At 66.8% G+C, this 57671-nt stretch carries 47 protein-coding genes (2 of these 47 running past the window's edge); 16 read left to right on the top strand and 31 right to left on the bottom strand.

Translation table 11 applies throughout. The features are described 5' to 3' along the window. The 5 genes from FBZ89_RS13950 to FBZ89_RS13930 form a co-directional block, all read right to left on the bottom strand. Positions 1-36 carry the beginning of a response regulator transcription factor gene (locus FBZ89_RS13950; protein ID WP_145750570.1) on the bottom strand. The gene continues 666 nt to the left of window position 1, outside the view, so only the first 36 of its 702 coding nucleotides appear in the window; its start codon is at positions 34-36; its stop codon lies beyond the left edge, outside the window. Positions 37-96: 60 nt separating this feature from the next. Continuing rightward, positions 97-2979 (bottom strand): glycoside hydrolase family 127 protein, encoded by a 2883-nt coding sequence (locus FBZ89_RS13945; protein ID WP_145750569.1) that lies wholly within the window; start codon positions 2977-2979, stop codon positions 97-99. Positions 2980-3252: 273 nt separating this feature from the next. Continuing rightward, a complete protein-coding gene (locus tag FBZ89_RS13940) occupies positions 3253-3681 on the bottom strand; it encodes a pseudoazurin (RefSeq protein WP_145750568.1) in 429 nt (142 codons plus the stop codon). A 117-nt stretch (positions 3682-3798) separates the two neighbouring features. After that, complete coding sequence (locus tag FBZ89_RS13935; RefSeq protein WP_145750567.1) at positions 3799-4668, bottom strand: ParB/RepB/Spo0J family partition protein; 870 nt, start codon at positions 4666-4668, stop codon at positions 3799-3801. 5 nt (positions 4669-4673) lie between these two features. After that, positions 4674-5702: an AAA family ATPase gene (locus FBZ89_RS13930; protein ID WP_186457353.1), complete on the bottom strand. Its 1029-nt coding sequence runs from the start codon at positions 5700-5702 to the stop codon at positions 4674-4676. 865 nt (positions 5703-6567) lie between these two features. Between FBZ89_RS13930 and FBZ89_RS13925 the strand changes: the two genes are divergently transcribed. The 9 genes from FBZ89_RS13925 (at position 6568) to FBZ89_RS13885 (ending at position 26572) form a co-directional block, all read left to right on the top strand. Next, positions 6568-7818 (top strand): replication initiation protein, encoded by a 1251-nt coding sequence (locus FBZ89_RS13925; protein WP_186457352.1) that lies wholly within the window; start codon positions 6568-6570, stop codon positions 7816-7818. 1961 nt (positions 7819-9779) lie between these two features. Next, entirely contained in the window at positions 9780-19088 is a 9309-nt protein-coding gene (locus tag FBZ89_RS13920) for a hypothetical protein (protein WP_145750565.1), read from the top strand. 182 nt (positions 19089-19270) lie between these two features. After that, complete coding sequence (locus tag FBZ89_RS13915) at positions 19271-19828, top strand: hypothetical protein (RefSeq protein ID WP_145750564.1); 558 nt, start codon at positions 19271-19273, stop codon at positions 19826-19828. A gap of 60 nt (positions 19829-19888) precedes the next feature. After that, the gene (locus FBZ89_RS13910; RefSeq protein ID WP_246172191.1) at positions 19889-21766 is read left to right on the top strand and encodes an O-linked N-acetylglucosamine transferase, SPINDLY family protein; all 1878 of its coding nucleotides are present in this window, start codon (positions 19889-19891) and stop codon (positions 21764-21766) included. 47 nt (positions 21767-21813) lie between these two features. Next, a complete protein-coding gene (locus FBZ89_RS13905; protein WP_145750563.1) occupies positions 21814-22410 on the top strand; it encodes a hypothetical protein in 597 nt (198 codons plus the stop codon). A 78-nt stretch (positions 22411-22488) separates the two neighbouring features. Beyond that, positions 22489-24612, top strand: coding sequence for a tetratricopeptide repeat protein (locus tag FBZ89_RS13900; protein WP_145750562.1), 2124 nt, complete (start codon positions 22489-22491; stop codon positions 24610-24612). Positions 24613-24626: 14 nt separating this feature from the next. Continuing rightward, positions 24627-25421, top strand: coding sequence for a glycosyltransferase family 2 protein (locus tag FBZ89_RS13895; protein ID WP_145750561.1), 795 nt, complete (start codon positions 24627-24629; stop codon positions 25419-25421). A gap of 13 nt (positions 25422-25434) precedes the next feature. Continuing rightward, entirely contained in the window at positions 25435-26157 is a 723-nt protein-coding gene (locus FBZ89_RS13890; RefSeq protein ID WP_145750560.1) for a glycosyltransferase family 32 protein, read from the top strand. Then, positions 26096-26572, top strand: a complete 477-nt coding sequence (locus FBZ89_RS13885; protein WP_145750559.1) for a hypothetical protein — start codon at positions 26096-26098, stop codon at positions 26570-26572. Before FBZ89_RS13890 ends, FBZ89_RS13885 begins: the two co-directional genes overlap by 62 nt. A 304-nt stretch (positions 26573-26876) precedes the next feature. Here the strand turns inward: FBZ89_RS13885 and FBZ89_RS13880 are convergent, their stop codons facing one another. From FBZ89_RS13880 to FBZ89_RS13870, 3 genes are all read right to left on the bottom strand, one after another. Beyond that, the gene (locus FBZ89_RS13880; protein ID WP_211115225.1) at positions 26877-27707 is read right to left on the bottom strand and encodes a crotonase/enoyl-CoA hydratase family protein; all 831 of its coding nucleotides are present in this window, start codon (positions 27705-27707) and stop codon (positions 26877-26879) included. A 76-nt stretch (positions 27708-27783) separates the two neighbouring features. Then, positions 27784-28218, bottom strand: coding sequence for a nuclear transport factor 2 family protein (locus FBZ89_RS13875; protein ID WP_145750558.1), 435 nt, complete (start codon positions 28216-28218; stop codon positions 27784-27786). Between the two features lie 11 nt (positions 28219-28229). Next, entirely contained in the window at positions 28230-30275 is a 2046-nt protein-coding gene (locus tag FBZ89_RS13870) for an NADPH-dependent 2,4-dienoyl-CoA reductase (RefSeq protein ID WP_145750557.1), read from the bottom strand. A 127-nt stretch (positions 30276-30402) separates the two neighbouring features. Between FBZ89_RS13870 and FBZ89_RS13865 the strand changes: the two genes are divergently transcribed. Beyond that, positions 30403-30948, top strand: coding sequence for a PadR family transcriptional regulator (locus FBZ89_RS13865; protein ID WP_145750556.1), 546 nt, complete (start codon positions 30403-30405; stop codon positions 30946-30948). Here the strand turns inward: FBZ89_RS13865 and FBZ89_RS13860 are convergent. Beyond that, positions 30945-32537: a Na+/H+ antiporter gene (locus FBZ89_RS13860; protein ID WP_145750555.1), complete on the bottom strand. Its 1593-nt coding sequence runs from the start codon at positions 32535-32537 to the stop codon at positions 30945-30947. The two genes, FBZ89_RS13865 and FBZ89_RS13860, sit on opposite strands and share 4 nt — an antisense overlap. 257 nt (positions 32538-32794) lie before the next feature. On the opposite strand from FBZ89_RS13860, the gene FBZ89_RS13855 reads away from it, so the two are divergent. Further along, positions 32795-33661: an AraC family transcriptional regulator gene (locus tag FBZ89_RS13855; RefSeq protein ID WP_145750554.1), complete on the top strand. Its 867-nt coding sequence runs from the start codon at positions 32795-32797 to the stop codon at positions 33659-33661. Positions 33662-33731: 70 nt separating this feature from the next. On the opposite strand, the gene FBZ89_RS13850 is transcribed toward FBZ89_RS13855, so the two are convergent. From FBZ89_RS13850 to FBZ89_RS13840, 3 genes are all read right to left on the bottom strand, one after another. Next, the gene (locus FBZ89_RS13850) at positions 33732-33977 is read right to left on the bottom strand and encodes a type II toxin-antitoxin system ParD family antitoxin (protein WP_145750553.1); all 246 of its coding nucleotides are present in this window, start codon (positions 33975-33977) and stop codon (positions 33732-33734) included. Positions 33978-34051: 74 nt separating this feature from the next. After that, positions 34052-35155, bottom strand: a complete 1104-nt coding sequence (locus tag FBZ89_RS13845; protein ID WP_145750552.1) for an aldose epimerase family protein — start codon at positions 35153-35155, stop codon at positions 34052-34054. A gap of 65 nt (positions 35156-35220) precedes the next feature. Next, entirely contained in the window at positions 35221-36639 is a 1419-nt protein-coding gene (locus FBZ89_RS13840; protein ID WP_145750551.1) for a serine hydrolase domain-containing protein, read from the bottom strand. An 87-nt stretch (positions 36640-36726) separates the two neighbouring features. Between FBZ89_RS13840 and FBZ89_RS13835 the strand changes: the two genes are divergently transcribed. Next, entirely contained in the window at positions 36727-37272 is a 546-nt protein-coding gene (locus FBZ89_RS13835) for a winged helix-turn-helix domain-containing protein (RefSeq protein ID WP_145750550.1), read from the top strand. Here the strand turns inward: FBZ89_RS13835 and FBZ89_RS13830 are convergent. From FBZ89_RS13830 to pqqA, 15 genes are all read right to left on the bottom strand, one after another. Continuing rightward, positions 37244-37939, bottom strand: a complete 696-nt coding sequence (locus tag FBZ89_RS13830) for a DUF1275 family protein (RefSeq protein ID WP_145750549.1) — start codon at positions 37937-37939, stop codon at positions 37244-37246. The genes FBZ89_RS13835 and FBZ89_RS13830 overlap by 29 nt on opposite strands. Before the next feature lie 4 nt (positions 37940-37943). Next, positions 37944-39359: an alginate export family protein gene (locus FBZ89_RS13825; RefSeq protein WP_246172189.1), complete on the bottom strand. Its 1416-nt coding sequence runs from the start codon at positions 39357-39359 to the stop codon at positions 37944-37946. 56 nt (positions 39360-39415) lie between these two features. After that, the gene (locus tag FBZ89_RS13820) at positions 39416-40309 is read right to left on the bottom strand and encodes a VOC family protein (RefSeq protein ID WP_145750547.1); all 894 of its coding nucleotides are present in this window, start codon (positions 40307-40309) and stop codon (positions 39416-39418) included. A 14-nt stretch (positions 40310-40323) separates the two neighbouring features. Then, on the bottom strand, positions 40324-40746 hold the full coding sequence (locus FBZ89_RS13815; protein ID WP_246172188.1) for a DoxX family protein: 423 nt from the start codon (positions 40744-40746) through the stop codon (positions 40324-40326). Between the two features lie 17 nt (positions 40747-40763). Beyond that, positions 40764-42659 (bottom strand): amidohydrolase, encoded by a 1896-nt coding sequence (locus tag FBZ89_RS13810; RefSeq protein ID WP_145750545.1) that lies wholly within the window; start codon positions 42657-42659, stop codon positions 40764-40766. A gap of 3 nt (positions 42660-42662) precedes the next feature. Beyond that, positions 42663-42953, bottom strand: coding sequence for a XapX domain-containing protein (locus tag FBZ89_RS13805; RefSeq protein WP_145750544.1), 291 nt, complete (start codon positions 42951-42953; stop codon positions 42663-42665). 67 nt (positions 42954-43020) lie between these two features. Continuing rightward, positions 43021-43674 carry a hydrolase gene (locus tag FBZ89_RS13800; RefSeq protein WP_145750543.1) on the bottom strand — a complete coding sequence of 218 codons (654 nt, stop codon included), beginning with the start codon at positions 43672-43674 and terminating at the stop codon, positions 43021-43023. Positions 43675-43915: 241 nt separating this feature from the next. Further along, a complete protein-coding gene (locus FBZ89_RS13795) occupies positions 43916-44464 on the bottom strand; it encodes a phosphatase PAP2 family protein (RefSeq protein WP_186457351.1) in 549 nt (182 codons plus the stop codon). A 79-nt stretch (positions 44465-44543) separates the two neighbouring features. Then, a complete protein-coding gene (locus FBZ89_RS13790) occupies positions 44544-45542 on the bottom strand; it encodes a nucleoside-diphosphate sugar epimerase/dehydratase (protein ID WP_145750541.1) in 999 nt (332 codons plus the stop codon). A gap of 157 nt (positions 45543-45699) precedes the next feature. Further along, the gene (locus FBZ89_RS13785; RefSeq protein ID WP_246172187.1) at positions 45700-46080 is read right to left on the bottom strand and encodes a c-type cytochrome; all 381 of its coding nucleotides are present in this window, start codon (positions 46078-46080) and stop codon (positions 45700-45702) included. A 47-nt stretch (positions 46081-46127) separates the two neighbouring features. Continuing rightward, positions 46128-46715 carry a PQQ-dependent catabolism-associated CXXCW motif protein gene (locus tag FBZ89_RS13780; protein WP_145750539.1) on the bottom strand — a complete coding sequence of 196 codons (588 nt, stop codon included), beginning with the start codon at positions 46713-46715 and terminating at the stop codon, positions 46128-46130. Beyond that, positions 46712-47566, bottom strand: coding sequence for a substrate-binding domain-containing protein (locus tag FBZ89_RS13775; RefSeq protein ID WP_145750538.1), 855 nt, complete (start codon positions 47564-47566; stop codon positions 46712-46714). The genes FBZ89_RS13780 and FBZ89_RS13775 overlap by 4 nt, the downstream gene beginning before the upstream one ends. Before the next feature lie 19 nt (positions 47567-47585). Further along, entirely contained in the window at positions 47586-48038 is a 453-nt protein-coding gene (locus FBZ89_RS13770; protein ID WP_145750537.1) for a c-type cytochrome, read from the bottom strand. Positions 48039-48152: 114 nt separating this feature from the next. Continuing rightward, positions 48153-49952 carry a lanthanide-dependent methanol dehydrogenase XoxF5 gene (gene xoxF5 / locus FBZ89_RS13765; protein ID WP_145750536.1) on the bottom strand — a complete coding sequence of 600 codons (1800 nt, stop codon included), beginning with the start codon at positions 49950-49952 and terminating at the stop codon, positions 48153-48155. Positions 49953-50167: 215 nt separating this feature from the next. Next, positions 50168-50245, bottom strand: a complete 78-nt coding sequence (gene pqqA / locus FBZ89_RS32045) for a pyrroloquinoline quinone precursor peptide PqqA (RefSeq protein ID WP_145750621.1) — start codon at positions 50243-50245, stop codon at positions 50168-50170. A gap of 705 nt (positions 50246-50950) precedes the next feature. Between pqqA and FBZ89_RS13755 the strand changes: the two genes are divergently transcribed. From FBZ89_RS13755 to FBZ89_RS13740, 4 genes are all read left to right on the top strand, one after another. Further along, on the top strand, positions 50951-51622 hold the full coding sequence (locus FBZ89_RS13755) for a response regulator transcription factor (protein WP_145750535.1): 672 nt from the start codon (positions 50951-50953) through the stop codon (positions 51620-51622). A gap of 80 nt (positions 51623-51702) precedes the next feature. Next, positions 51703-52278 (top strand): cupin domain-containing protein, encoded by a 576-nt coding sequence (locus FBZ89_RS13750; protein WP_145750534.1) that lies wholly within the window; start codon positions 51703-51705, stop codon positions 52276-52278. 135 nt (positions 52279-52413) lie between these two features. Then, on the top strand, positions 52414-52653 hold the full coding sequence (locus FBZ89_RS13745; protein ID WP_145750533.1) for a type II toxin-antitoxin system VapB family antitoxin: 240 nt from the start codon (positions 52414-52416) through the stop codon (positions 52651-52653). Beyond that, entirely contained in the window at positions 52654-53046 is a 393-nt protein-coding gene (locus FBZ89_RS13740; RefSeq protein ID WP_186457350.1) for a type II toxin-antitoxin system VapC family toxin, read from the top strand. A gap of 46 nt (positions 53047-53092) precedes the next feature. On the opposite strand, the gene FBZ89_RS13735 is transcribed toward FBZ89_RS13740, so the two are convergent. From FBZ89_RS13735 to nosP, 4 genes are all read right to left on the bottom strand, one after another. Then, positions 53093-53749, bottom strand: a complete 657-nt coding sequence (locus FBZ89_RS13735) for a hypothetical protein (protein ID WP_145750532.1) — start codon at positions 53747-53749, stop codon at positions 53093-53095. 1 nt (position 53750) lies between these two features. Continuing rightward, positions 53751-54536, bottom strand: coding sequence for a 2OG-Fe(II) oxygenase (locus tag FBZ89_RS13730; RefSeq protein WP_186457349.1), 786 nt, complete (start codon positions 54534-54536; stop codon positions 53751-53753). A 98-nt stretch (positions 54537-54634) separates the two neighbouring features. Then, on the bottom strand, positions 54635-57403 hold the full coding sequence (locus FBZ89_RS13725) for a hybrid sensor histidine kinase/response regulator (RefSeq protein WP_145750530.1): 2769 nt from the start codon (positions 57401-57403) through the stop codon (positions 54635-54637). Then, on the bottom strand, positions 57400-57671 hold the end of the coding sequence (nosP, locus tag FBZ89_RS13720) for a nitric oxide-sensing protein NosP (RefSeq protein WP_246172186.1). 1096 nt of this gene lie beyond the right edge of the window; 272 of the gene's 1368 nt are visible here — the last part of the coding sequence; its start codon lies off the right edge, out of view — the gene reads right to left on this strand; the stop codon is at positions 57400-57402. The genes FBZ89_RS13725 and nosP overlap by 4 nt, the downstream gene beginning before the upstream one ends.

Raw genomic sequence — 57671 nt, 5'->3', positions numbered from 1 at the left:
CAGGTGGAGGTGGGCGATGGTGTCGGAGGCAGGCATCAGGGGCAGTTCCAATACGGTCCTGCCCCTTAATCTAGTGCGTCCCTGCGGTCTTGGGAATTAGGCCACGGCGATCCATACCTGCGAATGCCGGGCGCGGCCGCGGTCATGCCCCTCTGGTTCCCCCGTGGTATCGGCCGCCACTACCTGGCCTTGGGCGCCGATGGCGTAGTTGACACCGGAGTCGGTGCCGCCGATGCCGCCGGCCGCCGATGGCAGGCGGTTCATGCGGGCGTAGTTGGGGATGGCCAGCATGGGCGTGCCATCCTGCCAGTGGCCCTTCAGGGCGACCACGCCGCCCAGCAGGTCGGGCCGCCATTCGGCGGTCACCGGCGTGGCCGCCAGCGGCTGGTCGATGGACGGCTGGTCGGCCTTCTCCACGTTGTAGACCAGCGGGCCATAGCGCAAGGCGACCTTGCCCCGGGTCGCCTCCACCTTGTCGTCGCCCATTACGCGCTGCACGGCCAGGGGCAGGACGACGTCGATGCGGTCACCGGCCGCCCATTCCCGCTCCACCACCGCATAGCCCTTTTCCATGCGGTACGGCACGGCCTGGCCGTTCACCGTCAGGCTCTCCAGCCCGCGCACCGGCGGCGCGGCGGTGTAAAGGGCGCTGGTGGCGCGGTCGGGCACGCGGATGCGCACGGCGAAGGATGCCGCCTTGGCCGGGTTGACGGTCAGGGCGACCGCCCCTTCCCAGGGGTAGTTGGTCTTCTGCACCATCTCCACCGCCGTGCCGGCGACATCGCCCACGTTCACCCGGCTGCCGATGAAAAGGTTCACGTTCACCCCCGCCCTGTCCTTGGCATAGGCCCAGGTGGGCACCATCAACAGGGTGCGCGGGATGTTGCCGACGCAGCAGGGGCAGACGTGCCAGGCGGTGCGTTCGGTATCCACCAGCGGGTTGGTGTAGCAGAATGTCTGGCCGTCCAGCGCCGTGGAGCCCAACAGCGCGTTGTACATCGTTTCCTCATAGAGGTCGGCGTACTTGGCGTCGTGATAGGCGATGTTGAGCTTGTACTGGAAAAAGATCAGGCCGCAGCTGGAGCAGGATTCACAGTAGGCGTCGTTGCGCAGGGCGTAATTTTCGCCGAAACCCTCCGCTGTATCGCCGCTGCCCACGCCACCGGTGACGTAATACTTTTTGTTCACCATGTTGTCCCATAGGGACAGCACAGCGCTCTGGTAATCGATGTCGCGGGTTTCCGCCGCGATGTCCGCCATGCCGGAGTAGAAGTACATGGCGCGCACGGCATGGCCCACCGCCTCGTACTGCCGGCCGGGCGGCAGGTGGCTCTGGTCGTATTCCGATCCGCCGCGCCGGCTGTCCAGCAGGAAGCGCGCCAGCCGGATATAGGCGTCGCCGTGGCCCTGACCCTCCATGTCATTGACGAAGCGGCCGAAACGCACCAGCGCCTGCTCCATCTCCTGGTGCCCGTCGAACCAGTCCTTCTTGCCCGGGCCGATGTTGGCCACCCAGCAATCCGCCAGCTTCTTGGCCGCGTTGTACAGGCGCAGATCCTTGCCGCCCGTCAGGGTGTAGTGGTTGATGGCGGATTCGATGAAATACCCGGCGACATAGCCCTCATGGTTGCCCCGCTGCTCCGGTGACCAGCGCGCCGGCCATTTGGCGCGGTCAGCCAGGGTGTAGGCGGTTTGCAGATAGCCGTCCGGTTCCTGCGCCGCCAGGATGACGGGTATCCATTCCCCCAGCTTGCGGCGCATCAGGTCCTGCGCCGCGATGATCTCCCTGTCGCCCTGCGGGTCGACCATCAGGGCGATGCACATGGATTCCACCGTCTGGTGCACCCAGGCGTTGGAAAAGACATAGCCCTTGTGGGTCCCGTGCGGCTCCCCGCGCAAGACCTTGCCCGCCTCGATGAAATTATCCAGGCCCCCCTGCCCGATCTTCAGGTCCGTGCGCTCGCAATAGTCGATGCAGTGGGGGATCCAGCGGGTGATCAGGGCCTTGGCCCGGGATGACCACAGGGGGCTGTCGATGGCGTAGGGGGTGGTGTAGACGACATCCAGCCGCTCGTCCGGCGGCGGCGTTTCCGCCCGCACCTTCAGGGTGGACTGCGTGGTCTTGCCGTCAGCCTTGGCGCTGAGCTGCAGCACGTATTCGCCCGGGGCGGAGAAACGCGCGGTGGTGTCGACGCGCGTGGCGTCGGCGAAGCTGACGCCGCCCGGGCCGCTGACCTTGTGCCACAGGGCCGCGGCGGCGGGGGCGGCGTCCAGGGTGCGCACCCTGCCGTCAAGATAGGTCTGTCCACCCAGCACGACGGCGCGGTCCTGGCCGGCGGTGACCAAGGGCGGGAACACCGGCACGGCGCCATGGCTCCACACCCGCCACTGCAGCACGCCGACGGAGGCCTTGGCCACCGGATCGATGTCCAGGCGCAGCCGCGTGGTGGTGACGGGATCGAAGGTGGTGCGGTTATAGGCGTCGGGCGCCAGGCCCAGCCCCCGCGCGTTGCGCACCGGCACGAAGCGCTTGCCATCCCAGGCCGACACCCGCCAGCCGGCGGGCAAGGCCCCTTTCCAGCCGCCCAGCCACCAATAGATGTCAACCGCATTGGTGCGCACCGGCACGTCCCAGCTGTATTCGATCCAGGCGGGACCGGAGTGCGGCTCGGTCGCGAACGCGCCCTCCGCGTCATCCTTGGAATTGACGGGCGCCGTGTTGGCGTTGATGGCCGCCAGGCGCGTGCCGCTGGACCGGTTGGACCAGCTGGTGCGGGCCATGACCGCCAGGTTGACGGGCGCCGGGGCCGCCGCCAGGGCCGCACGGCCGCCGGCCAGCCCCACAGCCAAAGCGCCGCCGCCGGTAACGGTCAGGAAGCGGCGCCGGCCGACCACGTCTGGCGGCGTCACGTGTTCATCGATCGGGCCGGCCTGTGCCTCGGTCACGGAAACCGAGGTCTGTTCAAGTGTGCTGGTCATGTTGTTCTTCCCTCTGGCCGTCCGGACCTGTCCGCTGATCGTCAGCGGCGACCCCGTGCCTCCCTGCCATAGTATTATCATATGACTATTAGGGGGATGGGTCAACCCGGGCACCAGAGGGGACGGTCGCGCTTATCGGTGACGCAGGACCGCCAAGGCCACTTTCACCACGTGTCGTGGTGGTTCGCCTGACGCCCACAGCCTGTGCCGTGCACCGACGGAGAGAGGCAGGGGAGTCCCCCTCCCCCACCATTCTCCTGCATTACCAATACCTTACTTGGCAGCAGCCAACAGTTTCTCAAACGCGGCCTTGGCCTTGCCGGTTTGCGGCACCGCCTTGGCGGCGTCCAGGTTTGTGGGCGTGCCGACCACGACGACGCCAACCATGCCCATGCCATAGTGCGGCTTGCAGCGATAGCCGTAGACGCCCGGCTTGTCGAAGGTGACGGTGAGCGTCTCACTGGGCTTGCCGGTGAAGGCCTGGGCGCCATCCGGCAGCATGCCGGGGATGCTTTCCACGTTGTGACCGGCATCGACGGACTGGAAAGTTACCTTGTCACCAGGTGCGATCTTCACCAGGGCGGGTTCGAACACGAACATGCCGTCGGCACCCTTGTTCAACATCTTGACGACATGCTCAGCGCCGAAGGCCGGGCCCGCCAAGGTCATCAAGGCCACCAGCGCCAGGGGAAGGGAACGCATCTCTACTCTCCGTCATGAGATAAGGTGGAACCGGATCCATCACCCGGTCCGCCTCTTCCCTACGACGGCAGAGCATTCCCGTCTTTGCGCTGGCGCAATGATTCAGGATCGTGGTCTTTATCCCAGCAGCGCGTCGATGGCGGCGCGCAAGGCCCGCAACCGGTCGCGCTCCTTGTCCTTCAGCGCCGCTGGCCGCAGGGACCGCAGAGTGCTGACCAGGCGCTCCACCGACGCCAAGTTCACGCCTGGCGCAGTGATACCGGTGGACGGCTTGCCCTCCGTCACTTCCGGCGCCTGGTCCTGCGCCTTGGCGGCCCGGATGGTTCGAATGCTCAGCGTGCCGCTGCGCGCAGATTGAATCAGCCGCTCCCGCACCGCCGGCTCATCAACCCGGGACAATTCCACCAGTACGTTGCGCGACAAGCCCAGTTCTGACGTCAGAACATCTTCGAGAACGTCGTCGGGCAGGCTGAGGATGCGCAGGGTGGCGCTGATCTCACCCTTGGTCTTGCCCAGTGCCTCCGCCGCCTGGTTCTGGGTCCAGCCCTTGCCATCGATCAGGCGCTTCAGGCCGCGCGCCTCTTCCACCGGCGTCAGGTCCACACGCTGCAGGTTCTCAATCAGCGCCAGCACTTCCGGGTCGCCGGTATGTTCGATGGCCAGAATGACGCCCCAGCCCAGCCGCTGCGCCGCCCGCCAGCGACGCTCACCCGCCACCACGATCCAACGGCCGCGGTCACCGGGGTCGCGGCGCACCAGGATGGGTTGTAACTGACCCTGCTCCGCCATGCTGGCGGCCAGGCCATCCAGCTCCTCTTCCGAAAACAGCTTGCGCGGCTGCTCCGGATCCGGCGCGATGTGGTCGACTTGCAGCTCGATGCTGTGATGGAAGCGGCTGTCCCGCGACATCACCAACTCGCCCGAAGCCTCACCGATCATGGCGGACGCGGCACCCAGGATGGGGGAGGGTCGTTTCTTCACCGTCATGGCGCTCACGCCTCGCTCTCAACAGGAAACAGGTCGATGTCGGCACGGGCCAAGGGCCGGCCGGTGATGATGCAGTCCGCCAACTTACGATAAACCGCCGTGGCGGACGAGGTGGGCGATGCCTCCAGCGCGATGCGGCCGTTGCGCGCGGCGTGCCCAAACACGGCGCTGTCGGGCACAGCCTCCAGCACTGGCACCTTTTCGCCCAGTGCCGTCACCAGATGGGCCAGCACCTCGCGATCCACCGATTTGCGGCGGCCGAACTGTGTGGGCAGGATGCCGGACAGGCGCAGGCCCGGATTCAGGCGGCGCTGCACCTTATGGATGGTGTTCAGGATCAGGCCCACGCCCATGGTGTCATAGGGCTCGGTCCGCACGGGAATCAGCACCTCCTGTGCTGCGGCCAGGGCCATCCATGTCAACATGCCCAGGTTGGGTGGGGCGTCGATGACGATGAAGTCATAGCCGGCGCGCACCGTGTCCACCGCCTCGCGCAAGGCGGCGTCAAAGCCTGGTTCCCGCCGACCGTCGGTTTCCGACAGCTCAATATGGCTGGCCGCCAAATCGAAGGGCAGGGGGACCGCGGTTTCCACCATGCCCGGCTTCAGGATGGCGTCGGCCATGGCCCGGTTCTGCAGGATGACGTGGGCCATGGTGCGGCCCTGGCGATAAACCTCCACCGCCGCGTCCGCCAGCAGGGCCACGGTCGCGGTCGCCTGCGGATCCATGTCGATCAACAGCACCCGGCTGCCCGATTGGCCCAAGGCGTAGGCCAGGTTCAGGGCGCTGGTGGTCTTGCCCACGCCGCCCTTCTGGTTGGCCAGCACGAAAACACGGGCGTTGCGCGGCTTGTGCGAAGCGATCTGTTCCAACTCGGCCGCAACGTCGTCCGGAATGGGTTCCTTGCCGTTTTCCCAGCGGCTGATCTTGGGCTTGTCGTACGAGCGGGACAGGCGCTGGTTCAGCATGTCCTTCAAATCGCCTTGGCTTTGCCGCAGCATCTGGCGCAGCTCACGCATCCGATCGCCGTTCATCGCCCATCCTTCATTTCTCAGGCCCGGTTCTGACGTCAGAACCTGCCAGGGGGACCATCAAGTGTCAACGACAACGTTGATGGTTGATGGTTGATCCTCCTTCCAAATCCCACACTTGGGATGGACCTCGTCAGACTCTTTCCTAGATTCCAGTTGTTCCTGTTCAGAGGGAAAAACGCGTTTCTTTGTAATGGTTTAAATGTCCTTTCCATGTGCTTTGTCCCGAGTCTGGATGCGCTTTGTCGCCGCTTCCAATGCGTTTTTTCCGCCGTCTATGTGTGAGCTGTCGCCAGTGGCCTGTTTTCTGTGCGTTTTCTCGCCAGGGGTGCCGTCCGAGGTACGCGAGACAGGGCAGGGCGCGCGCCGACCCTTTCCTGTGCGTTTTCTCGCCAGGGTGCCCGAGTCGTTTCCATGCGTTTTCTCGCCATATCGGCAGGGAGTCGCATGTCTCTGAAATAACCCAATAAAAACAAAGTGTTGACGCGCATCACCCGGCGACGCGGCGCCTTTCCTCATGCGTTTTCTCGCCAGCCCTTTTCCACCCTTTCTATGTGTTTTCTCACCATGGGTCGAAAGGAGCGGAGTCGCCGGTCCGCTGAACCGGATTCACCGGGCCCGGGCGCCATTCTTATGCGTTTTCTCGCCAGTCGGGCGGCAGCCGCCGGGGTCATTGTGTGCTTTGTCGTCAGTTTGCCGGCGCCCGTCGCCGCCTTTCTATGTGTTCTATCGCCATCCGCCCGGGGGGTTGTTGACTCTGTGTGGTGCCCCTGCTCGACTGCACAACATGAGCAGGACCGTAGCAAAACCGCCGGCAAGGCGCCCGGAGGCGACAGGGGATCCCTTTCGCCTGGACACGGATCCCACCGTGCCCAAGCCGCGTGGCACCATCGAGATCATAGAGACCGGTGGCGGTCTGACCCTGTCCGACAAGAAGCTGTTCAATGTCATCCTGGCGCACAGCTGGGACAAACTGGCTGACGCCACCGCGGCTCTGCCGCCCTTCCGTGCCGCCACGGCTGACCTCAAGCGCGCCATCGGTGAGGAAACGGAGCATAGCAACGCCCGCCTGAAAAGCTGCTTCGACCGGCTGATGTCGGTACGGGTGGAGTTCCCCTACCTCAGCTCCGACGGTGAGGTGAAGGAAGGCGGCGCGCCGCTGCTGAGCTTCCGCGCCTTGCCCAAGGGCAAGGGTTACGCTGAATGGTCCTTCCCGGCGGAACTGCGCCCCGCCCTGGCCGAGCCATCGGCCTGGGCGCGCATCCACCTGGCGGTGTGCACCAGCTTCAGCTCCAAATACGCGCTGGCGCTGTATGAGCTGCTGAGCGTGCGGGTCAACTTGCGCGAACCGGATTGGGAGGTGGATATCGACACCTTCCGCCAACTGCTGAGCGTCAAGAACACCTCGGCCAACAAGAACTTCGGCATCCTTCAGCGCGAGGTGCTGGAACGTGCCGTGCGCGAGGTGAATGAGTTGTCGGCCATCGAGTGCAGCTACACCCCCATCCGGTCGCCGTCGCGCGGCCGGCCGGTGGTGGCCTTGCGCTTTACCATCCGCAAGAAGGAGCGGGCGGCTCTGACCTCTGCCGCCCGCGCCACGGAATTCGCCATCGATCCCGTGGGCCCGGTGGGCAAGGGCGGCTTTGCCGCCGGCGCCCGTGATGCCGACACCGTGGATTTGGAGGATGGCAAGACCGATCGCGACCGTCCCGTATCCGTACTGGGGTTGAAGCGGCGGGTCAGCGACACGGCGCTGGAACAGTTGCGCGCCGAATATCCCGGCACCGATATCGACACGGCGCTGGACCGCTGGGCGGATTGGGCGTCGGGCCAGACCGGCAAAATCCGCAACGCCGACTTGGCCTTCGCCGGCTTCGTGCGCAAGCTGGCGGGCGAGGCTCCGCCGGTCGCCGCCCCGGCACCGGCCTTGCCGGCGCCGCGCGGTACCCACCAGGGGCTGATTGATCGCCTGGCGGCGGAACCGCTGGACGTGCGCACCCGTTTGTACAAGCGGGCCCGCGAATTGGGCGCGCCGGAGGTGCGGGCGGCATCGGCCGCCAGCAATATCCACAAATGGGTGGATTGGGTGACCGAGGAAGTGGCGGGCGTCCTGCGCTGATCCAAATGGGGCCGGTTCTGATTCTGACGTCGGAACTGGCTGGCTTTGGTTTCGCCGATAATAAAGTGCTGGAAGAACTGGCCTGCCCCTCGATGGAACGCAAGCTAAGTTGGCTATCGCTTGCGCCAGCCGGGAGTAGGGGGCTATTCCACAAGCGCCAGCACATCCCGGGTGGTCTCAACGTGAAGATCACCATGGTCTTCCCCGAATCGTTCCAGGGAGGAGCGCAGCGGCGCGCGGCCCTTGTTCTGAGGGCCCTCGATACCGGCCCTCCCGGCTGGTGGCCTGGATATGCCGGTTGGGGGCGCCGCTGGTGTTGGCGGCGGGCAGCTTCGCGATCGTCTCCACCAGAAGATGCTCACAGGTCCAGATGGTCATAGGTATCGAGGATGAGAATGCGCTTGTCCTCTATGAACTGCACTTATGAACTGCACTGGGCTGGGCGTCGGATCGTCCGATTGGTCCGCCTGGTCCAGCAGCGGGGTGGCCGCGGTTGCCGCCGACCGGCGGACAGTGATCATGCCGGAATCAGCACACGGCGCCGAACCGGAGAATGCTGCGGCCAGGGGATGGGCGACGGCCACGGCGACGGTGGTCTTACCCGTTCCGCCGAGACCGATGATGGTAACGAGTCGCTCATCCGCCAATTGGGCCGGCAGCGCCATCACCTCCTTATCCCGCCCGGTTATCGGATTCAGGAGCCCGGCCGTGGGGAGTTCTGATGTCAGAACTCCCCACGGTTTCCGCGGCTTAATGGGCGGGCGGCAGATAGATGCCCCGCATGGCGATCATCCACATGCAGCCCGTGGGCGCCCTTTTCCGCAGGTCTGGCAGGGCGAGGGTTGTGTGGCTGTCGCCGCCGAACTATGGGCCCGGCAAGGGGAAGAGCGCCTGATAGTTACGGACGGGCCGCTGCGTGCCGTGGCATGGGTGGGAACCCTCCGGTACGTAGTGTCCGGCCACAACATGATACTGGCGAGAGGGGCCGCCCATGAAGGTTCTCCGCATTATCCGCCGAGTCGGCCGCGGACAGCTGTGTCAGGGGCCGGAAATGCCGCCACATGCCGTGCCCCAGCGGGGCAGCTGTGATCAATCCATCGCACGCTGCCCATCGCACACTGCGGAGCCCCGGCTTGGTCTCCGCGTCGCTATAGCCAAGGGAATTGATGGTATCGTCTCGCCGCCGCTGAATGGAATAGGCCGGGCACAACGACGCGTGCGCCTTCCCCTATGATAAGCGTGCGGCGGAATCGGCTCTGGCGCTGGAATAGTCTCGCCTAGAACGGGACAATTTTACGGACAATTTCTTGAATCTGGGAGGCCCAGGGCGCCCAGCTACAGCAGTAGCGCGAGGTGGCGACCCGGCGCACTGCGATTCCACGGATCCAACGGGCGGGTATGGACGCATCATTACCAGGATGGGGACAGCGTTATCATGTCTCCGCCGCCTCTAAACAGAGTCGTTGGTTGCCGGGACCAACCTATTCGAAGGAATATGAAGGAACAAAGGCAGCCCATATATTGGGCAGAGACCGGTTCTGTTTGCCTCATACTGGTGGGCCCATCCGTTTGGTAATGTCTCGTTAACGCTTTGGGGTATGAAGATTCATGGGCTTCATTAGCCTTATGGGCAAAATACGCCTTGAAGTTGCCCTCGCATCTTATTATCGTGGCCGCCAGGCTATCCGTGTGCCAGAGGTCCCTTTCGACTTTAGGGGTAACGGGGTTGCCAGGCGGCATATGTCCAGAAGGGACGCCGTCGGGATGCGTGGGGTCCCGTTGCCGTTTCCATAAGGGAAGCGTTAACCGGAGTGTGATTTTCATATCAACCGCATGGCTGTGGTTGCGCCCAAAAAATGGGTGTTTTTAGCGCCGTCCATGAGGCATCTCAAACGAGGTGCGATCGGAGGTTGTAAATGGTCTCGCCTATTACTTTCCTGGGCCCGTCTCAGATTGCCGCCTTGTCCACGGCGAACATTCAGGCCCTCAGCACGGCTGATGTTGCCGCGCTGTCGACAGCCCAGATCCAGGCGCTAACGACGACCCAGGTGGCGGCCTTCCAGGCCAGCCAGATGGTCTTCAGCGTTTCGCAGCTTCAGGCATTCAGCGACGCGGACATCAGTGTCCTGTCCACGGATGATTTTGAGGCGCTGAAGTCCAATCAGGTCCAGGCGCTGACCTCCGACCAGATACAGGCGTTGACCACCGACCAGCTCAGTGCGCTCACCACCTCGTCCATCCAGGAATTCAGCAAGACCCAAGTCGGGTTCTTGACGACGGCGCAGCTCAGCGCCTTCAACACCGCCGATGCGCGCGCCTTGACGACGACGCAGCTCTCCGGGTTGACCTCTGCCCAGATTTCCGGCCTCAGCAGCGATAACCTGTCGGCGCTCAACAGCGCCCAGGTGCAGTCGCTGTCCACCGTGCAGTTGCAGGGCCTGACCACCAGCCAGCTGAACGCCCTCAGCACCTCCGACATCAACGAGTTCAGCGCCACCCAGATAGGCGGACTCAGCGCAGGCCAGATCGGTGGCCTCAGCAGCGACAACCTGAACGCGCTCAGCAGCGCGCAGGTGGCAAAGCTGTCCAGCACCCAGGTTCAGGCGCTGACCACCGATCAGCTCAACAGCCTGACCACCGCCGACGTGCGTGAGCTGAATTCCGCCCAGATCGGCCAGCTGACCACCGCGCAGCTGTCCGCCATCGGCACTGCCAATGTGTCCGCGCTGACCACCTCCCAGGTGGCCGGCCTGACGACGACTCAGATTCAATCGCTGACCACCGATCAGCTGAACGCGCTGACCACCGCGGACGTGCAGGCGCTCAGCCTGAACCAGGTGGGCGCGCTGACGACCAGCCAGATTTCCGGCCTCAGCAGCGACAACCTGAATGCGCTCAACAGCGCGCAGGTGGCCAAGCTGTCCAGCAGCCAGATTCAATCGCTGACCACCGATCAGCTCAACAGCCTGACCACGGCCGACGTGCGTGAGTTCAGCAGCGCCCAGGTGGGCCAGCTGACGACGGCGCAGACGTCGGCCCTGGGCACCACCAACCTGCAGGCCTTGAGCTCCACCCAGGTTGCGGGCCTCAGCACCGCCCAGGTCAGCACCCTGACCACCGACCAGGCCGCAGCGCTGACCACCAGCCAGGTGACCAGCCTGACCGCGTCCCAGGTGAAGGCGCTGACCACCGACCAGTTGGGTGCGCTTGCCACGGCGACGGTGCAGAAGCTGACGACGGCTCAGGTTCAGGCCCTGACCACCTCCCAGATCTCCGGTCTGACCACGGACAATCTGTCGGCCCTGAGTTCCGGCCAGGTGGCCTCGCTGTCGAGCGCCCAGGTCCAGTCGCTGACCAGCAGCCAGCTGAACGGTCTGTCCTCGTCCGACATTCGTGAATTCACGACCGCCCAGGTCAGCCAGCTGACCACGGCGCAGGTCTCCGCCCTCAGCACCACTGTCGTTTCGGCCCTCAGCACCGGCCAGGCGGCCGGTCTGACCACGACCCAGGTTCAGTCGCTGAATAGCGACCAGCTGAATTCTCTGAACACGGCCGACGTGCAGGCGCTGACCGCCAACCAGGTGGGCGCGCTGACGACGGCGCAGGTGTCGACCCTCAGCAGCACCAACCTGAACGCGCTGAGCAGCGGCCAGGTGGCCAAGCTGTCCAGCAGCCAGATCCAGGCCCTGACCACGGATCAGCTGAATGCTCTGACGACTTCGGATGTCCGGGAACTGTCCAGCGCCCAGATTGGCCAGCTGACCACAACCCAGCTGTCCGAATTGGGCACCGACCAACTGAACGCCCTTACCTCCAGCCAGGTGGCGGGCCTGACGACGGCCCAGGTCCAGTCGCTGACGACCACCCAGGTGTCGGCGTTGGGCACGGCCCAGGTCAGCAGCCTGACGACGGCTCAGGTGAAGGCGCTGTCCACCGATCAGCTGGGCGCCTTGTCCACGGCGACGGTGCAGAAGCTGACGACGGCCCAGGTCCAGGCCCTGACGACCACGCAGGTCTCCGGCCTCACCAGCGACAATCTGAACGCGCTGACCAGCAGCCAGGTGTCCAGCCTGAACAGCGCCCAGGTCCAGTCGCTGACCAGCAACCAGCTGAACAGCCTGACGACCTCGGACGTGCAGGAACTGACCACGGCGCAGATCGGCCAGCTGACGACGGCGCAGGTGTCGAACCTCAGCAGCGATAATCTGAACGCGCTGTCCAGCGCCCAGGTGTCGAAGCTGACCAGCGCCCAGGTCCAGTCGCTGACCAGCAGCCAGTTGAACAGCCTGACCTCGGCTGACGTCCAGCAACTGACCACGGCGCAGATCGGCCAGCTGACGACGGCCCAGGTGTCGAACCTGAGCACGGACGTGGTGTCCTCGCTGACGACGGCGCAGGTGGCCAGCCTGACGACCACGGATGTGCAGCAGCTGTCGACCGATCAACTGGCGGCTCTCAGCACGGCGGACGCCCGGGCCCTGACGACGGCGCAGATCGGCGCGCTGACCACCAGCCAGGTATCCGGCCTCAGCAGCACCAACCTGAACGCGCTGAGCAGCGCCCAGGTGGCCAAGCTGTCCAGCAGCCAGATCCAGTCCCTGACCACGGATCAGCTGAACAACCTGACCACGGCCGACATAGGTGAACTCAGCAGCGCCCAGATCGGGCAGCTGACGACGGCGCAGCTGTCGGCGCTGGGCACCACGAACCTGCAGGCCCTTAGCTCCAGCCAAGTGGCTGGCCTGACGACCGCGCAGGTCCAGTCGCTGACGACCGACCAGGCCGCGGCCCTGACGACCGCGCAGGTGGCCAGCCTGACCACCAGCCAGGTGAAGGCCCTGTCCACCGATCAACTGGGGGCGCTCGCCACGGCGACGGTGCAGAAGCTGACGACCGCGCAGGTCCAGGCGCTGACGACGGCCCAGATTTCCGGCCTCAGCACTGACAACTTGAGCGCCCTGAATTCCACTCAGGTGGCCGCGCTGTCCAGTGCCCAGGTTCAGTCGCTGACCACCGCGCAACTGAACAGCCTGTCGACCTCCGACATCCGGGAGTTCACGACGGCGCAGGTCAGCCAGCTGACGACGGCGCAGGTGTCGAACCTCAGCAGCGATAACCTGAACGCGCTGACCAGCGCCCAGGTGTCGAAGCTGACCAGCACCCAGGTCCAGTCGTTGACCAGCACGCAGCTGAACAGCCTGACCTCGGCCGACGTTCAGGAACTGACGACGGCCCAGATCGGCCAGCTGACGACGGCGCAGGTGTCGAACCTGAGCACGGACGTGGTGTCCTCGCTGACGACGGCGCAGGTGTCCAGCCTGACGACCACGGACGTGCAGCAGCTGTCCACCGACCAGCTGGCGGCCCTCAGCACGGCGGACGCCCGGGCCCTGACGACGGCGCAGATTGGCGCGCTGACCACCAGCCAGGTGTCCGGCCTCAGCAGCACCAACCTGAACGCGCTGAGCAGCGCCCAGGTGGCCAAGCTGTCCAGCAGCCAGATCCAGTCCCTGACCACGGATCAGCTGAACAACCTGACCACGGCCGACGTGGGTGAACTCAGCAGCGCCCAGATCGGGCAGCTGACGACGGCGCAGCTGTCGGCGCTGGGCACCACGAACCTGCAGGCCCTCAGCTCCAGCCAAGTGGCTGGCCTGACGACCGCGCAGGTCCAGTCGCTGACGACCGACCAGGCCGCGGCCCTGACGACCGCGCAGGTGGCCAGCCTGACCACCAGCCAGGTGAAGGCCCTGTCCACCGATCAGCTGGGGGCGCTCGCCACGGCGACGGTGCAAAAGCTGACGACCGCGCAGGTCCAGGCGCTGACGACGGCCCAGATTTCCGGCCTCAGCACTGACAACTTGAGCGCCCTGAATTCCACTCAGGTGGCCGCGCTGTCCAGTGCCCAGGTTCAGTCGCTGACCACCGCGCAACTGAACAGCCTGTCGACCTCCGACATCCGGGAGTTCACGACGGCGCAGGTCAGCCAGCTGACGACGGCGCAGGTGTCGAACCTCAGCAGCGATAACCTGAACGCGCTGACCAGCGCCCAGGTGTCGAAGCTGACCAGCACCCAGGTCCAGTCGCTGACCAGCACGCAGCTGAACAGCCTGACCTCGGCTGATGTGCAGGAACTGACGACGGCCCAGATCGGCCAGCTGACGACGGCCCAGGTGTCGAACCTGAGCACGGACGTGGTTTCCTCGCTGACGACGGCGCAGGTGTCCAGCCTGACGACCACGGACGTGCAGCAGCTGTCCACCGACCAGCTGGCGGCCCTCAGCACGGCGGACGCCCGGGCCCTGACGACGGCGCAGATCGGCGCGCTGACCACCAGCCAGGTGTCCGGCCTGACGACCAGCAACCTGAACGCACTCAGCAGCGCCCAGGTGGCCAAGCTGTCCAGCAGCCAGATCCAGGCCCTGACCACGGATCAGCTGAACGGCCTGACGACCTCGGATGTCCGCGAGCTGTCCAGCAGCCAGATCGGCCAGTTGACGACGGCGCAGCTCTCGACGCTGGGCACCGATCAGTTGAACGCCCTCAGCTCCAGCCAGGTTGCGGGTCTGACGACGGCGCAGGTTCAGTCGCTGACCACCACTCAGGTGTCGGCGCTAGGCACGGCGCAGGTTCAGTCGCTGACCACCAGCCAGGTGAAGGCGCTGTCCACCGACCAGTTGGGCGCCTTGTCCACGGCCACGGTGCAGAAGCTGACGACGGCCCAGGTCCAGGCTCTTACGACCACGCAGGTCTCCGGCCTGACCAGCGACAACCTGAACGCGCTGACCAGCACCCAGGTGTCCAGCCTGAGCAGCGCCCAGGTTCAGTCGCTGACCAGCACCCAGCTGAACAGCCTGACGACCTCGGACGTGCAGGAACTGACGACGGCGCAGATCAGCCAGCTGACGACGGCGCAGATCTCCAACCTCAGCAGCGATAACCTGAACGCGCTGTCCAGCGCCCAGGTGTCCAAGCTGACCAGCGCCCAGGTTCAGTCGCTGACCAGCAGCCAGTTGAACAGCTTGACCTCGGCTGATGTGCAGGAACTGACGACGGCCCAGATCGGCCAGCTGACCACGGCGCAGGTGTCGAACCTGAGCACGGACGTGGTTTCCTCGCTGACGACGGCGCAGGTGGCCAGCCTGTCGACCACGGATGTGCAGCAGCTGTCGACCGACCAGCTGGCCTCGCTCAGCACGGCGGATGCCCGGGCCCTGACGACGGCGCAGATTGGCGCGCTGACCACCAGTCAGGTGTCCGGCCTGACGACCAACAACCTGAACGCACTCAGCAGCGCTCAGGTGGCCAAGCTGTCCAGCAGCCAGATCCAGGCCCTGACCACGGATCAGCTGAACGGCCTGACGACCTCGGACGTCCGGGAACTGTCGAGCACCCAGGTTGGGCAGCTGACGACGGCCCAGCTGTCGACGCTGGGTACCACGAACCTGCAGGCCCTCAGCTCCAGCCAAGTGGCTGGCCTGACGACCGCGCAGGTCCAGTCGCTGACGACCGACCAGGCCGCGGCCCTGACGACCGCGCAGGTGACCAGCCTGTCGTCCAGCCAGGTGAAGGCCCTGACGACGGATCAGCTGAACGCCCTGTCCACCGACACGGTGCAGAAGCTGACGACCCAGCAGGTTAGCCAGCTGACGACGGCCCAGATTTCCGGCCTCAACAGCACCAATCTGAGCGCCCTGAGCAGCGCCCAGGTGTCCAGCCTGACCAGTGCGCTGGTCCAGGCCCTGACCAGTACCCAGCTGAACAGCCTGACGACCGCCGACATCCGGGAGTTCACGACGGCCCAGATTGGCCAGCTGACGACGGCGCAGGTCTCCAACCTCAGCAGCGATAACCTGAACGCGCTGTCCAGCGCCCAGGTGTCTAAGCTGACCAGCGCCCAGGTCCAGTCGCTGACCAGCACGCAGCTGAACAGCCTGACCTCGGCCGATGTGCAGGAACTGACGACGGCCCAGATCGGCCAGCTGACGACGGCCCAGGTGTCGAACCTGAGCACGGACGTGGTTTCCTCGCTGACGACGGCGCAGGTGGCCAGCCTGTCGACCACGGACGTGCAGCAGCTGTCGACCGATCAACTGGCGGCCCTCAGCACGGCGGACGCTCAGGCGTTGACGACGGCACAGATCGGCGCGCTGACCACCAGCCAGGTGTCCGGCCTGACGACCAGCAACCTGAACGCGCTGTCGAGTGCCCAGGTGGCCAAGTTGTCCAGCAGCCAGATCCAGGCCCTGACCACGGATCAGCTGAATGGCCTGACGACATCGGATGTCCGCGAGCTGTCCAGCGCCCAGATCGGCCAGTTGACGACGGCACAGCTCTCGACGCTGGGCACCGATCAGCTGAACGCCCTCAGCTCCAGCCAGGTGGCAGGCCTGACGACGACCCAGGTCCAGTCGCTGACCACCGACCAAGTGGCGGCGCTGGGGACGGCCCAGGTCAGCAGCCTGACGACCGCCCAGGTGAAGGCGCTGTCCACTGACCAGTTGGGCGCCCTGTCCACGGCCACGGTGCAGAAGCTGACGACGGCCCAGGTCCAGGCCTTGACGACCACGCAGGTCTCCGGCTTGACCAGCGACAACCTGAACGCGCTGACCAGCACCCAGGTGTCCAGCCTGAACAGTGCCCAGGTCCAGTCACTGACCAGCACCCAGCTGAACAGCCTGACGACCTCGGATGTCCGGGAACTGACGACGGCGCAGATCGGCCAGCTGACGACGGCCCAGGTGTCGAACCTCAGCAGCGATAACCTGAACGCGCTATCCAGCGCCCAGGTGTCGAAGCTGACCAGCGCCCAGGTCCAGTCGCTGACCAGCACCCAGCTGAACAGCCTGACCTCGGCCGATGTGCAGGAACTGACGACAGCCCAGATCGGCCAGCTGACCAGCGCCCAGGCGTCGAACCTGAGCACGGACGTGGTGTCCGCGCTGACGACGGCGCAGGTGGCCAGCCTGACGACGACGGACGTGCAGCAGCTATCCACCGATCAGCTGGCGGCTCTCAGCACGGCGGACGCCCAGGCGTTGACGACGGCGCAGATCGGCGCGCTGACCACCAACCAGGTGTCCGGCCTGACGACCAGCAATCTGAGCGCCCTGAGCAGCGCCCAGGTGGCCAAGCTGTCCAGCAGCCAGATCCAGGCCCTGACCACGGATCAGCTGAACGGCCTGACGACCTCGGATATCCGGGAACTGTCCAGCACCCAGATTGGCCAACTGACGACGGCCCAGCTGTCGGCCCTCAGCACCACTAACGTGGCGGCGCTGACGACCGCGCAGGAAGCCGGTCTGACGACAGCCCAGGTGCAGTCGCTGACCACCGACCAGGTGGCGGCGCTGGGCACGGCTCAGATCAGCGGGTTGTCGGCCAACCAGGTGAAGGCCCTGACGACGGACCAGCTGAACGCCCTGACCACCGACACGGTGCAGAAGCTGACGACCCAGCAGGTTAGCCAGCTGACGACGGCCCAGATTTCCGGCCTCAACAGCACCAACCTGAGCGCCCTGAACAGCGCCCAGGTGTCCAGCCTGACCAGCGCACTGGTCCAGGCCCTGACCAGCACCCAGCTGAACAGCCTGACGACCGCCGACATCCGGGAGTTCACGACGGCCCAGATTGGCCAGCTGACCACGGCGCAGGTGTCGAACCTCAGCAGCGATAACCTGAACGCGCTGAGCAGCGCCCAGGTGTCCAAGCTGAGCAGCGCCCAGGTCCAGTCGCTGACCACCGATCAGCTGAACGCCCTGACCACGGCGGACGTCCAGGAACTGACGACGGCCCAGATCGGCCAGCTAACCACGGCGCAGGTGTCGAACCTGAGCACCACCAACGTGGGGGCCCTGACGACGGCCCAGGTCGCCAGTCTGACGACGGCGGATGTGCAGCAGCTGTCGACCGACCAACTGGCCTCGCTCAGCACGGCGGATGCCCAGGCGTTGACGACGGCGCAGATCGGCGCGCTGACCACCAGCCAATTGTCCGGCTTGACGAGCAGCAACCTGAACGCACTCAGCAGCGCCCAGGTGACCAAGCTGTCCAGCAGCCAGATCCAGGCCCTGACCACCGATCAGCTGAACAACCTGACCACGGCGGACTTGCGTGAGCTCAGCAGCACTCAGATCGGCCAACTGACGACGGCCCAGCTGTCGGCCCTCAGCACGGCCAACGTGGCGGCGCTGTCGACGACCCAGGAAGCCGGTCTGACGACGGCCCAGGTGGGCGCACTGACCACCGACCAGGTGGCGGCGCTGGGAACGGCGCAGATCACCGGCCTGTCGACGGCCCAGGTGAAGGCGCTGAACTCCGACCAGCTGAACGCCCTGTCCACCGCGACGGTGACGAAGCTGAGCAGCACCCAGGTCCAGGCGCTGTCGTCGGCCCAGCTCTCCGGCCTCAGCAGTGACAACCTGTCGGCCCTGACCAGCAACCAAGTCCAGTCGCTGACCAGCGCCCAGGTCCAGTCTCTGACCAGCACCCAGCTGAACGCGCTGTCCACCACCGATGTCCGGGAGTTCACGACCGCCCAGATCAGCCAGTTGACGACGGCGCAGGTGTCGACGCTCAGCACCAGCACGGTGACGGCGCTCAGCACCTCCCAGGTGGCCAGCCTGACCAGCGCCCTGGTTCAGGCCCTGACCTCCGACCAGCTGAACAGCCTTAGCACGGCGGATGTGCGGGCGCTGACCACGGCCCAGGTTTCGGCCCTGACCACATCGCAGGTGTCGACGCTCAGCACGGATAACCTGAACGCCCTCAGCAGCGCCCAGGTGACCAGGCTGACGACGACCCAGGTCCAGGCCCTGACCACGGATCAGCTGTCGGCCCTGGGCACCAGCCAGGTGGTTGGCCTGAACAGCGCGCAGGTGAAGGCGCTATCGACCGATCAGCTGGGGGCCTTGAGCACCACGGATGTCCAGGCGCTGAACACCGCGCAGGTCCAGTCGCTGACGACGACCCAGGTGGCCGGCCTGACGACCAGCAACCTGTCGGCCTTGAGCAGCGCCCAAGTCGCGGCCCTCAGCAGCGCCCAAGTCCGGTCGCTGACGACGGACCAGATCAGTGCGTTGACCACGGCGGATATCCGGGAGTTCACGACCACCCAGGTGGTGAGCCTGACGACGGATCAAATCCCCGGTTTGACCACCGACCAGCTGTCGAACCTGACGACGGCCCAGGCCAGCGTGTTCACCTCGGCCCAGGTCCATGCGTTCAACACCGATCAGGTCAACGCCTGGCTGACGGGTCTGTCCGGGTAAGGATAAGAGTGGCGTGATGGTTCGGGCCGGGGCTGCGGGGCAGCATCTCCGGCCCGTTCAGGGGCGGGTGCCAGAGGATTGAGGGGGTGCTATCCTCTCAATCCTCGGCGCTTTTCAGGGCCCCGGATTCGTGGTTAAGGCATGGGGCCCGACGGTTGGGCTCCCATGCGGGGTTGGGGTTCATGGGTAACGATCCGGTGTCATCGCGGCCGATAGGCGGGGTGGTCGGCAGGACCGCCCTCACCAAGGCCGCGCCTGCCAGCCGGGGCGATACCGACTTCCAGAAAGCCCTGGCCAAGGCGGGCGCCACGGCGGAGCCGTCCAGGACCGCCCAGAGCAGCACCCCGGCGGATGCCGTCCGGATCTCTCAGCAGAGTATGCTGTCGGGCGTGGCCGCATATAATATGGCGGCACAGGCATCGCCGGCGATGCCGGGATATCAGCGGCCGGTGGTTCGGGTTGGTGACAACGTGACGACGAAGAACGAAAAGTCCGAGAAAGGTCCCTTCCGGCTGTCGCCCTCGCGCCAGCTGCAGGGCAGTACGGCCTATGCCAAGGTCGTGCAGACCCAGACGGCCGTCGCCCAGGCATCGGGGTCGCAGAATGGCGGTGCCCAGGCCGCCGCGACCCCCGTTAACAGTGCGGCTTCCGCCCCGGCATCGCCGCCGGCTGAAACAACGGCGCCGGGCGGCGAGCAGGCCAAAGTTGCGGATCGCTCCACCGTCAATATCGTGTTATGATTCCATTCGATATTTCAGGGACTAAGAAGCCCTGAGGCGCTTATTCATGGAACGTCGATCGTGGCCTCTGCTGCTTTCATTACACATCAGGCACCGCTGCAATCCGCCGACGTTATCGAATACCTGACCGCCAGGGCTTGGAAGATTCCGCCGGGGATCGAGGAAACGGCATTTCGTTACCTGGTGGGCCGCCTGGATTTCACGGGTTTGCTGAGCCTGGTCGAGGCGGCGCGGGATGCCGCCCCCTGGATGCGGTCTGCCTCGCTGTATCAGCTTTGGCTGGATGAGGTGCCGGCCGACGCCGCCTTGCGACACGCCGCCTATTTCAACCTGGGTGTGGAACTGGCCAATGTGGGCGACACGGTTGCGGCCGGTGCGGCTTACAACGCCGCCCTGTCGTTGAAGTCCGATTTCCTGATCGCCGCCATCAATCTGGGCCTGATGTCCGAAGGCCAGGGCAAGCCTGATGAGGCGCTGGAGATTTGGCGTCGATCCATCCAGCCCGACGACATGCGCACCACCTTGCTGAACCAGCGGGGCCGCCTGCTGGAACGGCTGAGTCGGTTCGAGGAAGCGGAGCGGGAGCTGTACCGCAGCCTCTTGACCGTGCCCAAGCAGTCCGACGCCATCAGCCATTGGGTGCATCTGCGCCTGAAGATGTGCGCCTGGCCCGTCTACCTACCCGTTCCCGGCCTGACCAAGGATGACATGGTCGCCAACTCGGGCGGCCTGACGCTGATGTCGCTGTTCGATGAGAACGCGGTGGTCAACCGTTGGGTCGAACAATGGATTTCCCGCTTCGGCGCACCGGAGCGGCTGGCCCCGCCGCAGGGCTACGCCCATGAGAAGGTGCGCATCGGCTACCTGTCGTCCGACTACAACCTGCACCCCGTCAGCATGCTGATGGTGGAGCTGATCGAGAAGCACGACCGGGCCAAGTTCGAGGTCTACGGCTATGACATGGGCCTGGACGACAACAGCTATCTGCGGCATCGCATCCTGGGCGCCTTCGACCAATGGTTCCGTGTCGTGGAGATGAGCGACGACCAGGTGGCGGCGCTGATGCGCCAGCATGAGCTGGATATCCTGGTCGACCTCAACGGCCTGACCGATGGGTCGCGCCCCGGCATCGTCCGGCGCAAGCCGGCACCCGTCCAGATCACCTATCTGGGCTTCGTCGGTTCGCAGCCCATTCCTGAGCTGGACTACGCCATCGTCGATGATTTCGTGGTGCCGAAGGACTTGGCCGGCGATTTCCACCCCAAGCCGCTGTACATGCCCATCTGCTATCAGGTGAACGACAGCAAGGCGCTGGTGGATCCGTCACCCACGCGGGAAAGCGTGGGCTTGCCGGCGGACAAGTTCGTCTACACCTGCTTCTCCAACACCTACAAGATCACGGAAGAGGTCTTCGACGCCTGGATGCGCATCCTGGCCGGGGTGGATAATTCCGTGCTGTGGCTGCTGGCCCGCACGCCGTGGGCGCGGCAGAACATGCAGGAACGGGCGCGTGCCCGAGGCATCGATCCCGGCCGCCTGCTGTTCGCCGGCCCGGCCAGCCCGGCGCAGTACCTGGCCCGCCTGCCGCTGGCCGACGTGTTTCTGGACACCTATCCCTATAACTCCGGCACCACGGCCAGCGACGCCTTGCGCATGGGCCTGCCCATCGTCACCTTGTCGGGCAAGACCTTCGCCTCGCGCATGGCGGGCAGCCTGCTCCGCACCGTGGGCCTGTCCCAGGGCGTGACCACCAGTGTGGATGACTATGTGAAACTGGCGGTGAAGCTGGGCAACAAGCCCAAGGAGTACAAGGCGTTCCGCGACGCGCTGGCGGGTGGCGAGGCTTGGCGGCGCACTCTGGGCGACACCGACCGTTTCGTCCAGGAACTGGAAGAACGGCTGCTGGCCATCCGGGTCATGCCTGGCAAGGCCGGTTGAGGCTGGGACGCGGACGGTCAAGGGCTGCATATCCAACGGTGGGTCGCATGGGAACACTGCGTCATTTCGATCTCAAGGGCCTGCTGGACGCCTATCAGTGCCAGGTCTATATCGAGACCCTGACAGGGACGGGCGACAACGTGCTGCATGCCGCGTCCTTTGGATTTGAGCGGCTGTTCTCCGCCGAAACCGCGACGGAGGCCCTGAACCAGGCGCGCGCGCGCCTGGCTGGTGTGCCTCGGGCTCAATTGCTGTACGCCACCTGCGAGGATGTGCTGAAGGCCGTGCTGCCCTTGGTCCCGGCACAGCTTCCCATACTGTTCTGGCTTGATGGCCATGAACCCGGCGCTGCCTATCATCAGGCCAAGTATGGCCCCGGTGGGAACGACGCCCTGCGCCCGCCGCTGGAAAGCCTGATGGCCCAGTTGCGGCAGTTGCGGCCACGCAGCCGCGACGTGATCCTGGTGAATGGTCTGCGCGCCTATGAGGACGGCCCCTACGCTGACGGCGCCGTGCCGGTGACAGAGCACAAGCTGGCTTTTTACGACCGAAACATCGATTTCGTCTTCCGCCAGTTCCGCCACACCCACACTATCGTCCGCGACTATGCCGATGACGGCTATCTGGCGCTGACTCCGCGGTGACAGGATGCCTGCGGCCCGGTTTGGTCATTTTCTCGACGCGTCCCGGGACCGGACGCTGCCGATGTGCGGAGTGGCGTGATGGCGGATGAGACGACCAAGCAGATGCTGCGCCGTACCGCGGACGGGCGCTTCGCCCGCCGCTGGATCGTGGGCGAGGGGATAGACATCGGCTGCGGCCCCAACCCCTTGGGCAACCTTGGGGACTATTTTCCGCTGATGAAGTCCGCCCGGCCGTGGGATCCGCCCGATGGTGACGCCATGTTGATGGAAGGGGTGGCGGACAACAGCTATGACTTCGTCCATTCCAGCCATTGCCTGGAAAAGCTGGTGGACCCCGTGCGGTCGCTCGGCAACTGGATCCGCATCTGCAAGCCCGGCGGCCACCTGATCATCACCATTCCGGACGAGGATATGTATGAGCAGGGCGTTTGGCCCTCCATCTTCAACCAAGACCACAAATGGACCTTCACCATCCTGAAACCGCAGAGCTGGTCGCCGAAGTCGATCAGCGTCGTGCAGTTGCTGGATCTGTTTAAGGAAGAGGTGGAGGTGCTGAAGCTGGAGAAGCTGGACAGCGGCTTCCAGTATGACGCGCCGCTGCGCGATCAAACCTTGAAGGGCACGTCGGAATCGGCCATCGAGGTCGTGTTGCGCAAGCGGAACAAGGGCTGGGGCTTGGGTGCCGCGGCCGACGACAGTGCGGCGCGGTTCGCCCAGGTGGCGCGCCGGCAGGAAATCAGCACCAGGTTCGCCGAGGCCATCGGCCTGCACCAGCAAGGCCGAGTGGGGGAGGCGCACGCCGCCTACGCCGCCATCCTGGCCGCCGACCCGGACAATCTGGTGGTCATGAACAACCTGGCCCTGATCGCCCCCTTCACGGAGGCCGAGCGCCTGTTGCGTCGCGCGCTTGAGATCGATCCCGTCTACGTGGACGCCCTCCTGAACCTGGGCAAGCAGTTGGTGGCCAACCAGCGGGCGGACGAGGGGCGGGACGTGCTGCGCCGGGCGCTGGCAGCCGCCCCCGACGATCCCCGGGTCATCAACGCGCTGTCCCAGGCCTATGATGCGCTGGAGGCTTATGAGGACGCGGTGGCCCTGCTGCAGGAAAAGGGTGGTTTGCTGGGCAGCCTCGACGACGTCTACTGCCGTCTCGGCAAGTACGCCGAGCATCTGGGGCGGACGGATGAGGCGCTGGCCTATCTGGCCAATGCGCTACGGATCAACCCATCCCATGTCGAGGCCAACATCTATACCGGCCGTCAGCACCTGCGGAAAGGTGACTTCGTCAAGGGGGCGGAGGGCATCGCCTGGATCTGGCATGGCCGCATCGCGGAAAGCCAGATCGGCCTGTTCCAGGATCCGGCCGGCCAGCCCATCCGCCAAGATGGACGCACCATCGTGCTGTCGGCGGATAGCGGCCTGGGCGATACGCTGCAGTTCGTGCGCTATGCCCGGCCGCTCAAGGCCCTGGGCGCCCGCGTCGTCGTGGAATGCCAGCCGGAGCTGCTGCGCCTGGTGGCCGCCATGCCGGAGGTGGATGAGGCGGTGGCCATCGGCGAACTCTCCGCCGGGTTCGACCTGCGCCTGCCCCTGCACAACCTGATGGGCGCCTTCCGCACCACGCTGGCGACGGTGCCGGCGGAGGTGCCCTATCTGGCCGCCCCCGCGGATGAGGCGGCGGCGTTTGCCCAGCGCTTGGCCGCGCACCAGGGTCTGCGCGTCGGCCTGTGCTGGGCGGGCAATCCCAACCACCCGCGCAACAGCGGCCGCTCCGTGGCGCCGGACCTGTTGGGTCCCCTTCTGAACCAACCGGGGGCCAGATTCTTCTCCCTGCAGAAGGGGGGGGATGGCGCCGCCCTGGGTTTGATCGACTGGACGGCGGATTTTGCCGACATGGCCAATACCGCGGCCCTGGTACAAGGCCTGGACCTGGTGATCAGCGTGGATTCCGCCGTGGCCCACCTGGCGGGCGCGCTGGGCCGGCCGGTGTGGCTGCTGAACCGCTTTGACAGCTGCTGGCGCTGGCTGGAGGCGGGGGTGGAGACCAGCCCCTGGTATCCCAACCTGACGCAGTTCCGCCAGCCGGCGGCGGGTGAATGGGGCCCGGTCATGGCGGCGGTGACGGCACGATTGGCGAAAGAGATACAAACCCATGGCGCGGCCGACAGGCCCGCCGCCGGCCGCAAGGCGGGAAAGCGCTGACAGTCGAGACCGCCATGGCCGCCCAACCCGATGTCACCGTCATCATTCCCACGCACAAGCGGGCGCACCTGCTGCGCCGCGCCCTGGAATCCGTCAAGCAGCAGCCGGCGGTGGTGGAGGTCATTGTCATTTCCGACGCCACGGATGGCGAGACGGACCGCGCCTGCGCCGCACTGCTGTCGGCGGACGACATCTACATCCGCCGCAACGGCGCCCCGGGCCCCTCGGCCAGCCGCAACCTGGGCCTGTCACTGGCGCGCGGGCGTTATATCCTGTTCCTGGATGACGACGACGCCTGGCACACCAACTTCATCCCCGCCCTGCTGGCCCAGCCCGCGGTGCAGCAGGGCCTGGCCGTTTACGCCAACGGCAGCGTCGTCACCGAACGGCGGGGGCCGGACGGGCCGGAATTCCTGGATGAAAGCTTCATGGACGTGGCGGGGCGCCTGACGCTGGAGGTTTACATCAAAAACCAGGTCCACATGTCGTGCTTCGCCTTTCCGCGCACGCTGCTGACGGGGCTGGAGTTCGACATGTTCATGCGGGCCTATGAGGATTGGGATTTCATGCTGGCCGTCATCAACCGGCAGATGCCGGTGCACGTGGCGGTGCTGGCCTCCCGCATCTTCGAGGTGAAGGACGCGACGACGGACCGCCGGGGCAACAGCCGCGCGGCCAACGACTACAACGCCGTCATCGACTATCTCTACGTCTACCGCCGCCACCCCGCGCCCAATGCGGACATCGCACAGAGGCGGGTGTCGCTGATGAACGGCCTGGGCATCCCGGCCACCCCTTCCATGCTCTAACGGCCGCCTCATCATGACCGCCCCCGGAACCGCCAAACCGCACGACCTGGACGCTTTCGCCGGCCGCATCGTCTTCTGCCTGTGGACAGGGCCGGAGATCATGTCGGATGCCCGCTTGCGGGCGCTGTGGACCATCTTCCGCAACACCGGCTGCGGCGTCGCCTTCATCACGCGCGAAACGGTCGGGGATTGGGTGAAGCCTGACTTCCCTCTGCACCCCGCCTGGCCCTACCTCAGTTCCACCCACAAGGCGGACTATCTGCGCTGCTACCTGATGCACCACTACGGGGGTGGCTACACGGATATCAAAAGCACCTCCAAGAGGTGGGGGCCGTTCTTCGACCAGCTGGGCGCGTCGGACAAGCTGGCCCTTGGCTACCAGGAGCTGGCCCACGGCATCCCGCACATCACCGGGGAGTTCGGGGACCTGCTGCGCCGCTCGCATCAGGAGCTGATCGGCCTTTGCGCCTTCATCTTCAGGAAGGGCACGCCCCTCACCGCCGCCTGGCTGGCGCGGACGGAGGCGCTGTTGGACCAAAAGCTGGAAGCGCTGCGGCGCCATCCCGCCATCCATCCCCTGGACCAGACGGGCGTGCTTCTGCCCAACGGCCAGCCTTCGCCCTATCCCTTGCGCTGGGCGGAACTGCTGGGGGAAATCTTCCATCCCCTGACCTATGAACAGCGCCACCAGCTGCTGTTGTCCCCCATTGACCCCAGTTTCACGTCGTATCGCTAAGCCAACTGCTGTGTCGGGCGGATCCGGCAGGGAAACACGGCGCCTCAGAAACCTCATGGACCGCCCTGGAACCGGCGCGCGGTTGGCGGGTTCCAGGTGTCCGCGCGTCCTTCCCCATCCGGGCGGACCGGGACGCGCGGGGCTTCATCTTCCTTCCTACCCACCTTCAGGCCCGGTTCGTTCACCTGATCGAACCGGGCTTTTCTTCTGGGGACGCGACGCCAACCAGGAACACGGCGTGCTGCACTGGGCCGGCGCGGCTGGCGCCGACCTGGAGGCCCCGTTCCCCATCGGCACGCAGCTGCGCGTCTTCCCCAACCACGCCTGCGCCACCGCCGCGCAGTTCGACGCCTATACCGTCCTGCCCCGGGAGGGCGGCGACCTGCAGCGCTGGGACCGGTTCAACGGCTGGTGAAGTCTTATGATTCTACTGTTTTGCTCTGAATTTCCGGAGCCAGTGGAAGAAGGCCCGGTTGCCGAAAACGATGGAAAATACGCCTGTGCCTGCGCCTATATATGCCAAGGCGGGAATATCAACGTTATATTTTGAAAGAAAGAATCCGGCGAATAAGCATAGGGCCATAATGATGAGCAGAGCACTCGATATTATTGTATCCCGTGAAAGACTCATTAAATGACCTCATCAGTGAAGCCTTCAGGCCTTATAGGGTGGCATGATAGCTTCCATGCTCCAATCCATTTTTCCTCAATGATATGGGCTATCGCCTGAAGCTCCGTTCACGGAACTGTGGCGGTCTCTTATCCAGACCGGCGCGCAGGGCGATGCGCCAGTTGGGGCCGCGCATGATCTGGAACTGGATGCGGCGCTCGGCCGCGAAGGCGCCCCGGATGCTGGCGCTCCAGGCGCGCTGGAACAGGGCCTTGGCGCCGGCCACCGCGTCGGGGGAGCGGGCGCACAGCTCGGCCGCCAACGCTTCCGCTGCCGCCATGGGGTCGTCCGCCACCTCGGTCACCAGGTTCAGGGCCTTGGCCTCGGTGGCACTGATCACCTGGGCCGTCATGGTCAGGCGCTTGGCCACGTCGATGGGCACCAGTTCGCGTAAAGATACGCTGCCGCTCATGTCCGGGATCAGGCCCCACTTGCCCTCCATCACCGATAGCTCGCAATCCGGCGTGGCGATGCGGAAGTCGGCGGCCAGCGCCAACTGCATGGCGCCGCCATAGCAGCGGCCGTGCAGCACGGCGATGACCGGCACCGGCAGCTCGCGCCAGCACCAGCAGGTGCGCTGGAACAGGTTGGTGCTGCGGCCCAGGGTGACGAAGGCCTTCACCACCTCCCACGGCTTCCGGGTCACGGCGGCGAAATCCAGGCCGGCGCTGAAGGCCGCACCCTCACCGCTCAGGATGACGGCGCGCACGTGGCGGTGGCGGCGTATCTCCCCGGCGGCGCGGACCAAGGCGCGCAGCATAGGGAAGTCCATGCCGTTCAGCTTCTCCGGCCGCGCCAGGCGGACGTGGGCGACGGCGCCCTGAATGTCCAGGCTGATCCTCTGGGGGGCCGCATTGGTCATGGCTTTCTGCTCCCTCATTTTGCAGTCCCCTCCGGTCCGCGCGAATCCGCCCACGGCGGCATGAGCCCTTGCTCATGCCGCCGGCATTTGCTGGTCAGGCCCGCTGCTTATGCGTGGGCAGGGCATGGGCCAGGCGGCGGCCCATTTCCTCGCCCAGGGCCTGCAGGCCGCTCATGGGGCGGACCATCACCTCGAATTCCACGATGCGACCCTGCGCGTCGAAGCGGATCATGTCGATGCCCTTCAACGCGCGCTCGCCCACCTTGGCGCTGAACTCCAGCACCACGTTCAGGCCGTCGGCGTCGATGAACTGGCGGTGATAGGCGAAATCCTGAAACACCTGGATGACGGTGCCCAGGATGAGAACCAGGGCCTGCGCCGGGCCATAGGGCGTGAACGCCATGGGGGAACGGAACACGGCCTCCGGATGCACGATGGCGGGCAGGAAGGACAGGTCGCGGCGGGCGACGCCGTCGTGCCACTTCTCCAGGCTGGCGGCGACGGCGGGATGTAGCGGCAGGTCGGTCATGATGGTCTCCGTCAGAGGGTGGCGGCCAGGCGGCTGCCCTGGTTGATCGCCCGCTTGGCGTCCAGTTCCGCCGCCACGTCGGCGCCGCCGATCAGGTGGACCGCGACGCCCGCCGCCGTCAGCGGTTCGTGCAGCTCGCGCAGCGGTTCCTGCCCGGTGCACAGCACGATGGTGTCGGCCTCGATCACCGTCGGGTTCTCCCGCTTCTCGCCAAAGGTGATGAACAGGCCGCCTTCGTCGATGCGCTCGTAATTCACGCCGGCCAGCATCTGCACGTTCTTCATCTTCAGCAGGCGGCGGTGGATCCAGCCCGTGGTCTTGCCCAGACTCTTACCCAGGCCGCCAGGCTTGCGCTGCAGCAGGGTGACCTCGCGCGCCGGCGCCGTGATCTCCGGCCGGGTGACGCCACCGCGCGTCGTGGCCGGGTCGGTCACGCCCCACTCCGCCTGCCAGGCCGCCAGATCCAGGGTGGGGGAGGGGCCGTCCTGCACCAAGTACTCGCTGATGTCGAAGCCGATGCCGCCGGCGCCGATGACCGCCACGCGCCGGCCCACCGGCTTATTATGGCGCAGCACGTCCAGGTAGGTGACCACCCGGCCGCTGGCCATGCCGGCGTCCTGCCCCGGGATGCGCGGGTCGCGCGGGGTGACGCCCGTGGCCAGGATGACCGCGTCATAGCCACCGCCGATCAGGTCTTCGGCGGTGACTTTGCGGTTCAGGTGCAGGGTGACGCCGGTCAGTTCGATCTGCCGGCGGAAATAGCGTAGCGTCTCATGGAACTCCTCCTTGCCGGGAATGCGCTTGGCCATGTTGAACTGGCCGCCGATCTCGCCCGCCGCCTCGAACAACTGCACGGCGTGGCCGCGCTGGGCGGCGACGGTGGCGGCGGCCAGGCCGGCGGGCCCGGCGCCCACCACCGCGATCCGCTTGCGCACGGCGGCAGGGGCGTAGGTCAGCTCCGTCTCATGGCAGGCGCGGGGATTCACCAGGCAGGTGGAGATCTGCGCCTTGAAGGTATGATCCAGGCAGGCCTGGTTGCAGCCGATGCAGGTGTTGATCTCATCCGCCTTGCCGGCGGCGGCCTTGTTCACGAACGCCGCGTCGGCCAACAGGGGGCGGGCCATGGACACCATGTCGGCGCACCCGTCGGCCAGGATTTGCTCCGCCACCTCCGGCGTGTTGATGCGGTTGGTGGTGACCAGGGGGATGCCGACATTGCCCTTCATCTTCTTGGTCACCCAGGCGAAGGCGCCGCGGGGGACGGAGGTGGCGATGGTGGGGATGCGCGCCTCATGCCAGCCGATGCCGGTGTTGATGAGGGTGGCGCCCGCCGCCTCCACCGCCTTGGCCAGTTGCACCACCTCCTCCCACGTGCTGCCGTCGGGGATCAGGTCCAGCATGGACAGGCGGTAGATGATGATGAAATCGCGTCCCACCGCCTCCCGCGTGCGGCGCACGATCTCGACGGGCAGGCGCATGCGGTTCTCGTATGACCCGCCCCAGGCGTCGGTGCGCTTGTTGGTGTGGGTGACCAGGAACTGATTAATGAAATAGCCTTCGGACCCCATGATCTCCACGCCGTCGTACCCCGCCTCCCGCGCCAGCAGGGCGCAGCGGACGAAGGCGCGGATCTGCCGCTCTATTCCCCGGGCGCTCAGCGCATGCGGGGTAAAGGGGCTGATGGGCGACTTGACGCGCGACGGCGCGACGGCGAAGGGGTGATAGCCATAGCGACCGGTGTGCAGGATCTGCAGCGCGATCCTGCCCCCCTCCGCATGCACGGCGTCGGGGATGGGGCGGTGGCGGCGCGCGGTGGACGTCAGGGCCAGGGTGCCGCCCAGGGGCTTGGTCCAGCCGGCGATGTTGGGCGCGAAGCCGCCGGTGACGATCAGGCCCACCCCGCCCGCCGCCCGCTCCCCCAGATAGGCGGCCAGACGATGCAGGGTCTGGCGGCTGTCCTCCAGACCCGTATGCATGGACCCCATCAGCACGCGGTTGCGCAGCTGCGTGAAGCCTAAGTCCAGCGGCTGCAGCAGGTGGGGGTAGGGGGTGGTCATGGTGGCGCGCCCGTCTTTCATTATGCAACTTGTTGCATAATGGGGCAGGCGGCTCCTTTGTGCAACTGGTTGCATAGAGACGGCCCGGGCGGGTACCGTCAGGGGCGTTTTATCGGATCGAGCCTCCATGTCCCTGCCCCACGCCCTGCTGACCGCCCTGCTGGAACGCCCCTGCTCTGGTTCCGAGTTGGCGGGCCGTTTCGACCGCTCCATCGGCTTTTTCTGGCAGGCGACGCACCAGCAGATTTACCGCGAGCTGAAACGGCTGGAGGAACAGGGTTGGATCGCGGCCCTGGCGCCGGAGGCCGGCCGGGGCCGCAAGCGGGCCTATCAGGTGCTGCCGGCGGGGCGGGAGGAACTGCGCCGCTGGACCGGGGAGGCGCGGGAGCCCAAGCCGCTGCGCGATGAACTGATGGTGCGGCTGCGGGCGGAGGCGGTGATCGGCCCCACCGACCTGGTGCGCGACATCGAAAGCCGCCTGGCCCAGCATCTGGAGAAACTGGCGCTGTACCGGGAGATCGAACGGCGCGATTTCACCGGTGACACCCCCAGCCGCCAGCGTGAGCTGCAGCACCTGGTGCTGCAGGCCGGCGTGATGGCGGAAACCCTATGGGTGGACTTCTGCCGAGAGGCCATCGCCGTGCTGGTGGCGGACGACCCGAACAAACCTTAACCCAGCCGCAGCCGCGACGTGCTGGCCGCCATTTCCTGCAGGTCCAGCTCATATTCCAGGACGTGCAGCACATCGTCGTGGATGCGGCCGGTGCGGTGCAGGCGCAGCACCTCCGCCCGGCCGGCGGCGATGGTGGCCAGGATCACGTCGTAATGCTCGCTGCGGTCGGCGCTCAGGATGTCCCGCTCCTTGGAATAGCGTTCGGCCACGCGGGCGCGGTGGGTGTACTGCTCCAACAGGCGGGGGTGGCGCACGCTGCCGTCGGCGTTGTGGGCGCGGGCGCGCACGGCTTCCAGCTGGGCGGCGGCGACGGCGGCCATGGCCTGGGGTGCCGTCAGCACCGCGCCCTGATGACCCGCCGACTTGTCCAGGCCCAGCCAGCGGATCAGGGGGCCGAGGCTGCTGCCCTGGATCAGCACGGTGCCCAGGATGACGGCGAAGGCGGCGGCCAGGATCAGATCACGCCCCGGCACCTCGATGGGGATGGACAGGGCCACGGCCAGGGTGACCACGCCGCGCATGCCGGCCCAGCTCAGCAACAGGGCGCTGGCGGGGGACCACCGGGGCCGCCGCTTGGTCAGCTGGCCCAAGAGCTGCCCGGCCCCTTCCGCCGCGAACACCCACAGGAAGCGGGCGACCACGACGGTGCCCAGCACGGCCAAAACCGGCACGGCCAGGGTGCCCAGCGCATGTTCCACACCGCCCAGGCGGCTCATGACACCGCGCAACGACAGGCCGATCAGGATGAAGACCAGGGCCTCCAGCACGAAGACCATGACCTGCCAGGCGGCCGTTCCCATCAGTCGCACGCTGGCGGTGAACACCTCATGCTGGTGCCAGCCCAGCACCAGGCCGGCGGCCACCGTGGCGATGACGCCGGACACGCCGGCCGCCTCCCCCAGGATGTAGGCGGCCCAGGGCAGCAGGAAGATGGCGGTGATGGTCAGGTGCTCATGCTTGAGCAGGCGCAGCCCGCGGATCCAGAGATAGCCCAGCACGCCGCCGACGATGACGCCGCCCACCGCCAGGCCGGTGAAGGCCAGGGTGGCCTGGCCCAGGCTGAACGCGCCGGTCAGCGCCGCGGCGATGGCGAAGCGGAACAGCACCAGGCCGGCGGCGTCGTTCAGCAGGCTTTCCCCCTCCAGCAGCACGACCAGGCGGCGGGGCAGGGTCACATGCTCCAGTACCGCCTTGGCCGCCACCGCGTCGGGGGGTGAAACCACGGCGCCGAGCGCGAAGCACACCGCCCAGGGCAGGTCCGGCACCAGCAGATGGGTGACGATGCCCACGGCCAGGGTGGTGAACAGCACGGCGCCGATGGCCAGTTGCAGGATGGCGGCCAGGTTGCGCCGGAACTCCCGCCAGACGGTGTAATAGGCCCCGTCCATCAGCAGCGGCGGCAGGAACAGCACCAGCACCAGATCGGGATCCAGGTCGAAGGCCGGCACGCCGGGCACGAAGGCCAGGCCCATGCCGCCGATGATCAGGGCCGCCGCCGGCGGCAGGCCCAGGCGGCCGGCCAGCAGCCGCAGGCCCAGGATGGCCACCAGCAGCAGCAGGATGAATTCGAACTGCCCGACGCTGCCCATGATTCCCCAACAGTTTTCCAGCGAAATATTTATCCACGCGAACGACGGGCCACGGTAGAGGGCGGTGGCTGGCCGTTCTTGTCGGATGCGCGTGGATTTGAACGATAGTCCCGCCAAAACGGCGGAATGGTGGAGGGGATGCCGGCGACGGTTCGGCCCCGCCCTTGTCTTTCGACAACCCGTCCCCAGCGGCTGTAGTCTAGTGGGGCACCCCCGCCCGGGGGAAGCGGGATCGCGCCAACCAGATGGGGGAGATCATGCCGGACACACGCTTGGCCCCGCCGGGCGCCGCCAGCCTGCGGGCGGGCGACACCCAGGTGCTGCGCCTGCGCCAGGACCACCCCGCCAGCCGCGACCGGCAGGACATCCCCTGCCTGGACATGTTCTCCGTCATCGTCCAGTTGCGCGACTTCGCCCGGCATGAGCTGTGGCGCGGCGGGCGTTTGGTCTTCACCGGCGGCCACGCCCGCATGGCCTTGTCCGTCACCCACCTGGGGGAGGGCTGGGCCTGCCGCCACCTCTCATCCTTTGACAATGTCCGCGTCCAGATTCCGCGCACCGGCTTGGACGCCCTGTCCGAAGAACTGGAGCGTCCAGCCGTCAGCGGCTTCGCCCGCGCGCGGGGCACGGTGGACCCCGTGGCCTATGGCCTGGTGTCCGCCCTGCTGCCCGCGCTGGACATGCCGGACCGGGGCAACCGCCTGTTCGTGGACCAGGTGACCCTGGCGCTGACCATCCATGTGGCCCAGACCTACGGCGGCATGGCCCCGCTGGCGCCGCCGGGCGGCCGGCGCACGGGGGGGCTGTCGCAATGGCAGGAGGCGCGGGCCAAGGAGTTCCTGGCCACCAACCTGGGCGGCGACATCGCCATCGCCGAGGTGGCGGCCGAATGCGGCCTGTCGCGCAGCCACTTCATCAAGGCCTTTCGCGAGACCACCGGGCAGACGCCCTACCGCTGGCTGCTGGACCATCGTGTGGCCCGCGCGCGGGAGCTGCTGCGCGGCCCTCAGCCCATCGCCGAGATCGCGCTGGCCTGCGGCTTCGCCGACCAAAGCCACCTGACCCGCGTCTTCGCCGCCGCGACGGGCATGCCCCCGGCCGCTTGGCGGCGACGGCAGGGGTAAGCCTCTGGCCAAACTATAATGGGTCGTCCCTGAAATGGGCAATCACATCGAGAAGGACGAGCCGCCGCACTCAGTAGCCAGCCTTAGCCAATTCAGCCGCCTTGGCATCCAACAAGCGGGTCAGGTCGTCGTCCGTGTTTTGCCCGCCAGCAGCGATTGAGGCGTCCAAGGTATTGCGCAGCGCTTGCAGTTTGGCTTCGCGCTCTTCCACCAAGCGCAGGCCTTCCCGCACAACCTCGCTGGCTGACCCGTAGCGGCCACTTTTCACGACGTCTTCAACAAACCCTTCCCAGCGTTCTCCGATGGAAACATTCATCGCATTGCCCTCCTAATTCCAGACACTTCAGAGTAATGACATAAATTGCGCAATTTATGTCATTGTAGGCACTCTCACCGCCCCACGGTGAAGACATAGCGGGTGGTGGAATGGAAGGTCTGGCCCGGGCGCAGGGTCGTGCTGGGGAAGGCCGGGTGGTTGGGGCTGTCCGGGTAGTGCTGAGATTCCAGGGAAAAGCCGTGGGTGGGCACGTCGTCCAGGGCGGGGGGCTTGGCCGGCAGGTAGAATTGTAGGCCGGGCTCGGTGGTGTAGACCGCCATCATGCGACCGGAGGCCGTGTCGGTCACCGTGGCCACGGGGGTCTTCAGGCTGGGGGCGGACAGGACGAAGTTCTGGTCCATGCCACCGCCGCCCAGGATGACGCTGAACCCGGTGGCGTGGCGCAGGTCGAAGCGGGTGCCGTCCACCGGCCTGACGCTGCCGTCCGGAATGGCGTCGGGGCTGGTGGGGGTGTAGCGGTCGGCGGCGATGGTGACGGCCTGGCCGGTCATGGGCTGGCCGGCGCCCGCCAGGTTGAAGAAGGAATGGTTGGTCAGGTTGACCACCGTCGGCTTGTCGGTTTTGGCGGCGTAATCGATGGTGACGATGGCCTGCCTGCCCTGCCGGGCCAGATGATAGGTCACGCTCACGTCCAAGGTGCCGGGGAAGCCCATTTCCCCATCTGCGGAGACGTAATGGAATGCCACGCCGTCGCGCACGGCCTTGGCCTTCCATACCCGGCTGTCGAAGCCGTTGGACCCGCCGTGCAGGGTATGGGGCCCCAGGTTGCGATCCACCTGGTAGGTCTTGCCGTCCAGCGTGAAGGCGCCGTTGGCGATGCGGTTGGCGAACCGGCCGATGGAGGCACCGGCCATCACCCAGAAATCCGTCAGCTTGGCCGGGGCGTCGGGCAGGATCAGCACGTCCGACCAATGGCCGTCGCGATCGGGCAGTTGCAGCGACACCATGCGGGCGCCGTAGGTGGACAGCGTCAGGCGGGCGATGTCGTTGGCGACGGTCAGGGTCTCGGTCTTCTCCCCGCCCGGGGCGGTGCCCCAGGGCGCGCGCTCCACGGTGGTGTGTTCGACGGTGGCGCCCTCGGCAGGGTTGCCCGCCAACGCGGCCAGACAGATAGCCATCATCACGCGTCGGGCGAATACCCGCTTGGTCCGGTTCATGTTTCCTCCCCTTTATCGCCACTCGGCATGTTACCGGTAACTATAGCGGCGGCGGGAAGGAAGCGCTAGCCGATGGAGAAGCCCGCCACCTTGCCATCGTCCCCCAGGCGGACGGCGAAGGGTAGGAAGACGCCGGGGCCGAACTGCAGAACATAGTCGTACCAGTGCTCAACCCCGCTTTGCCGCGCGCCCTTGAAGGTTGCGGCCGTGGGCGCGCCGTAGGGGGCGAGGTCGGTGGCGAATTTGGCGCCCTTGTCGCCCGCCAGCTTGGCCCCCAGGGGGGCGCTGAAGTGGGCATAGTCCCCGCCGGTTTGCAGGTCGCGGAAGGCGCCCGTCGCCGCTTGCGTGACGTGGGTGTCCTCATCCGGGGCGGGCCGCTCGGCCGCCGCCGACAGGGTGGGGTAGAGGTCGGTGAAGACGATGTTGGTCAGCGCCTCCCCCGCCTCCGGCGAGTCATCGCCCAGGTTGGTCAGGGCGACGATGCGCACATCCTGCTTGGGGAAATATTCGTCGGCGGTGGTGAAGCCCAGGGACCCGCCGGTGTGGCCGATGCGCGGCTGGCCGTAGACGGTGCCGACGAACAGGCCGAAGCCATAGTCGGCGCTGCCGTTCTGGCTGGTCATGAACGGCGTCGTCATCTGGCGGTAGCTGTCCATGGAGATGACCTTGCCGCCCCGTAGGGCCGCATCCCAGATCGCCAAATCCTCCAGCCGCATGACCAGGAAGCCGGCGGGGCCGGCCCAGTCGGCGTGGATGATGCCCGCGCGCGCCAGCCGGCCCTCCACATGGTGGTGGCCGAGGGCCATGTTGGGCAGGTGCGTTTCCTCCGCCGTGGTGCGCATGTCGCCCAGGCCCAACGGGTCGAAGATGTGGTGCTGCAGATAGGCGCGGTAGCTCTCGCCCGACACCGCCTCGATCACCTTGCCCAACAGCAGATAGCCGGTGTTGGAGTAGGACCAGCGGCTGCCGGGCGGGAAGTCCAGGGGTAGGGGTGCCACCCGCGCGATCAGGTCGGGATAGGCGATGGGTCGGATGGCCAGTTCATCGATCCCCGGGCCGTCCAGATACTCATGCAGGCCGCTGGTGTGGCTCAGCAACTGGCGCAAGGTCACCTCGCCGGCATGCGGCGCGCCAGGCAGGTAATCGGCCAGCGGTCGGTCGACCTGCAGCTTGCCCGCCTCCTGCAACTGCAGGATGGCGGCGGCGGTGAACTGCTTGGTGATGGAACCAATCTCGAAAAACGTGTCCGGCCGCACCGGCGCGCCGCCACCGATGGCGTCCAGCGCGCCGAAGGCCTTGGTGTAGATGACCTTACCGTGACGGATCACCTGCACCGCCGCACCCGGCACGCCGAAGCGGTGCAGGGCGCCCGCCACGTCACGGTCGATCGCCGCCGCCGGCACCTGGTCTGCCGCGGTGCCAACGGCGGGGGCCGCCGCCAACAGAAGGGCCAGTGCGCCGGCCAGGGCTCTCCGCTGGGTCATGGTATCGCTTCTTCCAAATAATTCTAGAAACGCTTATATTTTGAATTATAGGAAAGCGCAAGCCACCTCCCACCCCCCTCGGATCCGATGCCCAGCACCCATATCCTGACCCAGCCGCAGCTGGACTGCCTGACTTCCCCCATCCGCCTGGCCATCATCCAGCGGCTGGAGATCGACAGCCAAGCCACGGCGCGGGAAATCGCCCAGCGCATGGGGCGGCCGGTGACATCGCTCTACCACCACCTGAAACAGATGGAGGGGATCGGGCTATTGCGCGTGGTGGGGGAACGGCGCGGCGCCCGCCGGCCGGAGGCGATCTACGCCATGGTGGCGGACCAGCTGTCGTCGTCGGCGGCGGTACGGACGGAGGAGGGGCGCCGCACCTACGCCCGCGCCGCCCTGCGGGTGGCGGAGGCAGGGGCGCGGGCCGTCTCCGCCGCCATCGAGGGGGGCACTCCGCGCTTCGAGGGAGATCAGCGCACCTTGGCGGCGCGCTTCCATGTGGTGCGCGCGGACGCCGCCAAGCTGGCGCGCATCAACCGGGCGCTGAACGCGCTGGAAGAGGCGCTGTATCAGGACTGTGAGGCGGGGGAGGAGATCCTGCTCACCGTCCTGCTGGCGCCACAGGGCTAGCCTGGACATCGCCCGTGACCAGCACGCCGATGAAGGCGATGACGGGCGGCACGACGAAGGCCCATTCGCGCACCACCAGGAACAGGCCGGCGGCGGCGGCACAGCCGAAGGCGAAGCCGATGACGCTGGCCGACATTTTCCCAAGGCGGCCCTTGGCGGCGGCCCGCGCCTCCGCCGGGACGCCGCGCATCAGGTCGGCCAGGTCGATCATGATCTGGGTGGTGGTGCCGGTCATCAGGGTGGTGGGCGGCGTCGTGCTCATATGGGCGCGGTGCATGCCGTTCTGCAGGGCCATGGCGGTGACCAGCACCATGCCGGTCACGATGGCGGGCAGGGCATCGCCGTCGTGAAAGGGGCCGAAGTGAATGGCCAGGGCGGCGCCAGCGGCCAGCAGCAGCATCTTCAGCACCAGCAGGGTGCGCAGGATGGGCACCTGACGCCGCTCCAGCCCCGCGCAGAGGAAGCGCGACAGGATCACCACCAGGCAGAACACCGGCAGGGCCAGCAGCTTGGCCCCGGCGCCCGACGTGCCCAGCACCAGCGACGCGCCGAAGGTGACGAAGTTGCCGGTGACATGGGCGGTGAACAGCCCCTGCAAGGCCAGGAAACCGGCGGTGTCGACATAGCCGCCGTTGACGCTCAACAACACGGGCAAACCCTGTTTCATGGCCTTACCATCCCAGTTTGACTTCAATGCCCAGATAATCGCTGTCATGCCCGCCGGCGCGGCGCAAGGTGTCGCCGATGGCGTAGTGCACCGCCTCCACCGCCGTGGTCAGGTTGGCGGTCACGGCATAGTCCGCGCGCAGCTGGCCGTAGACACCCGTCCAGGGGGTGCCCTTGCCGGCGGTGCCGGGCACGGCGTTGCTGGGCTGGACATAGACGGCGTCCGCCGTCGTCTGCCGCCACAACAGGCCGGCCGCCGTCATCAGGCTCAGCTTCGGTATCGGCTTCACCGTCAGCGACGGCTTCAGGTGGATCAGGTTGGCATAGCCGGTGTAGCCCGCCAGCGCGAAATAATAGCCGTTGGGGAACAGCGGGTTGAAGGTGCCCAGCCGCCCGTCCCCCAGCCGGTCGTCGCCCGAGGCGGCGTCCGCCTGCAGGCCCAGGCGCGGCGTCCAGGCGATGTCGGTCAAGGTGTAGCCGGTCAGGGCGCCGACCGCCCAGGACCCCACCGCCTTGGGGCCCACCGATCCCCATTGGGCCATGCCCTCCACGTCCCAATCGAAGCCCGCCGCCGCGCCGGCATAGCGCAGGTCGAAGATGTCGCGCCGCTCCAGCCCGCTGGCGTCCAGGTATTTGGCGGTGTCGTTCTGGTAGCGGGAATAGTAGGCGGACAATTCCCCGGGACCCACACCGGCATGCTCCACACGGATGCCGCCATATTGCAGGTGGGTGTTGGAATAGTCGTCGAACGGCTCCCCCGTGCGGTACTGCACCGGGTGGCTCCAGAAACTGATGATGCGCCAGGGGGCGGTCTCCACGTTGACCCACACGGCGTCGAAGGCCTGGCGCACGTTGGGTCCGTCGCGGGTGGAGACGAAGCGCTGGCGGTCGAAGCCCATCTCCTGCCGGCCGGCGCGCACCTTCAGGGTGATGTCGTCGGTAAGGTCGCCGCTGTAGGCGACGAAGGCCTGGCGCAGATCGGCCTGGTTCTGGTCGGCTGGCGTCAGCGTGGTCTTGTCGAAGGCGCGCGCATCCTCGAACTGGCCGAACAACTGCCAATGACTGTCGATGCGCAGGTCCATATGGGTTTGCAGGCGCTGGATGACATAGCTGTCGCCCTTGCGACCCCCGATGCCGAACAGCGGCGCCTCATTATCCTCGAACCGCTCGCGCAGGGTCAGGCCCAGCGACAGGTATGTCTGAGAGTTCGTGGCATCCAGCGGGATGTACTTCAGCCCGTCCAGCGGCCCGGTGCGCAGGGCGGGGTTGGCCAGGGCCGACCAATCCTCCTGCCACCGGTTGGACTTGATGGCCGGCCGGGTCGCGGCCGGGGCCGCGGGCGTTTCTATTGTGTCATCCTCCTGCGCCCCGGCGCTGGCGGATGCCGCGCAGGCCAGGGCCACGGTGAGGGTGGATGCCATCACGTGCCGACGGCACAGGCGCGATGACGGGTGCCGTCGGCGGGTCATGACGGGACTTAGGACGCGCTGTGGATTTCGGCGACGTAGCCGCCGGGGAACTGCACCACCACGGCCTTGCGGTGGTCGGCGGTGTAGGGCTCCACCACCACGGTCACGCCGGCGGCCTTGGCCTTGGCCAGGGTCTCATCCAGGTTCGGCACCTCATATCCGGTCATCTCCCGGCCGTAGGGCCAGGGCAGGTGGCCGTCGGTGACCAGCACGGTCATCTTGCCGAAGGCGCTCTCGATACGGACGCGGCGATAGGTGTCGTTGGGCCGGCCGATCTCCACGCCCGGGGCCTTGGCGTCGTCCGATACCACCTTGCCATGGCTGAAAGCCACGAAGTCCTTCACGAACTCCGTCACCTTGTGGGCGGAGACGTAGACGCGGTTCTCCGGCACCGTCTGGAAGGCGGCGTAGTTGGGCGTGGTGGTGTGCCAGTACAGCTGCATGTTCACGCCACCCGGCCACTGGATGACGGTGTCGCGGCCGATGGGGTCGGGGAAGGGTTCCACCAGCACGTCGGCGCCGGCGGCGACGGCGGCCTTGGTCGCCACGTCCATGTCGGTCACCAGATAGCCCGTGCGCTCCGCGCCGAAGGGGTAGGGGATGGGGGTCTTGAAGCCGAACAGGGAGACGGTGCCCACCGGCGTCTGCAGCAGCTGCGACGTGGTGCTGCTGGGCGTCGGCGTGACGGTGGCCACCACCTGCTTGGTGCTCTGCCCGCCGAAGGTGGCGAGGAAGCTGGCGACGAACTTGTCGACATCCTCCACCGCCACATAGACGTGGGTGGTGTCGTACTGCGGCGCCACGGCGACGGCCGGGCTGGCGGAGCTGGCCGCCTGCGCCGCCAAGGGCAGGGCCAGGCAGGCGCCCATCAGCAGGGCGGCGGCATAAGAACGGATACGCATCGGAAAGGCTCCCATCAGGATGCGGACGAGGAAGGGGTGTGGGATTTCAGGTCATGCCAGGCCACGAGAACGAAGCCGCCGACCAGTCCCAGATGTTCGTAAAAGGCGTTGGCGGTCATGAAACGCTCCTGCCCCGCCATCTCCCAGTAGCGATTGGCCACGACGGTGGCGAACAGGGTGAAGCCGGCCAGGGCCAGGGCGCCCATCCAGCGCAGGCGCCCGCTGAGGATCATCAGCGACGCGCCCAGTTCCAGGGCGATGACCGCCGCCGCCAGGGCGGGGTAGGCCGGCATGCCGAAGTGCGCCAACTCCGCCACGGCGCCGTTGAAATCCAGGGCCTTGTTGATCCCGCCCTGGAGGTAGGCGGCGCAGAGGCCCAGCAGCGCCACCCACCGGACGATGGGGGGCGTCAGCAGACGGGCGGCGGGCTGGACCAATGTAGCCGTCCCCATGATCAGACGGCCCAGCAGGCGCAGCCCAAGGCGCCCCAGAAGGACTTCAGGTCGCGGATGGGCAGCTTGGCCGACCAGGCGGTGGCGTGGCTGTGGCCATGCACGCCGCAGGCGCTGTCGCAGCCACAGCTTTGCGCCGCCTGGCGCTGCAGCTTCGTGTTCGTCGGTTCCAGCAGGTTCCAGGCGCCATAGCCGCCGAAGGTCCGCACCGGCGACCAGTCGGGCATGGCCGGCGGGATGGGGGTGGCGTCATGGCCGGCGAAGTCACCGGCGCCGTAGACCACCTTGCCTCCCACCACGGTCAGCAGGGCGGTGGTGTCGGCGATCTCATCCTCGGCACAGGCGAAGAAGTCGCGATCGGGCACGATCAGGTCGGCCAGCTGGCCTTCCTGGATGCGGCCTTTCTTGCCCTCCTCGTTGGAGAACCAGGTGGTGTTCTCCGTCCACATGCGCAGGGCCGTCTCGCGGTCCAGGCAGTTGGCGCGGGGGTAGAGGTGCAGGCCGCCCACCGTCTTGCCGGTGATCAGCCAGGCCAGCGAGACCCAGGGGTTGTAGCTGGCGACGCGCGTGGCGTCGGTGCCGGCGGACACCTTGACGCCCTTTTCCAGGATACGCGCCACCGGCGGCGTGGCCGCGGCGGCCCCCAGGCCGTAGCGCTCCACGAAATATTCGCCCTGGTAGGCCATGCGGTGCTGCACGGCGATGCCGCCGCCCAGGGCCGCGATGCGGTCGATGGATTCGTCGGAGATGGTCTCGGCGTGATCGAAGAACCAGTTCAGGCCCTCCAGCGGCACGTCCTGGTTCACCTTCTCGAACACGTCCAGGGCGCGGCTGATGGTCTCGTCGTAAGTCGCGTGCATGCGCCAGGGCCAGCGGTTCTGCGCCAGGATGCGCACCACCTCCTCCAGGTCGCCTTCCATCTCCGGTGCCATGTCGGGGCGGGGCTGGCGGAAGTCCTCGAAGTCCGCGGCGGAGAACACCAGCATCTCGCCGGCGCCGTTGTGGCGGAAATAGTCGGTGCCCTGCTTGTAGGTCGAGGTCCGCGTCCAGTTCAGGAAGTCGTCCTTCTCGCCCTTGGGCTTCTGCGTGAACAGGTTGTAGGCCAGGCGGATGGTCAGCTGGTCCTCGTCCGCCAGCTTTTGGATGACCTCATAGTCACCCGGGTAGTTCTGGAAACCGCCGCCGGCGTCGATGGCGCCGGTGACGCCCAGCCGGTTCAGCTCGCGCATGAAATGGCGGGTGGAGTTCACCTGGTAGTCGAAGGGCAGCTTGGGCCCCTTGGCCAGGGTGGCGTAGAGGATGGCGGCGTTGGGCTTGGCCAGCAGCAGGCCGGTAGGGTTGCCCTTGACGTCGCGCAGGATCTGGCCGCCCGGCGGTTCCGGCGTGTCCCTGGTGTAGCCCACGGCGCGCAGGGCGGCGCCGTTCAGCAGCGCGCGGTCATACAGGTGCAGGATGAACACCGGCGTGTCGGGCGCCACGGCGTTCAGTTCCTCGATGGTGGGCAGGCGCCTTTCCACGAACTGGTGCTCGGTGAAGCCGCCGACCACGCGCACCCACTGCGGGGCGGGGGTGATGGCCACCTGGCGCTTCAGCATGGCCATGGCGTCGGCCAGCGACCGCACGCCGTCCCAGCGCAGTTCCATGTTGAAGTTCAGGCCGCCGCGGATGATGTGCAGGTGGTTGTCGATCAGGCCGGGCAGGACGCGGCGGCCTTTCAGGTCGATCACCTTGGTGGCCGGGCCGGCATGGGCCATCACCTCATGTTCCCCACCCACCTTCAGGAAACGGCCATCCTTCACGGCCACGGCGGTGGCGGTGGGGTTGGCGCGGTCCAGCGTGGTGAACAGGCCGTGATGCAGGATCAGGTCGGCCGTCTGGACATCGGCAGCGGTCGTCATTTCTCAGGTCCCTTTGGCGGTATTGGGGGTGGTGTCATCCGCGGCGGCGGCCTTGGGGGCCCCCTGCGGCAGGTGGCCGAACATGTGCGGGCGCACCTGTTCCTGCACCCAGGACAGGGCCGCCGGCTCCTTGGCCCACAGGGTCTTCAGCAAGGGCGGGATCTGCTCGCCCACCAGGATGCCCAGCAGGCCGACCAGGGCCACCACGGGCGGGGCGGGCGACCGGACGTTGATCAGGGCGTAGATGACGCCCACCAGCAATCCGGCGCCCAGCGACATGAGGTAGATTTTCATAAGAGGGCGACCTCCCTGCCGCCGGAAGAAGGACGCGGCCGGGCGCATACCCGGCCGCGCTGACGGCTCAGCCCTCGTGGGCGTTGAACATGGTCTTGGCGTAGGTGATACCCAGGCCGTAGGCGCCGCCCCACTTTTTGGCGATGCCGGTGGTCATGTCATAGGTCTCGGTGCGGGCCCAGTCGCGCTGCAGCTCCAGCAGGTACTGCAGGGCGGTGACGGGACGGGCGCCGGCCTGGATCATGCGCTCCACCGCGCGCTCGTGCGCCTCGGTCGAGACGTCGCCGCAGGCGTCGGTGATGACGTAGACCTCGAAGCCTTGGTCAATGGCCGACAGGGCCGGCCCGACGATGCAGACGCTGGTCCACAGGCCCGACAGCACGATGCGCTTCTTGCCGATGGCGTTGATCTGCTTGATCACCGCAGCGTCTTCCCAGGTGTTCATGGACGTGCGGTCCAGCAGGTCCTGGCCGGGGAAGGCGTCGGTGATCTCGGCGTACATCGGGCCGGAGAAGCTGTTTTTCGCCACCGTGGTCAGGATGGTCGACACCTTGAAGCCGGCGGCGGCGTTGGCCACCAGGGCGGCATTGTTGCGCAGCGTGATGGCGTCGATCGAATGCGTCGCGAAGGACATCTGCGACTGGAAATCGATCATGATCAGGGTGTGATCGGTGGGGGTCAGCAGCTTGGCGCCGGGGGTGGGCGTGGCCGTGATGGACATGATGTTTTCCTCGCGTAGGCTGGCGGGATTTCGAAAATGCTGCCGGACGGGATGGCCGGCACGGGGGGCAAAATGCCGCCGCGGGCCCCTTGGGGTCTTGTCGAAAGGGTCGAAGATTTGAAGCTCGAGACGGTTCAGTCACCGACGCATGGCGCGGCACTCCCCGCGCCGCGCCGGTGCCGGCGCCAGCCCGGCGACCGGGACCGCCTTGGGGTTTTCCGGGTAGAGGGTGCGGGAGGGGCTACAGCACCACGAAGGCCCGGATCAGGCTGTCCAGCCACCGGACATTCAGGAAGGCCAGCGGGATGGCCACGGCCAGGGTCGCCGCCAGGTACAGGCGGGAGCCCCGCTGGATGCGGCGCACCGCCCAGGGGCAGCCCGTGGCCAGCAGGCCCAGGGATCCGACAAGGAAACCGCCGATGACGTCCACCCAGGTGTGTTCCGTCAGCAGCACGCGCGACCAGCCCTCCACCAGGGCGATGCTGGCCAGGGCCGTCAGGATCACCGGCAGGGCCATGCGGCCGTGGCTGTGACCACCGCGCAGATAGATGACCAGCAATCCGCCATAGAAGGCCACCGCCAGGGTGACGTGCCCGCTGGGAAAGTGGGGCAGGTCCGGGTCCGTGCGCAGCATCCCGCGGATGGCCAGGGCGATCAGCAGCGACAGCACCACGCCGCCACCCCAGGCCGCCGCCACGCTATAATCGCGGCGCGCCAGCAGCATGCCCATAAGGGCGGCGAACACGGGCAGGACGAAGCCGATCGTGGCCAGGGTGCTCAGAAGCTGCATATCCACCCGTCGGAGGAGCCTGGAGATGACGCCGGAGATTAGCAGGCGGCGCAGCTGAACGGAACGTGTGGGGTGCGTATCATCGGCCCTGGCATTCCGACGCCGGCGCGCGGCCCTGACTGCGCCCCGATTGTGGCAGCGCCAGGGCCGACAGCTCCGGGTCGGGCACCAGCCAGACGGTGGCGGATACGGTGCGCAGCCGTTCCAGCACGGCGGCGGTGCGGTCGCCGGCCGTCCACGGCAGGGCTATGAACACGCCCACATCCCCATGACGAGCCCCATGGCGGGCCCCATGGCGGGCTAGGAAGTCGAACAGGAAATCCAGGCCGCCCAGATAGGGTGGCTGGCGGGGCGAGGCGCCGCCGTCGGGCGGGCGGTCGCCGAACATGCCCAGCAACTCGATCTCTTGCTCCATGCGGCCGGCCATGTCCGTCACCCGGCGCAGGGCGGCGGGGTCGGCGCCGACGATGACGGCGTGGCGAACCCGCCAGCGGCGGGCGACGGCCAGCGGGACGAGGGCGCTTTCCAGGCGATGGGCCGGGACCAGGGCGCCGGTGGCCAGCACGAACCACACGGCGATCCAGGCGATGGTGGCGACACCACCGCCGTTGACCAGCGCCACCGCCAGCAGGCAGGCGAACAAGGCCGCCATCACCTGGACAGCCACGGACCATGGCGGTTCATCGGAGTGGCGCGGCCGGGCATGGCGGCCCAGCATCCAGGCCAGGAGGACGTGCGCGGGGCCGGCGGCCAGACACAGGCCGATGCGCAGGTCGTCGGCCGCGACCAGTCCGGCGTGCACCGCCAGCGAAAGCAGAATGCCGCCCAGGGCCGCCACGGTCCCCGCCTCCAGCAGCGACCACAGCACCTTGAACGCCCTGCGGCTCAGGCCCAGGTTGAAGGCCGGACCGGACTGCGCCACGGGGGTGATCGCGGAATCGGTGTGGCCAAGGGCTCGCCGGGCTTGGTCCACGACGGCGCCTTGCCCTTCGCGGGCGCGGGTCAGGGGCGTCGGCGCCGCGTCGGCGCCGCGCGACATGATCGTGTCTGAAACCGTCGTCCCTGCTCTGGTGCTCACGGGCGCCCGCCCCTCTCTAATGCCGATGGCATGATGCAGGACAAGGATTAATGGCCCATTAACATGGCGCCGTAAAGGCCCGTGACGCCCAACGAAAACACCCCCGTCCGGCGGCTCCGGACGGGGGTGTCTGGGGGGCGATTTTAGATAGGGCCGCTTACTTCAGCGTCGTCAGATAGGCGATGACGTTGTCGCGGTCCTTCTGGTCCTTCAGGCCGACGAACACCATCTTGGTGCCCGGCACGACGGCCCGCGGATCGGTCAGGTAGGTGTCCAGTTCCTTGGCCGTCCATTCCTTGTTGGCGCCTTTCATGGCGGCGGAATAGTCGTAGCCCGGCGCGGTGGCGGACTTGCGGCCGATGATGCCGTGCAGGCTGGGGCCCACCTTGTTCACGCCGGCGTCGACGGAATGACAGACCGCGCACTTCTTGAACACCACTTGGCCGGCGGCGGGATCACCGTCCGCCAGGGCCGTTCCGGCCGTTCCACCCGCGATGATCGTGGCGGCAACCGCCGCCCAAAATCCGATACGTCGCACCTTCTGCTCTCCTTTACCTGGTCTCTGGTCGTCGTGAACTTTTGAACTCAGGGTGCCCCCGGCGAACCGGGGGGTGTCAGCGCCGTGGCGGTGGCCAGGGGCAACCCGGCGGCGCGCCAGCCGTCAACGCCGTCCGGATACCAGGCGACGTTGGTGTAACCATAACCGGCGGCGCGCTTGGTCGCATTCCAGCTCATCCAGCACTCGGGCAGACAATAGAACACCAGCGGGCGGTTCTTGTCGCCCCCGCTTAAAGTCGCAAGTTGTTGCTGAAACCAGTTTTCCAGGGTAGGGCTCAGCGCCCCCCGCCCAACGTCAGGCAGCCAGACGCTGCCGGGTAGATCCTCATGGGGCAGGGGCATCCAGGGTGATCCCGGCGCCATGCCGGCCGGCCGCCGGGGGGAGGGCAGCACGTCCACCAGCACCACACGGGTCCCCTCCCGCGTCAGCAACTCCTGAAGCGCGGCGGTGGTCAGCACCTGGCCGCCGGCCACCGTCGCCGGCACCGGCGCCCGGTAATCATCCAGGCGATAGCCCGGGGGCTCCGGCACGGCCGGGGCCGTCTGCGCCGGCACGGCGATGGCGGGCAGGATGGCCATCACGCTTGCCAGGGCGGCCGTGGGCAGGGCCCTCATGGCTTGGCGCCGGCAGCCCCCGGCAAGGACGCGGGGATGGGCTTGTTCTGCTCATCCAGCAGGGGGATGCCATAGTCCGCCAGCAGCTTGTCGACCTCCGCCCGATGGCGCTGCAGGGCCTGATCCACCGAGCGGCGCCATTCCGGTTCATTGGCGCGCACGCCCATGGCGATGCGAAAATCCAGCCGGTTACCATCCCCCTCGGGGTCCAGGAAGGCGGCCTTCAGCGGCAGCTTGTCCTGCTTGATGTAATAGCCGGCGATGGGACCCCACAGCAGGGCGACATCGATCTTGCGGTCGGCCAGGTCCTGCAGCATGGCCCGCGAGGGCGAGTCATACCGCGTGTCCACCGCCAGGGCGTAGGAGGTGGTGTGCGCCATCAGGTTATGGCGCAGCAGCAGGTCGGTGGGCGGCGTCGCCGCCACCAGGCCGAAGCGCTTGTCAGCCAGGCTGGGATCGCCCACCGAGGTGGCGGTGATGCCGGCGTCCGCCCGCGTCACGATCATGTAGCCGCTGTGGTAATAGGCGTTGGTGTTGTCCATCAGCGGGTCGCCGGCCACCGTGCCCATGACCAGGTCGCACTGGCGGGCGCGCAGGGTGTTGCGCACGAAGCCCATGACTTGGGGGAACCAGACATAGCTGACGGGCAGCTTCAGATCCTGGCCGATGATGGCGGCGATCTTGTTCTCGAACCCCTCGCCCTTCTGGTTGGAATAGGGCATGTCGTTGGGGTCGGCGCAGATGCGCAATTCGGTGCGGGACACCAGCTCGGCCGTTTGGGCCAGGGCTTGGGATGCGGGCAGGGCCAGCGGCAGTAACGCCGCCAGCGCCAGGCGGAAGGCCGTTTTCATGAGGGTGCCGCCGTTGTTCTCAGTCCCCGATGCGCTGCGGCCGGCCGCGGCCGATGGCGCCGTCGGACCGGGCCTTCAGATAGCCGTAGATGTCGTCCAGATAGTTCGCCACATCCTCCGTCGTGCCGAAGGACGGCATGACGTTGTTGTTGGCGGTGTTCACGTTCTTGCGGCCGTTGATCACCGTCTCGGCGAAGGTGTCGTAGTCCATGTGCTTCAGGCTGTCGGTCAGGTCCGGGGCGTAGGAACTGCCGGCCCCGTCAGGACCATGGCACCGCATGCAGGACTCGCCATAGCGGCGATAGCCGTTGTAGGTGCCGGGATCGACCTTGCCACCTTCGACCTTATAGGGTTTGGCCTCGGCCGCCACCTTGGTGACGGTCGGCGCGCTGCCATCGGCGGCGCCGGCGGCGACGCTGAGGGGCAGGGCCAGAAGGGTGACGGCAGCGGCCAGCGCCAAGCGTTTCGGCATCAGTCGGACCTCTTTTCGCGAAGTGGGGAGTCCAGGCATGTGTGCTCTAGCTCAAGGGGCAAAGAAGCCCCGCCTGAGGAATGATCCCCAGGCGGGGCTGAGAAGGAGAGAGGGTTACGGTAGGGCGAAGACGGTGAGCACACCGCCCAGCTGGGTGTAGTTGGCCAACTGCTTGTAGGCGCCGACGGCGCCCAGGCCGTCCGTGTCGCCGCCCAAGCCGGCGGCCATGCCGATGCCGGCCCAGCCGCCGACACCGGACAGCACGGCGATGTACTGCTTGCCGCCATGCTCATAGGTTGTGACGTTGCCGATGATCCCCGACGGCGTCTTGAACTTGTACAGCTCCTTGCCGGTCTTCATGTCGACGGCCTTCAGGTAGCCTTCCAGCGTGCCGTAGAAGGCGACGCCGCCCGCCGTGGTCAGGGCGCCCGACCAGACGGAGAAGGTTTCCTTGTTGGACCAGACGATCTTGCCGCTGCTGGCGTCCCAGGCGATGAAGTTGCCCAGGTGATTCTCGCCCTTGGGCGGGAACATGGACAGGGTGGCGCCGACATAGGGCTGACCGGCGGTGTAGGAGACCTTGAACGGCTCATAGTCCATGCAGACGTGGTTGGTCGGCACGTAGAACAGGCCGGTGTCCGGCGAGTACGAGGCCGGCTGCTGGTCCTTGCTGCCCAAGGCCGCCGGGCACACGCCCTTGGTGTTGTGGTCTTCGCCGTTGTGGTCGGTGCTGTACTGCGCCACCACTTCCGGGCGACCGGTCTTCATGTCCACATGCGTGGCCCAGTTGACCGCCGGGTCGTACTTCTCCGCCACCAGCAACTCGCCGGTCTCGCGGTTCATGGTGTAGGCGAAGCCGTTGCGGTCGAAGTGGACCAGCGCCTTGACGGGCGTGCCCTTCACCTTGATGTCGGCCAGGATCATCTCATTGACGCCGTCATAGTCCCATTCGTCATGGGGCGTCATCTGGTAGACCCACTTGGCCATGCCCGTGTCGGCGTCGCGGGCGAAGATGGTCATGGACCATTTGTTGTCGCCGGGGCGCTGCTTGGGGTTCCAGGTCGAGGGGTTGCCGGAGCCGTAGTAAATCAGGTTCAGCTGCGGGTCATAGCTGGTCCAGCCCCAGGTGGCGCCGCCGCCGGTCTTCCACTGGTCGCCCTGCCAGGTCGACAGGGATGAGTTGGCGCCGATGGGCTTGCCCAGGCTGGTGGTCTTCTGCGGATCGACCAGGATCTGGTCGTCGGGGCCGACGGAGTAGGCCTTCCACGCGACGGAGCCGTCCTTCAGGTTGTAGGCCGTCATGCGGCCCTGCACGCCGAATTCGCCGCCGCTGATGCCGACCAGCACCTTGTCCTTCACGATGACGGGCGCGCCCGTCATGGTCTCGCCCTTCTTGGGGTCGCCGTTGGCGACCTTCCACAGTTCCTTGCCGGTCTTGGCGTCCAGCGCCACGACGTTGGCGTCGGCCTGGTTCAGGATGATCTTGCCATCACCATAGGCCACGCCGCGGTTCACGGTGTCGCAGCACATGACGGGGATGACCGTCGGATCCTGCTTGGGCTCATACTTCCACAGGATGCGGCCCTGATTGTTCAGGTCCAGCGCGTACACCACGTTGGGGAAGGGGGTGTGGACGTACATGACATCGCCCACCACCAGCGGGCCGCCCTCATGGCCGCGCAGCACGCCGGTGGAGAAGGTCCACACCGGGCGCAGTTCCTTCACGTTGGCGGTGGTGATCTGCTTCAAGGAGCTGTAGCGCTGATTGGCGTAGTCACCGGCTTGCATGACCCATTGCTTGGGGTCCTTGCTGGCCTTCGACAGTTCGTCGTTGGCCAGCGACGGATGGCTGGACAGCAAGCTGACCGCCACGAGGGCGGTCCAGGACAACAACACCTTCTTCCGCTGTTTCATCTCATTTCCCTCCCTGGGGATTGGCCGGTAGGTCCGGTCCGATTGGTGTCCGCCTGGCCGGCGGATGGGCGACGCGATTAGGCTAATCAGAGGCCACTAGCCCGCCGGCACGGGCGAATATCCAGGCCGGAGACTGGGGACAAAACGCACAAGGACGCACACCGGGCGGATGTACGTCCAGCCGGCCCCTGGGGCCGGCCGATGATGGCGGGGCGTCAGACGTCCGCGCAGGCGTAGCAGTTGATTTCCATGCCGAGCGCGATCTCGGTGACGGTGGGCTTCTTCCAACGCATGGGGTCTCTCCTTGAGAAGGTTAAGGATAGGTCCCTTCGGACCAGTTTCCATCCCGCTTGTTCCCATCCCGTCCTGGGCCGCCGGCCGCCACGGGCAATCCCGTCTCCACCCCTGCCGGCCACCGCTGCCACCCATGGGGACCGGCGTACCGGCCTTCGTGGGATCGATGTCGTTCGCGCCGGATGTCGCAAGGTAATAGAGACACCGTTTGGAACCAGGCGGCTGTCGGCAAAAAAAGGGCTGTCGGGATGCCAATAACCGGTGACGCCGCAGGCCCATGATCACGCGGGAACTTCGACTCTGCCAGTTCTTCATCTTTGCTGGCCCGCCGGGGCTTTCCCGTCGGGCCGTTCCTCTCCGGGGCGCCGCTCCTTCCGGCCTTCCCTTTGGAACTTCAAAGGGAATGGGCCACCGTTCGGCTTGCTGCCCATCTTCAAGAAGCCCGTCCCGAGTGCCAATTGTACTTTGGTACAAGGGTAATTTGACACCCATGCCACACCCGCCGAGGGCGGTGCCGGCACTCGCTCTTCCGGTCACATAGTGATTATATGTCAGAGGGTTATATTCAAGCGGCCAGTGGCGGCGAAGGCTCCGTCGCCGGGCCGCGGCCTAACCCTCCCAGGCACTAGCCTGGTTGATCGATATCGACTATCGTCAAGGTCGAGGAAACGCCGAATCATAATCGCCCGCAAACGAGGCGACGCATGCCGCAAATAATCATTGCCGACGATCATCCCATGGTGCGGGGCGCCCTGGCCCTGGCCGTGGAGTCCGCGTTTGACCAGCCTGAAATCCTTGAGTGCGCCCATCTGGCGGGCGTGATGCAGTTGCTGGAGTCCATCGGCGCCGCCGATCTCCTGCTGCTGGATCTGCGCATGCCCGGTGTGGATGGGTTTGAGGGGCTGGTGCGCATCCGCAGTCAGTTCCCCGCCACCCCCGTCGTGGTGATCTCCGCCCTGGAGGACCCGCGCCTGGTACGCGAGGCCCTGGCCTTGGGCGCCATGGGCTTCATTCCCAAGTCCACCCCCCGGGCAGAGATCGTGGCCGCCCTGTCGCTGGTGGCCGCTGGCGGCACCTATCGTCCCGACGACCTGTCGCTGGCCGAGCCGGCCCCCGACCCCAAGGGCCAGGCGGCGGACGATGATTTCCTGCAGCGGGTCCTGACGCTGACGCCGCAGCAGCGCCGCGTCCTGCAATTGCTGGGCACGGGTAAGCTGAACAAGGAAATCGCCTATGACCTGGACATCGCTGAAACCACGGTGAAGGCCCACGTCTCCAGCATCCTGCACAAGCTGCGCGTCTACAGCCGGACCCAGGCCGTGGTCATGGCCGGCCGCCTGCACCTGGACAGTTTCGCCGACGTGGCGGAAGGCTGACCCGGAACCTGCTCCGGAACCTGCGGGGGCCCGGCGGATTTCAGAGGGTGGAACCGTTCCGCCTTCAGGGGAGATACGCCATGGCCGACCAGCACGCCGAAGCCGATGCCTACGGCGGCATGGCGGGGGAACACGGCCGCTGGCCGGAGAATTTCATCCTGCACAGCCTCAGTTGGGTGCCCAACAATGCCCGCCTGCACGTCTTGATCTACCGGGGCATGGTGCCTCTGGGGGATGGCGACCCGGCTGCGGTGTTCGAGGCGTTGTTCCTGCGCAACGGCTGGCCCGCGCGCTGGCGCGACGGCATTTACGACTATCACCACTATCATTCGTCCGCGCATGAGGTGCTGGGCTTCGCCCAGGGGCAGGCGGAACTCATGCTGGGCGGGCCCAACGGCCGCCGGGTGGCGGTGCGCGCCGGCGATGTCGCCGTGTTGCCCGCCGGCACCGGCCATTGCCGCGTGGCCGCCAGCGACGATTTCCTGGTGGTGGGCGGCTATCCACCGGGCCAGGACTGGGACATCCGGCGCGAGGCGGCGACGCCGGCGGAGCTTGAGCGCATCGCCCGTCTGCCGTTCCCGCCCCTTGATCCCGTCACTGGCGCCAACGGGCCGCTGACCCAGCTGTGGACACCCACACCCGGCTACCGGATGTAACACGGTCCGCCGGCGCTGCCGTCCGCGCCCGCATCCAGTTGCCCATGGGATTTGCCCTGGCAGTGGCCCTTGGACATGCGGATATCCTGAGGTATCTTCTTGGATATCCAATGACCCGCTCGGGGAGGTATCGGCATGCCCCTCTACATCAAGGACGACGTTACAGCCGAACTGGTGGCGGAGTTGGCAGCCATCCGGGGCATTTCCAAGCAGGATGCGGTCAAGCTGGCGGTGCGTGCGGAACTTAAGCGTCTGGCGGAGGCCGTACCCTTGCGGGACCGCCTGGCGGCCTTTCGCGCCCGGCATGCGCTGCCGGCCCCCACCGGGCTGCCGGCCGACAAGGCGTTTTTTGATGATCTTTCCGGGGACCTTTGAGTGATTTTCGCGGACGCCTCCGCCCTGATCGCCCTCATTGTCGGGGAGGAGGATGCCACCGACTTGGCGGATCGCCTCGAAACGCACGCGGATCGTCTCTGTTCCGCGCTCGGCGTTTGGGAAACGGCGGCCGGTCTTTGCCGATCATACAAGCTGCTGCCAGCAGAGGCTCGCGAGCTGGTACAGGAATTTCTGAAAGAAGCGGGCTTCCGGTTCGTGGACCTGGGCGAGCGGGAGTGGCAACTCGCACACGATGCTTATGCCCGATATGGAAAAGGGCGCCATCCCGCCGCGTTGAATATGGGGGATTGCTTTGCCTATGCCTGCGCCAAGGCGCAGGGTGCGGCCCTTCTCTACAAAGGCGAAGATTTCAAGCTGACCGACTTGGCATAAGGTCGGTTCGGCACGCGGAATGTCGGTGGTTTCATTGGTCGCCGCGTCATCCGGCCATGGCCCGATCCCGGTAATGCCGCAGCAGGCGGGGGCACAGAACCTCCAGCCGCGCATCGACGGCCGGATCGCGCGGCTTGTCGCGCCAGCGGTCGGTCACGCCCGGGCCGCGGGTGTTGCCGAAGACCACGTCCATGGTTTCCCGCAGCACCGGTTCCGCATCCCACAGCGTCCGCAGCAGGTCGTTGTAGTCGCGGCGGAAGGTGTAGTGCGCTTCGTCCAGGGGCCAGCCCAGGTCGGCCAGGGCCGTGAACACCGAGGGGTCGCGGGCCACGAAATCCTCATAATGGATGACGGCGTCGAACAGCCGGTGCCGCTCGGCGAACACCTGGTCCAGGATCAGGAACTTCTCGTCCATCAGGCCGGAATGGTGGCGGTAGTTCGCGGTCGACAGGCTGGCGTAGTTGTCACGCGGGTCGCGCAGGAACAACACCAGTTTGTCGGGGCGGAAGCGTTCCACGTGGGTCGCCAGGGGATAGGCCGTGGTCACCACCACCTTGGCCACGAAGTCGGCCGTGGTGGTCACGCGCGGGGCGGCGAAGTTGTTGGGGATGTCCGCCAGGGCGATGCAGCCGGGCCGCTCCGCCAGGGCGCGGGTGAAGGCGGTGGCCCCGCTCGACTGCATGCCTTGGACCAGCAGGCGCATGTCACACCCCCTCGCTCAAGGGTTGGTGCAGCCAGTCCTCGGTCAGCTCCGCGGTAACGAAGACATAGCGGCGGGTGTGGGGCGTCGGCTGGCGGGGGCTGACGCCGTGCAGGGCGTTCAGGCTCTGGGGGAAGATCACCAGGCGGTTGGCGGCGTAAGGCACGGTCAGCACCGCCTCCACCGCGGTGTCCGGCAGCGCATAGTCCGCGATGCGCCCCGCCGGCCCGTCGCGCCAGCGGTACAGTACCAGGTCGCCGCCCCGTGCGTCGTCATCGCCCGCCCGCATGTAGAACAGGCAGGAGAAAAGGCGGTTGGGCGTGTCGAGATGCGGCCCGCGCGAGGAGGAGGCGCGGTCGCGCACGGGGGTGTTGATCTCCAGGCGCGCGTCCTGGTGGATGCGATACGGCCCCGCCGAGGTCAGGCGCCGCAACCCGGTGCTGTGACCCGTCAGGCGCCCATCCAGGGCCGCCAGCATCGCCGGGTCCCAGTGGCTGTCGAACAGGGCCGCGACCTCCGTCAGGAAGGCCGGACCGGCGTGGTAGGCGACGAAGTCCTTCCAGCAGGCCGGCAAATCCGGTGATTGGAGGATCATCCCGGCCGACAGCTCGAAGCGCCGGTTATTGGGCACCTGGTCCGGGGCGCAGTCCCAGCCCATGCGGGCAAACCCGGGAAAGCTGGCGCTCAGCTCCTGGTAAAGGCCGTCTTCCATGGGCCGATCGGCCACGACATGGGGAAAGGGGGTCGTGCGGACATCGGCGGGGCCAAGACCGGCCAGAAGGGAACGCATGCGCGGCCGGACCTTGTTCGGGCGTGAAAGCGACCGGCCAGGCATATCGCCGGTTGCGAAGGCGTGTCAACCGGGCGCGGAGGGTCCGGACCCCGGCCCTACCCCAGCATGCTGGACAGCAGCGCCCGCAGCTGCGCCGGATTCAGCGGCTTTTTCAGCATCCAGTACTGGTGCTGCTTCACTTGGGCCTCGACCTCCGGCGTGTGGTCGGCGGTGACGATGATGGCGGGTGGGGCCAGGCCGGTGCCGGCGGCAATGACCTGGCGCAGGCGGGTGACCTCATCCGGGCCGGTGTGGCCATCCCCCAGGTGGAAGTCGGCGATAAGGGCGTCGGGCGGGCGGGGCAGGCGGCCCAGCACCTCCAGCGCTTCCTCTCCGGTAGACGCCACCGCCGCCTCGCAGCCCCAGGTGGACAGCAGCGCCTGCATGCCCATCAGCGCGCTGGGCTCGTCATCCAGGACCAGGACCAGGGTTCCGTCCAGGGGACGGGCGTTGCCGTCACCGGCCACGCGGCGGGCGACGGCCGAGGCCGTCATGGCGCCCAAGGGCACAGCGACGGAGAAGATGGAGCCGCGGCCGACCATGGACCGGGTTTCCACCGTCACGTCCAACACCTTGGCCACGCGGCGCACGATGGCCAGGCCCAGGCCCATGCCCCGGCCGGTGGCGCGGGTGCGTCCCTCACCCTTGGTCGAATTCCCAGTGGGGCTGCCCAGCATGGGCCCCCGATGTAACTGATGGAATTCCTTGAAGATCTCATCCAACTGGTCGGCCGGTATGCCGGGACCGCTGTCCCACACCTCGATGCGCAAGGTGTCGCCCCGGCGGCGGCAGCCCAGCAGCACGCCCCCCCGCTGGGTATAGCGCACGGCGTTGGACAGGAAATTCTGCACGATGCTGCGCAGCAGGCGGATGTCGCTGCGTACCACGGCGCGCGACGGCACGTAGCGCAGGGCCAGCCCTTGTTCCTGCGCCAAAACCTGGTGCTCGGTGGATAGCGGCCCCAGCAGGCTGCCGATGGGGAAGTCCACGATCTCCGGCGAGACCGCGCCGGCGTCCAGCTTCGAGATGTCGAGCAGCGCATCCAGCAGGCCCTCCACCGCCCCCAGCGACACGTCGATGTTGTCGATCAGCGACCGGTTCTTGCGCGTATGTTCCAGCTCCGCCAGGGCCGACACGAACAGCCGGGCGGAATTCAGGGGCTGCAGCAGGTCATGGCTCGCGGCGGCCAGGAACTTGGTCTTGGACAGGTTGGCCTGCTCGGCCTCCACCTTGGCGGATTGCAGGGCGCGCTCCACCTCTCGCCGCTCCGCGATCTCCTGCTGCAACTGGCCGTTCAGGGCGGTCAGCGCCGCGGTGCGCTCGGTCACCCGCCGCTCCAGTGTCTCGTTCGCCTCCTTGATGGCGGCGTCGGCGCGGCGCCGCTCCGTAACGTCCTGCATCAGGGTGAAAAGGCCCAGGATCACCCGATCCTGGTCGGCATGGGGTAGGCCGATATGGGGCACGAAGGTGACATGGGCGTAGCGCGGCTCCGCCAGATTGTCGGGGTCGCCGGTGGGCGTCAGCTCCACCTCGAACGACACGGTCTGCCCGGCCAGGGCCCGGCGGATATAGGCGCGGCTGCGCTCGTAGAAGGCGGGGGCCAGCACGTGGCGCATGCGCCGGCCCAGAATGGCCGTTTCCGGCCGGCGCAGCCATTGCCGGTAGGGGGCGTTGACGAACTGGTAACGCTCGTCCGCGTCGGCATAGGCGATCAGCGCCGGCATGGCGTCCGTCACCAGGCGGATGCGCCGCTCGCTGTCGCGCAGCGCCTCTTCATTGCGCTTGCGCTCGGTGATGTCGGTGAAGGTCAGGACGAAACCGCCGTCGGGCATGGGGTTGCGCTCGATGTCCAGCACCCGGCCATTGAACCAGGTCTGTTCCAGCCGCAGCGGCAGCGGGTTGTTCTGGGGGTCCAGGAAACGCGGCTCGCTGATGCCATGGGCCAGCAGGCCGTCATTGAAGCGCTGGAAATCGGCGAAGACGGCGCCGCGCCGCACGCAGCGGGGCGTCAGGTCCAGCAGGCGCACGAACTCGTTGTTCCAGGCCACCAGCGCCAGTTGGGCGTCGTACACCGCTACCCCCTGGAAGATGTTGTCCAGCGTGGCCTGCAGCAGGGTGCTCTTCTGCGCCAGCGCCGCCTTCCACTGCTGCGTCTCCCGCCGTTTCAGGGCGGTGATGTCGGTGTAGATGGCGACCACGCCGCCGTCATTGGTGCGCTTCTCGTTGATCTGCATCCAGCGGCCGTCGCTCAGCGCGTGGACGGTGGGGCCCTGGCAATCGGCATGCTGGCGCAGGCGGCGGCGGACCCAGCCGTCGGGGTCGCGGTAGGCGTCCATCACGCTTTTGCGCTGCACCGCCAGATGCACCATGTCGCTGAACGACATGCCGGGGTGGACGTCGCCCGCCATGCCGGGCCAGAAGCTGAGATAATCCTGGTTGAACAGCACCAGCCGGTCGTCGGCGTCAAACAGGGCGAAGCCGCCGCTGACCGCCTCGATGGCGGTGAACAGGCGCAGGCGGGCCGTTTCCGCCTGCTCCCGCGCCAAGGCGGCTTCCTGATAGGACTGCTCCAGGTCAACCAGCGCCTCTTCCAGCGACCGGGTGCGCGACCGTACCTGATTCTCCAGGCTGATGGCGGTCTGGAACAGCGAAAAGGCTGAGCCCTGGCCGTCCACATGGCGCTCCACCCGGTCCATCAGCGACTGGTTGATGCGCGTCAGCTTCGCCACCTGCTGCTCCAGGTCGGCGATGCGCCGCGCCGCGTCCGTGTCGGCCGGCACCGGCGCTGCATCCTGGTTGGCGGGCAGGGGCTTGGGAATGATCATGTCCCACCGATGGCGACGCCGGTGAAGGTCTGGTTCACGTGCATGGACATGTACTGCTCGCCATAGGTGCAGAAGCCGGTGACGCGATGGGCGACGAACAGATCCGACACGGCGGCCTTCAGGTTGCGCTGTTCCGTTTCCAGGTTCCGCAAGACGCAATCGAACCCGATGATGGCGTCCAAGGGGCCGATCTCCCGTTCCAGCCGGCGGAACAATTCATGGAGATTTTCCACGATATCGATGCCGCGCGCCACCGTCAGCACCAGCC

The sequence above is a fragment of the Nitrospirillum amazonense genome, from assembly GCF_007828045.1.
Classification (GTDB): domain Bacteria; phylum Pseudomonadota; class Alphaproteobacteria; order Azospirillales; family Azospirillaceae; genus Nitrospirillum; species Nitrospirillum amazonense_C.
Note: the sequence above shows the minus strand (reverse complement) of the source record. Positions and strands in the feature narration are given on the sequence as shown.

Excerpts from the sequence above, each read along its gene's own strand:
- FBZ89_RS13945 (WP_145750569.1), bottom strand. The coding sequence starts at position 2,979 with ATGACCAGCACACTTGAACAGACCTCGGTTTCCGTGACCGAGGCACAG.
- FBZ89_RS13940 (WP_145750568.1), bottom strand. The coding sequence starts at position 3,681 with ATGCGTTCCCTTCCCCTGGCGCTGGTGGCCTTGATGACCTTGGCGGGC.
- FBZ89_RS13935 (WP_145750567.1), bottom strand. The coding sequence starts at position 4,668 with ATGACGGTGAAGAAACGACCCTCCCCCATCCTGGGTGCCGCGTCCGCC.
- FBZ89_RS13930 (WP_186457353.1), bottom strand. The coding sequence starts at position 5,702 with ATGAACGGCGATCGGATGCGTGAGCTGCGCCAGATGCTGCGGCAAAGC.
- FBZ89_RS13915 (WP_145750564.1), top strand. The coding sequence starts at position 19,271 with ATGGGTAACGATCCGGTGTCATCGCGGCCGATAGGCGGGGTGGTCGGC.
- FBZ89_RS13905 (WP_145750563.1), top strand. The coding sequence starts at position 21,814 with ATGGGAACACTGCGTCATTTCGATCTCAAGGGCCTGCTGGACGCCTAT.
- FBZ89_RS13900 (WP_145750562.1), top strand. The coding sequence starts at position 22,489 with ATGGCGGATGAGACGACCAAGCAGATGCTGCGCCGTACCGCGGACGGG.
- FBZ89_RS13895 (WP_145750561.1), top strand. The coding sequence starts at position 24,627 with ATGGCCGCCCAACCCGATGTCACCGTCATCATTCCCACGCACAAGCGG.
- FBZ89_RS13890 (WP_145750560.1), top strand. The coding sequence starts at position 25,435 with ATGACCGCCCCCGGAACCGCCAAACCGCACGACCTGGACGCTTTCGCC.
- FBZ89_RS13885 (WP_145750559.1), top strand. The coding sequence starts at position 26,096 with ATGAACAGCGCCACCAGCTGCTGTTGTCCCCCATTGACCCCAGTTTCA.
- FBZ89_RS13880 (WP_211115225.1), bottom strand. The coding sequence starts at position 27,707 with ATGAGGGAGCAGAAAGCCATGACCAATGCGGCCCCCCAGAGGATCAGC.
- FBZ89_RS13875 (WP_145750558.1), bottom strand. The coding sequence starts at position 28,218 with ATGACCGACCTGCCGCTACATCCCGCCGTCGCCGCCAGCCTGGAGAAG.
- FBZ89_RS13870 (WP_145750557.1), bottom strand. The coding sequence starts at position 30,275 with ATGACCACCCCCTACCCCCACCTGCTGCAGCCGCTGGACTTAGGCTTC.
- FBZ89_RS13865 (WP_145750556.1), top strand. The coding sequence starts at position 30,403 with ATGTCCCTGCCCCACGCCCTGCTGACCGCCCTGCTGGAACGCCCCTGC.
- FBZ89_RS13860 (WP_145750555.1), bottom strand. The coding sequence starts at position 32,537 with ATGGGCAGCGTCGGGCAGTTCGAATTCATCCTGCTGCTGCTGGTGGCC.
- FBZ89_RS13855 (WP_145750554.1), top strand. The coding sequence starts at position 32,795 with ATGCCGGACACACGCTTGGCCCCGCCGGGCGCCGCCAGCCTGCGGGCG.
- FBZ89_RS13850 (WP_145750553.1), bottom strand. The coding sequence starts at position 33,977 with ATGAATGTTTCCATCGGAGAACGCTGGGAAGGGTTTGTTGAAGACGTC.
- FBZ89_RS13845 (WP_145750552.1), bottom strand. The coding sequence starts at position 35,155 with ATGAACCGGACCAAGCGGGTATTCGCCCGACGCGTGATGATGGCTATC.
- FBZ89_RS13840 (WP_145750551.1), bottom strand. The coding sequence starts at position 36,639 with ATGACCCAGCGGAGAGCCCTGGCCGGCGCACTGGCCCTTCTGTTGGCG.
- FBZ89_RS13835 (WP_145750550.1), top strand. The coding sequence starts at position 36,727 with ATGCCCAGCACCCATATCCTGACCCAGCCGCAGCTGGACTGCCTGACT.
- FBZ89_RS13830 (WP_145750549.1), bottom strand. The coding sequence starts at position 37,939 with ATGAAACAGGGTTTGCCCGTGTTGTTGAGCGTCAACGGCGGCTATGTC.
- FBZ89_RS13825 (WP_246172189.1), bottom strand. The coding sequence starts at position 39,359 with ATGGCATCCACCCTCACCGTGGCCCTGGCCTGCGCGGCATCCGCCAGC.
- FBZ89_RS13820 (WP_145750547.1), bottom strand. The coding sequence starts at position 40,309 with ATGCGTATCCGTTCTTATGCCGCCGCCCTGCTGATGGGCGCCTGCCTG.
- FBZ89_RS13810 (WP_145750545.1), bottom strand. The coding sequence starts at position 42,659 with ATGACGACCGCTGCCGATGTCCAGACGGCCGACCTGATCCTGCATCAC.
- FBZ89_RS13805 (WP_145750544.1), bottom strand. The coding sequence starts at position 42,953 with ATGAAAATCTACCTCATGTCGCTGGGCGCCGGATTGCTGGTGGGCGTC.
- FBZ89_RS13800 (WP_145750543.1), bottom strand. The coding sequence starts at position 43,674 with ATGTCCATCACGGCCACGCCCACCCCCGGCGCCAAGCTGCTGACCCCC.
- FBZ89_RS13795 (WP_186457351.1), bottom strand. The coding sequence starts at position 44,464 with ATGCAGCTTCTGAGCACCCTGGCCACGATCGGCTTCGTCCTGCCCGTG.
- FBZ89_RS13780 (WP_145750539.1), bottom strand. The coding sequence starts at position 46,715 with ATGAGGGCCCTGCCCACGGCCGCCCTGGCAAGCGTGATGGCCATCCTG.
- FBZ89_RS13775 (WP_145750538.1), bottom strand. The coding sequence starts at position 47,566 with ATGAAAACGGCCTTCCGCCTGGCGCTGGCGGCGTTACTGCCGCTGGCC.
- FBZ89_RS13770 (WP_145750537.1), bottom strand. The coding sequence starts at position 48,038 with ATGCCGAAACGCTTGGCGCTGGCCGCTGCCGTCACCCTTCTGGCCCTG.
- xoxF5 (WP_145750536.1), bottom strand. The coding sequence starts at position 49,952 with ATGAAACAGCGGAAGAAGGTGTTGTTGTCCTGGACCGCCCTCGTGGCG.
- pqqA (WP_145750621.1), bottom strand. The coding sequence starts at position 50,245 with ATGCGTTGGAAGAAGCCCACCGTCACCGAGATCGCGCTCGGCATGGAA.
- FBZ89_RS13755 (WP_145750535.1), top strand. The coding sequence starts at position 50,951 with ATGCCGCAAATAATCATTGCCGACGATCATCCCATGGTGCGGGGCGCC.
- FBZ89_RS13750 (WP_145750534.1), top strand. The coding sequence starts at position 51,703 with ATGGCCGACCAGCACGCCGAAGCCGATGCCTACGGCGGCATGGCGGGG.
- FBZ89_RS13745 (WP_145750533.1), top strand. The coding sequence starts at position 52,414 with ATGCCCCTCTACATCAAGGACGACGTTACAGCCGAACTGGTGGCGGAG.
- FBZ89_RS13735 (WP_145750532.1), bottom strand. The coding sequence starts at position 53,749 with ATGCGCCTGCTGGTCCAAGGCATGCAGTCGAGCGGGGCCACCGCCTTC.
- FBZ89_RS13730 (WP_186457349.1), bottom strand. The coding sequence starts at position 54,536 with ATGCGTTCCCTTCTGGCCGGTCTTGGCCCCGCCGATGTCCGCACGACC.
- FBZ89_RS13725 (WP_145750530.1), bottom strand. The coding sequence starts at position 57,403 with ATGATCATTCCCAAGCCCCTGCCCGCCAACCAGGATGCAGCGCCGGTG.